This is a genomic window from Actinoallomurus purpureus, from assembly GCF_024055795.1.
Classification (GTDB): domain Bacteria; phylum Actinomycetota; class Actinomycetes; order Streptosporangiales; family Streptosporangiaceae; genus Actinoallomurus; species Actinoallomurus purpureus.
This window is the reverse complement of record NZ_JAMXMY010000020.1, coordinates 111,708-168,495: the sequence shown is the minus strand read 5'-3', so window position 1 is coordinate 168,495 and position 56,788 is coordinate 111,708. Positions and strand designations below refer to the sequence as shown.

The following is a 56,788-nucleotide window of genomic DNA, read 5'->3' as shown; positions in this document are numbered from 1 at the left end:
CTCTGGTACTGCTTCGCCTGGCTGAGCCCGCGGTCGGCCGTCGCCCGTGAGCGGCAGCCGCTGCGCCTCGCGATCGGCGCCTTCCTCATCGCCGTGCTGCTCAGCTACGTCATGGCCATGACCAGGCCGCTCCAGGTGCTGGAGGTCAACGGCGCCGACCGCGGTCTCATCATCGCCGCCGGCTGGGCCGGGATCGCGCTGCTGACCGCGGACTGCGTCGAGCGTGTGGACAATCTCGAGGTGCTGCACCGCCGCATGTCCACGATCGGCGGGCTGCTGGGTGTCGTCGGGGTCACGCAGTTCTTTACCGGCCTCGACCTGGCCCGCTATATCCACGTTCCGGGTCTGGTCCAGCAGGTGCACATCTTCTCCTCCGTGCCGCGCGACGAGTTCAACCGGCCCGCCGGAACGGCCATCCACCCCATCGAGTTCGGTGTGGTGCTCGGGCTGCTCCTGCCGTTGGCGATCCACGGCGCGCGGTTCGCGCCGGAGGGGCGCCGGGGAATCCGGTGGGCGCAGGTCATCGTCATCGCCGCGGCGATGATGATGACCGTCTCGCGGTCGGCCGTGCTGGCCGCGTTCATCACGCTGGTGGTGATCCTGCCCACCTGGGACGCCGGATCCCGACGCCGCGCGTACGTGGTCGTCGTGTGCTTCGGCGCGGCGCTGTACGTGCTCACGCCGGGCCTGCTCGGCACGGTGAAGTCGCTGATCACCCACATCGGCAACGACAGCAGCACGAACTACCGGACGCATGACTATGACGCGGCCGCGCACTACTTCGCGCGAAGCCCGTGGTTCGGCCGCGGATTCGGGACGTTCCTGCCGCAGTTCTACCGGATCTTCGACAACCAGTACCTCGTCACGCTCGTGGAGATGGGGGCGGCCGGCGTGATCGCCCTCCTCGGCCTCTTCGGCACGGGCTGGTGGCTGGCGCGGCAGGCCCGCAAGATGAGCGACGATCCGCGGGTCCGGCATCTGGCCCAGTGCCTGGCCGCGTGCGTCGCCGTCGCGGCCTTCAGTTTCGGCGTGTTCGACGCCGCCTCGTTCCCGATGACCTGTGGCCTCACCTTTCTCATCCTGGGCTGCTGCGGCGCCCTGTGGCGCTTGCTGCGGCCACGGGCCGCGGCGGAGCCGTCCGCCGCAGCGCGGTCCGAACCGATCCGGAGCACCCAATGATGATCACATGTGGCGATTTCCTCGCGGTGTCCGGCCGGACGGCGGAAGCCCCCTTCGGACCCGATTCGGCGAGGCTGTCCTTCCCCGGAGGCGTCGTCTGGGCCACCGGTGAGCCGCGCGCCGGCGCGGGAATCGCGCTGTCCTTGGGGCCGCGCGACCACGCGAAGGGGCCGCCGGCGTCGGGCGATCTCGCCGACCGGCTGCGGTCGGGGGACGGCCTCGGCGACATCGCGGCGCCGTACGCCGCCGTGCTCGTCGACGGGGACACCGTCACGGCCGCCACCGACCATCTCGGGCTTCGCCACATCTACGGGGTACGGGGCGACGGCTGGGCGGCGATCTCCACCTCGGCGCGGCTCCTCGCCCGGATCGCCGGGGCTCCGCTCGACCTGCGGGCACTGGGGGCGTACCGGCTCATCGGCCACCATCTGGGCGTCGCGACGCCGTACGAGGGGGTCACCAAGCTGCCGGCCGCCCATCGCTGGCGGCTCACCGGCGGGCGGCTGCACGAGGAGCCCTACCCGGTGCCCGTCTTCGAACCGGCGGCCGATCCGGTCCGGAACACGGCGCGCGTCCTTCGCGACGACGTGGAACGCGGGCTCGACGAGCATCCCGACGCCGTGCTGCAGCTCTCCGGCGGCCTGGACTCGCGCGTGCTCCTCGCCGCCGTCCCGCCGGGCCGCCGGCGCGGGCTGCGGGCGCTGACGCTCTCTTCGGCCGAGAGCCGGGACCACGCGATCGCCACCCGCCTGGCGGAGGCGTACGGCCTGCGGCGCGACGTCATCGACCTCGGCGGCCTGGCCGCGCTCGACCCCGCGGAGGCGTACAACCTCGTGCACCGCGCGGCGCTGCGCAGCGACGGGCTCGGCAGCCCCATCGCGTTCGCCGTGCTCGACTGGGCGGAGGCACGGGCCCCGGGCGAGCCACGGATCAACGGTTTCGGCGGGGAGATGGCCCGCGCCTTCTACTACCCGGCGCAGCGGCAGCACCATCGGCCCACCCCGGCACTGGTCGATCGCCTGGCGAAGTGGCGCGTCTTCACCCTGGAGCCGGCCGACCCGGCGATGTTCCACCCCGAGTACGCGGCCGAGACCGAAGCGGCCACGCTGGCCGCTCTCCAGGACGTGTTCGCCGCCTACGACACCGACTGGCTGACGGCGACCGACGAGTTCTACGTGCGGGAACGCGCCCATCGCTGGGTCGGCGCGACGCTCACGGGAGCGTGCCTGCGCTACGTGACGCTCAGCCCGCTGCTGCACCCCGCTTTCCTGGCCGCCGCCCGGTCGCTGGCCCCGGAGGACAAGCGCGGGTCGCGGTTCAACGCGCGGGTGCTGATGGAGCTCGACCCCGAACTCGCGAGGATCCCCCTCGACACGGGGATCCGGCCGGACACCCTGCCGTCGCGCGGCCCGCTGCGCTCGTCGTACGACTTCGCGCGCCGGGCGAGCCGCAAGGTCGGGCAGCGCGTCCGGAACAGCGGCAACCCCGGCGTCGGCGTGCCGACCGTCACCGAACTGCTCGTCCGCTACTGGAGGGCCTATCCGGACCTGCTCGAACCGGTCGCCGCCACCGGCCTCGTCCGCGAGCAGTGGCTGGAGGAGATGCTGAGCGGCGCCCGCCGCCCCGGCGAGGCCACTGCCGCGTTCCTCGCCATCCTCGAGATCGCGGCCCGCCCCTGACCGATCGGCTTGACCTGTTCTGGCGTCTGTAGGCTACGCGCATGATCGCTTCCCCTGCCAACCCGCGACTGGCCCTTGGGGCGACTTTGAGCCGCGCGGGGTGCTGACATGGCGCCCTTCGTGTACCGGATCACCCCGTACAGGAGCGCGTGAGCTTGTCCCTCAAGGCGCTTCAGCCTGATCCCTGGCGGCTGTACGCCGAGGTTCATCAGGTCGGCGAGACCGTCCAGGGCATCGTCACCAAGCTGGTGCCGTTCGGCGCGTTCGCCGCGTCGCGAAAGGCGTCGAAGGCCTGGTCCATCTCGTGAAGATCCAGCCGTCTGCTGGTGACGGAATCCGATCCTCCCGTTCTCGCCCTCGGTCAGAGGTCTAGGAGAGGCAGTTGTTCGGGCTCGCTCCTGTCGACGCCAGCGTGAGGGAGTCCAGCGAAGCGTTGAAGTTCGCGCAAGGTGAGTGTGTCACCATCGCGCAGATCGTCGATCAGCGCGGTTATCAGCAGGGCGGTCCCGATGGTGTCCCAGATGGCGCGGTGAGGCTGGCTGTTGGGAGCCGGATGGATGCGTCCGCCATGAGGGTCGCCCGCCTCTCCGAGGTTGATGGGTTGTTAGTCGTCATCAAACCGTGCGGCGGTGGTGAACCGGTGCCGTAGCAACCAACGTTGGTCGTGTATCGACCGTGTTGAATCCATCCTCGCTGTGGGGGCGAGCGAGCAACTCCCCGCGGGGTGGGGCGGGCTGCGACCGGACCAAAGCCCGGCATAACGCCTGAACGTCACAGAGGGGCGAGGCCCCTTGTTCTGCGGTGTGCCCTCAGGCGGGAAAATTGCCGTGTGGCGGGACGGCGCAGAACGAGGGCAATCGCCCCGGACGGAAAAAGGTCCTGTAATCCGCTCCGGTGAGGCCTTCGAGGCCCGGGCTCGCGGTCGGTCCGCGCGGTGACGTTGGCGCCCGGCACGCCGGAGGCCTCAGGAGCGACCCCCTCAAGCCGCCCCTGAGGCCCGCTGTCCGCACGACCGTCTTCGGGGAGGACGACCGTGCGGAGCTCTACTGATCGGGCAACGGCGGACGCGGCCAGGTCTCGGCCCCTCAGCCTTGCTCCGACGGTGACCTCGTCGTACACGGCCCTGTCCTCCTGGAACCTCGACAGCTCCCGGGTACGCAGACAGGGCCGCGCTCATTCCAGGAATTCCCGCAGCCCGGTGCAGCTGCCGTAGACGTCGTCCCCGCAGATGGAATCGAAGGTCGGCCCGTCGGCCCGGGCGTCTTCGCAGATGTCCATGGCCAGCTGCCCCTTGGTTCGGAACCGCAGGTCTAGCGGCAGACCGGTGACCAGCGACGTCACCGGGTCAGGTCTGTACCGAAGTCCTGCCTCCTCGGCCGACCCATTGCTTTACCTATCGAATATCGATAGATTTTCATCGAAAATCGATCGAAGGAGAAATGATGGGAGAGCTGACAGTGCGTGCGCTGCGCGCCGTGCTCGTAGGGGTGCTCGCCATCACCGTGTTCGTTCAGGCAGTGCTGGTGTGGGCGTTGTTCACCGACCCGGAGGACGGGTCGCTCCCGCTGACCCCGCTCCGCGTGATCGTGATCCTGGGCGTCGTGTCGGCCCAGGTCATCGTGGTCTGTGTATGGCGGCTGGTGACGATGGTGCGACGCGGAACCGTGTTCTCCCACGCCGCCTTCCGGTACGTGGACGTCGTGATCGGCGCGATCGTGGCGGCCGCTCTCTTGTGGTTCACGCTCACCGCCCTCTTGGCGCCACACCATCGGGACAACCCGGGCATAACCGTCATCATGGGCGGGATCGGCATGGCGGTCCTGGGGGGCGCGCTAATCGTGCTCGTGCTGCGGATGCTGCTCGCCCAGGCTGTCGCGCGCGACGCCGAAGCGGCGCAGATGCAGGCCGAGCTGGACGAGGTGATCTGATGCCGATCACCGTCGACATCGACGTGATGCTGGCCAAGCGGAAGCTGTCCGTGGGCGAACTCGCGGACCGCGTCGGGATCACCCCCGCCAACCTGGCGGTACTCAAGAACGGCCGAGCCAAGGCGGTGCGCTTCGCGACACTCGCCGCGCTCTGCGAGGCGCTCGACTGCCAGCCGGGAGACCTGCTGCGTTTTGAAGCCAAGGACACCGCGGACGGGAGGCGTCAGTCGTCGGCAACGGTGGCGAAGGCCGAAGCGGAAGACGGACCCTAGTATCCGGTTCCCGCGCCGTGAGACACGCCGGATGGGTTAAAGATCAAGCTAGAGGGCCTTGCGGAGGGCGGTGGCGACGTGGGCCTGCTGCTCCTCGGTGATGTGCGGGAACATCGGCAACGAGAGGATCTCCGTCGCCGCCGTCTCGGTGACGGGGAAGTCTCCGGGGGCGTGTCCCAGGTCGCGGAAGGCCGGCTGCAGGTGGATCGGCACGGGGTAGTGGATGCCGGTCCGGATCCCCATTCCGGCCAGGGCCTGCGCCACCTCGTCGCGGCGGGGCACTCGGATGACGTACAGGTGCCAGACGTGCATGTTGCCGGTGGCCTCGGCGGGCAGCGTGACGTCGGGAAGGCCGTCCAGCAGCGCGGCGTAGCGCGCTGCGGCGACGCGGCGGCGCCCGTTCCAGTCCGCGAGGCGGCGCAGTTTCGCGCGCAGCACGACCGCCTGCAGGGTGTCCAGGCGCGAGTTGAAGCCGAGCGTCTCGTGGCGGTACTTCACCTCGCTGCCGTGGTCGCCGAGGAGCCGCACCTTGCGGGCCAGTTCGGCGGAGTCGGTGAGCACGGCTCCCGCGTCGCCGTACGCGCCGAGGTTCTTGCCGGGGTAGAAGCTGGTCGCGGCGAGCCGGCCGAAGAGGCCGCGGCCGTCCTGCGACGCCCCCTGGGACTGGGCCGCGTCCTCCACGACGGGGATCCCGTGCGCCGCGATGGCGGCCATCGGCGGCAGCTGGCCGTACAGGTGCACCGGCACGATCGCGGCCGTCCGCGGCCCGATCGCCGAGCGCAGCAGGCGGGGTTCGAGCAGCAGATGATCGGGGTCGACGTCGACGAGGACAGGCCGCGCGCCGGTCCGGACGACCGCCTCGGCGGTCGCCACGAACGTGTTCGCCGGGAGGACGACCTCGCGGCCCGGCCCGCACCCCAGCGCGCGGAGCGCGAGCTCGAGCGCGTCGGTGCCGTTGGCGACGCCGATGCAGTGGCCCGCGCCGGAGAAGGCGGCGTACTCCCGCTCGAAGGCGCCGACGTCGGGGCCCTGGACGAATGCGGTGGTGTCGAGCACCCGGTCGAAGCCCGCCCGGATCTCGCGTGCGACTTCGGCGTGCGCGGCGGCGAGGTCGACGAAGGGAACGTCAGGCATGGCGGTGCTCCTCGGAGACGTGGCGCAGGTAGCGCGCCGGATTGCCGGCCCAGACCTCTCCGGCCGGTACGTCGCGCGTGACGACCGCGCCCATGCCGAGCAGGGCGCCCGGACCGATCGTGCGGCCCTCCCGTACGAGCGCGCCGGCGCCCAGGTAGGCGCCTCGCCCCACGTGCACGCCTCCGGCGAGCCGGACTCCCGAGGCGATGGTGACGAAGTCCGCCACGACGTCATCGTGCGTCAGGGTGACGTGCGGCATGATCGCGACATGCGCGCCGACCCGCACCGACGCGGTGAGCACGACCTGCGCGAGCAGCACCGAGCCCGGGCCGACCCGCGACGACGCCGACACCCAGGCGGTCGGGTGCACGAGGGTGGCGTAGCGCTCGGGCGGCAGGTCGAGCCGGTCGACGAGGCGCGCCCGGACACGGTTGTCGCGCGGGCTCCCGAGGCACACAACGACCTGGGCGCCGGGCGGGACCTCCTTGGTCCCGCCGAGCACCAGAGCGCCGTCGACGTCCGTACCCTGCTTGGCCGGATCGTCGTCCAGGAAGCCCAGCAGCCGTTCGCCGGCGAGCTGCGCGGTCTCGCGCCCGAAGCCGCCCGCACCGACGATCACCAGATCACGCATGTTCGGCTCCTCGCAGCTCCCTGAGCACGCCCCGCATCCGGTAGACCAGCAGACCGATCGCGGCGACCGCGATGATGCCGGCGACGGCGAGGGCGAGCAGGTCGAATGGGATCGCGCGGTGGACCAGGACGGCGGCCGGCCCGACCACCGAGGCGACCAGCACCGCCGGCGCGACGCGGGCACCGACGGCGCGGACGCCGATGCCCACCCGGCGCAGCTGCACCAGGTACAGCGGCAGCGGCACGAGCGCGGCGACGGCGGCGTGCGCGGCGGCGACCCCGGCGATGCCGTCCAGCCGCGCGCCGATGACCAGCGCCGGCACCAGGACGGACAGCCAGATGACCTGGATCGTGAATACCGCGCGGGTACGGGTGAGGACGACGAAATAGTCGTACATCAGTTCGAAGAGGATCCGGAGCCCGCCGAGCAGCGCCAGCCAGAACAGGGCCGCGGCAGCGGGTTCCCACCGGGTCCCGTACACGAAGCGGACCAGCGGCCCGGCCGCCCCACCGAGGAGCAGGCACACCGGTAGGGTCACCGCGGTGAGCAGCCCCGCGGTGGACAGGAACGTGCGCCGCATCGCCGGGACGTCGTGCTGGAGGCGGGCGAAGGCCGCCGGTGCGACGCTGCGGACCGGTTGGGAGAACATGCCCACCGGCCAGTTCGACAGGTTGAAGGCCAGCACGTAGAAGCCGAGCGCGGTGGCGCCGAGCACGTCGCCGACCACGAACTGGTCCACGCCGCCCACCGCGAAGACGACGACGCTCGACCCGGCGAGCGGCAGGCCGAACCGCAGCAGCCGCCGCGCCACCGCGCGGTCGAAGCCGAACCGCGGCGGCTCCGGGGAGAAGGCCACCAGCAGCACGCCCGAGCCGACGGCGCCCGCCAGCCGCCCGATCGCCAGGCTCATCGCCCCCCAGCCGGTGAGGGCGAGCGCGACGGACACGGCCGCCCCGCCCCAGCTGTTGACCTGGTCGGCGATCATCTTGCGGTCCTGGCGGAAGGCCCGCTGCAGCATGGCCGCCGGGGTGGCGACCAGGCCGTCGATCAGCACGCTGAGCGTGAGCAGCCGGATGACTCCGGTGGCCGCGGGCGCGCCCATCGCCGCCGCGAAGGCGGGCGCCCCGGCGAAGCAGCCCGCGTAGACCAGCCCGCTGGAGATCACAGAGATGGTCGCCACGGTCGGCGCGATCTCCCGTGGCTCGCCGGGCCAGCGTACGACCGCCAGGCTCACGCCGAGCTCGTTGAAGCTCAGCACCGCGAGAAGCGCCACCATCGCGACCGCGAAGACACCGAACTCCGCCGGGCCGAGGACCCGGGCCAGCAGGATGCCGATGGCGAGCGTGCCGAACCGCCCCAGCACGGTGTTGAGGAAGCTCCATCCGAGGGCGCGGGACGCCTGCCGGAACAGCGTCATCGCGAGCCCATGGGGCGGCTCACCGGTCGCGAACCCTGCCCGCTCCCCGCGACCGCGTTGAAGTCGTCGCGCGCGGCCGTGCCGCGCAGCCGCCGGTAGCGGCGGCGGAGCTTGTACGCCAGCACCCGCCCGGCGGTGCTCGCCGGCTCACCGGCGGGAGAGCGCCAGGCCAGCGCGTCGCGGTAGATCTCCTCCTGAACGCGCGCCGCCCGCCGGAGCCCGAACCGCTCGACGACCAGATCCCGGCCATACGCGCCCAGTTCGGCGCCCCTGTCCGGGCGGGCGACCAGCTCGCGCAGGATCGTCGCAAGCCGCACGGCCCCCTGCCCGTCGCCGAGGCCGTACCAGCCCTGCTTCAGGAACAGGCCGCACGACTCCGGCGTCAGCAGCTCGAAGAACCCCCGCTCGCCCTGGACGATCAGCGGGCGGCCGAACGCGAGCGCCCGCAGCGCCGAGCCGCCCATCGCCAGCGCGACCGAGGCCGCGGCGTACGCGGGACGGGGATCGTCGAGCCGCCCGGTGAGGACGACGGCGCGGCGGCCGAGAGCCGCGTTGATCTGCGCCGCGCGGGCCTCGACGGCCGGCCGGGCCGGGCCGTCGCCGACGATGACGAGCCGGATCGGCAGTTCCCGGCCGAGCTCGCCGACGACGTCGACGGCCGTGAGCACCCCTTCGAGCTTGAGCTCCTGGACGAGGCGACCGACGACCACCACGTCGAAGTGGTCCTCATCGAGCGCGAACCGTGCCCTGAACTCGTGGGATGGGTGCCCCGGCGCGTTGGCGTCCACGTCGATCGGCGGCTCGATGAGATGGACCGGGCCCGGCCGTCCCTCGGCCGTGCGTTCGCGGAGCTCGTGCGTGCCCACCACGAGCGGCAGCGACGCCGGAAGGAAGGGCGCGACGGACATCGACATCACCGTGCACACGGCCGCCGCCCGCCGGCCCGCCGCGTAGTACGCCTCGATCCCGGGTGGCCACTCGTACCCGTGGACGACGTCGTACCCGCGTTCGGCGATCAGCCGGCGCAGGAGCCGTACGGTCGCCGGGGAGGGCCGTCGCCGGCCGGCGTCCAGGGGCAGGTGTTCGAGGCCGAGCGAGGTCACCCGCTCGACCAGCGGGCCCGGTTCGGCGATCACGGCGACCTCGTGGCCGAGGTCCCGGACCGCGGCGGCCAGCTCGATCGCGTTCAGCTGGCTGCCGCCGATCTCCATCGCGTGCGGGTAGACCAGGATTCTCACCGCGCCTCCGCGATGACGGAGACGACCCGGTCCTGCTCGGCATCGGTCATCTCGTGGAACAGCGGAAGGATCAGGGAACGCCGCGTCAGCCGTTCGGTCACCGGGAGGTCGGCGGGCGTACCGGCGTAGGCGGGCTCGAGATGGGCGGCCATGATGCCGCGCCGGGCCGAGATCCCCTCTTCGGCGAGCCGCGCCAGGAGGGCGTCGCGGCCGATGGGGTGGTCGTCGGGCAGCACGATCCAGAACGACTGGTAGTTGGTCTCGCCGTACGCCGGGTCGCGTGCCGTCTCGAAGCCGGGCAGCAGCCTCTGGTACCGCGCGGCCAGGGCACGCCGGCGCGCGATGATCTCGTCGAGACGCTTCAGCTGGACGAGCCCGATCGCCGCCTGGATGTCGGTCATCCGGTAGTTGAAGCCCGTTTCGGAGTACTCCTCGACGACGGCCGTGCGGCTGGCGTGCCGCTCGGCGGCGCTCACGCTCATCCCGTGCTCGCGAAGCCGCCGCGCCCGCCGTGCCCAGTCGCCGGAGCGCGTGGTGAGCATGCCGCCCTCGCCGGTCGTGATCAGCTTGCGCGGGTGGAAGGACCATGCGGCGACCTCGGCCCCCGCGCCGACCGGCCTGCCGCGATAGGTCGAGCCCGCCGCGCAGGCCGCGTCCTCGATCACCGGGACGCCGAGCGCGGTGATCTCGTCGAGGTCGCACGGGATCCCGGCCTGGTCCACGGCGATCACCGCGCGGGTCCGTGCGTTGATCGCCGTCTCGACGGTCTTGGCGGTGACGTTGCCGGTGGTCGCGTCGACGTCGGCGAAGACCGGGGTGGCGCCGCAGTACCGCACGGCGTTCGCGGTCGCGATGAACGACAGCGACGGCACGACGACCTCGTCGCCGGCACCCACGCCCACGAGGAGGAGCGCCAGATGCAGTGCGGTCGTGCACGATGACGTGGCCACGCCGTGGCCGGCGCCGACGCGGCCGGCGAACGCGCGCTCGAACTCCGCGACCCGTGGCCCCTGCGCCACCCAGCCCGACCGTACGGCCTCGGCGGCGGCCGCAGCCTCCTCATCGCCCAGCACGGGCCTGATCACCGGGATCATGCGTCCTCCAATTCGAGCAGGGCGGCGAGGTCGCGAGCCCGCCGGGACCAGGTGTGCCGTTCCGCGAAGCCGCGTCGCCGCGCCTGGAGCTCCGGTGTCCGGGGTGTCGCGAGCTCCTCCTCGACGGCGGCCGCGAAGCCGTCACGGGCAGCCGTGCGCACGAGGTCCGTGCCGAGCCATGCCGTCGCCGGCAGGTCGGTCGAGACCACGCCACGGCCGGCGGCGAGGTAGTCGAGAGTCTTGATCGGGAAGCTGGCACGGTTGAAGTCGCTGGTCGCGTACGGCGTGAGGCCCACGTCGATGACCCTCAGGTACGACGCCAGCTCCTCGACGGGCTTGCGCCCCGTCCAGCACACGTTCGCCCGCGCGACCAAGGCCGCGAAGCGCGCCGGCTCGTACGACGGGTCGTGCGGGCCGACGAGCAGCAGCGGGCGGCCGGAGCCCGCGACGGCCTCCAGGAGCGTGAGGTCGATCCGCGCGTTGATGTGCCCGACGAACCCGGCGACAGGACCGGCGAAGGACCCGGGCACGTCGTCGGGCCACGGCGCCGCGTCGGCGTCGACGGGAGTGCAGCCGTTCGGGATCACCACTGCCCCTGCGAACCTCTCCCGCAGCACGGGCGAGACGACCGCGACCGCGTCGGCGCGGGCGAGCTGCCGGGCCTGCGCCGCCCGCAGGTGCCGCGCCGAATGGCCCAGCAGCGTCGCGCCCGCCACGAGGTCGTCGGTGGCGTAGTACACGGCGCGCGCACCCGGCACGGCGCCGAGCAGATCGCCGGGACCCGCGACGACCACGGCCGGCACGCGCATCCCGAGCCCGGCGGCGGCACGACGGGCCGCCCGGCGGATGAGCGCGTCGGTGACGGGGCGCATGCCGGGGCGCTGGGCGCCGGGCAGCACCCGTGGGGTGAGCCACCACAGGCCCGCGCGTACCTCGCGCAACGCCGGACCGCGCAGCGACGCCGCGAGGTGCGGGTGGACCAAGGGGGTCAGTACCGAGCGCGGCGGGTCGACGTAGAGGACGGGCGTCAGGGCTGCGAGGCCATCCGCCATGCGCCGGTCCGTGCCCGCCACCCCGTCATAGCCCGTGCCCCCGAAGTAGACGACCAGGTTCACGAGGCGCTCACGGTGCCGGATGCCCGCACACCCGCGTCCGACTCCTTCACCGCTGGGACCGCCACCAGCGAACGAGCCGGCGCAGGCCCTCGTCCAGGCCGATCTCGGCCTTCCAGCCGAGGCGTTCCTCGGCCTTCGACACGTCCGCGAGACGCCGGGTCACCGCGTTGACGGTCCGGGCCGGGCCGAACTCGAGCCCGAGGTCCGCGTCCATCGCCCGCAGCAGCGCCTCGGCCAGCTCGCGCAGGCTGGTCTCGGTGCGGCTGCCGATGTTGAACACGTCGTCGGTGACGTCGCTCTCGGCTGCCAGGAGGTTCGCCCGCGCGATGTCCTCGGTGAAGACGAAGTCCATGGTCTGGGCGCCGTCGCCGAGAATGAGCGGCGGCCGGCCGGACTCGATGCGCTCCATCCAGCGGATCAGCACCTCGGTGTAGAGGCCGTGGATGTCCATCCGCGGGCCGTACACGTTGAAGTAGCGCAGGGCCACGTAGTCGAGGCCGTGCGTCGCGTGGAAGCTGCGCAGCAGCCCCTCGTTGAACGTCTTCGCCGCGCCGTACAGCGTGTCGTTGGCGTACGGGTGGTGGCGCTCCGGCGTGGGGAACTCCTCCGCGAGGCCGTACACGGACGCCGAGGAGGCCGCGACGACCTTGCGCACCCCGCGCTCGGCCGCCGCCTCGACCACCTCGTAGGTGCCGTCGACGAGGACCTGCAGCGCGAGCCGTGGCTCCTCCGCGCACTGGGTGATGCGGATTGCGGCCTGGTGGAAGACCACGTCCACGCCGTCGAGCAGCGACCGTACGAGCGCGCCGTCACGGATGTCGCCGTCGACCACGCGTACCCGGCCGCTCTCCCGTGCGCAGGAAAGGTTCTCCGGTCGGCCGCGGACGAAGTTGTCCAGGACGATGACGTCCGCGCAGCCCGCGGCGACGAGCTGGTCGACGATGGTCGAGCCGATCGTGCCGGCCCCGCCGGTGACGAGACAGCGGCTACCTTCGATCACGCGTTCTCCTTCGTCGAGATGGTCGCGCCGCCGTTCGCGATGCTGCGCGACGCCGCCTCCAGCAGAGTGATCACGCGGAGGCCGGCGCGGCCGTCGGTGAGCGCCGGCCGGGACTCGGTGATGGCGGCGGCGAACTCGGCCATCACCCCGCGCAACGCCTCCTGTTCCGGCAGGGCGGGAACGTGGATGTCGCCCAGCCGGTAGGAGATCAGCGCCTCCCGGCGCTGGTCGGGCCCCTGGGGGACGCGGTCCACGCCCCGGTCGTGCACCGAGACCCGGCGCAGCGGGTCCAGGTCGTCCCAGACGACCGTGCGCCGGGACCCGCCGATCACGGTCGTGCGGATCTTGGTCGGGCTGAGCCAGTTGACGTGGACGTGGGCCATCGCCCCCGACGTCAGCCACAGCGTCAGGTGCGCCACGCAGGCGCGGCCGGCGTCGATGGGGTCGCTGCCGTGGGCGGCGACGGCGGTGACCCGCTCCGGGAGCACGAAGTCGAGGATCGACAGGTCGTGCGGCGCGAGGTCCCACAGCACGTCGATGTCGGACTGCACCAGCCCGAGGTTGATGCGGACGGAGTCGACGAACTGCACGTCGCCGAGCTCACCGCCATGGATCAGCTCGCGGATCCGGCGGACCGCCGGGGTGTAGCAGTAGGTGTGGTCGCACATGAGCACGCGGCCGGTCCGGTCGGCCAGGTCGACGAGCTTGCGGCCCTCGGCGGCCGACATCGTGAGGGGCTTCTCGACCAGCACGTGCTTGCCGGCTTCGAGCGCCGACCGTACGAGATCGAAGTGGGTGGCCGCCGGCGTCGCGATCGCGACCGCGTCGACCGCGGGATCGGCTAAGACCGCTTCGTAGGACGTCGTGGCCCGGACCGTCGTGTAGGCCCCGAGCACGGCGCGGGCCCGCTCCTCGTCCAGGTCGCACAGCCACTCCAGCCGCAGAGCCGGGGTCGCCTGAGCGGTCCGCACGAGATTCGGCCCCCAGTAGCCGGCCCCGATGACCGCCAGTCCCACTGCGTCCGTCAACGGTGTTCTCCTTCGCGGGGTGTGGTCGACGGTGGCGTCGATGGCGTCGGCGTGGGCGTCGGCGACGGGCTGTTCTTCGGCCCGCCGGCCAGCAGCGCCGTCGCCGGTGCAGTCGTGGTGAAGACGACGTCGACCCAGTAGTTCGCGGTGCTCGCGTTCGTCGGGAAGCCGCCGGCGCCGTACCCGTAGAGGCCGCCGGACCGCAGGGCGTGCAGCGGCGGGGCGTCGACGCCTGCCCCGGAGAACGCGCTGGAGTCGGCCGCGTAGTGGCCGTTCGGCGCGAGGTAGGACACCACGTAGGTCGTGTTCGCGGAGACGGAGATCGCGGTGGAGAAGCGCGCCTCCTGCCAGCCCGCCGCCGACTCGCCGGAGAACGTCACGGTGGCCAGCCGGGTGCCGTCGGCCGTCCACAGGGTGCCGGTGTGCGTGCCGGTGTTGGCGGGCCCCTTGTAGAACCGGACGCCGGTGACCCATCCGGCGGTGTCGGAGGTGAACCTGACGCCCAGCTCCACCGAGTTCGGGTCGTCCACGCCCGTGACCTGCGGGATCGCGCTGTCGGCCCAGATCGAGCACGGGCACACGCCCGGGGTGGCCGGCTGCCGCGCGGTGGTGAAGGACCAGGTGTACGCGGCCGCCATCGTGTTGCCGGCGACGTCCTTGGCGCCGGTGACCTTCACGGTGTACGCGGTGTTCCAGGCCAGGGCGGCGGACGGCTGGAAGGTGGCGGTCCTGGTCGCGGAGTCGTACGTCACGGAGCCGGTCACGGACGGGGTGACCGTGAACTGGACGGTGCCGCCCTGCACCGCCTCGTCGAACGCGGCGGAGATGCCGGTGCCGGGCGGCACGCTCGTCTGCCCGCCGACCGGGTTCGCCGTCTCGACGGTCGGCGGCGTGACATCGCCCGGCTGGGCGGTCGAGAAGATCGGATCGACCCAGTAGTTCGACGCGCCGTAGGACTCGTTCGGGAAGCGTGTGCCCGAGGCGTAGGCGTAGCGGCCGTTGCCACCCGACGCGGCGCTCGTGGGGGCGTGCAGCGGCGCGTTGTCCAGGGCGTTCCAGAAGTAGCCGCCGTCCGCCGCGTAGTGGCCGTTCGGCGCGTGGTACGAGGCGACGTACGTCGTGCCGGCCGTGACCTGCACCGGGCCGGAGAACGCCAGGGTCTGCCAGCCCGACGCCGTCTCGCCGCTGAAGGTGCCGGTGGCCAGCCGGGTGCCGCCCGTGGTCCAGAGGCTGCCGGTGTGCGTGCCGGTGTTGCCGGCCCCCTTGTAGAAGCGCACCCCGGAGATCCATCCGGCGGTGTCCGGGGTGAATTCGACGCCCAGCTCGACCGAGCCGGAGTCGCCGGCCGCGGCCGTGACGGGCGCGGCGTCGCTCGGGAAGAGCGTGCAGGGACACGATCCGCTCGTGGTGAACGACCACGTGGTCGTGCCCTGCATCGCGTTGCCGGCGGTGTCCTTCGCCCCGCTGACGCTCGCGGTGTACTTCGTGCCCACGGCGAGCGGGCTCGACGGCGTGAACGTGAGGACCCTGGACGCGCTGTCGAACGCGGTGCTGCCGGCGATCGCGGTGCCCCCGGGATTCTTCAGCGTGAACGCCGGTGACGAGGGCTGCACGGCCTCGTTGAAGGCGACCTTCACCGTGGCGCCCGCCGGGACGCTCGTCGCGTTGTTCGAGGGGTTCGTCGACGCGACCGCCGGGGGTGTGGTGTCGGGCGGCAGGGTGAAGACGACGTCCACCCAGTAGTTGGAAGTGTTGTAGCTCTGGCTGGGGAAGGCGTGGGCGCCGTAGGCGAACACGCCGTCGGCGCCGTCGGCGATGGTGTGCAGCGGCGGGTCGTCGACCGCGCGGCTCAGGCCGCCGCTGTCGGCGGAGAACCAGCCGGTCGCCGTGTGGTACGACGCGACGTACGTGGTACCCGCCGTCACCGCCACCGGCGAGGAGAAGCGGACCTCCTGCCAGCCGAGCGTCGACTCGCTCGAGAACGTCGCTGTGGCGAGCTGGGTGCCGCCCGCGGTCCAGAGCGTGCCGGTGTGGGTTCCCGTGTTGTTGCGCCCCTTGTAGAAACGGATCCCGCTGACGAAGCCGTTCGTGTCCGGGGTGAACTTGACCCCGAGCTCCAGCGCGTTCGGGTCGTTCATGCCCTCGACGGACGGCACGGTGTCATCGGCCCAGATGCTGCACGGGCACTGTCCCGCCGCCGGCCGCGGTTTGGCGGTCGTGAACGAGTACGAGAAGGACGTCATCGTGTTCCCGGCGGCGTCCTTGGCTCCGGTGACGGTCGCCGTGAAGGTCGTTCCGCCCGGCAGCGGGCCGGTCGGCAGGAAGGTGAGGCCGGTGCCCGCGGAGTCGAGGGACGCGCTGCCGGCCACGGCGGTGCCGCCGGAGTCCTTGAGGGTGAACGACGCCGACCCGGTCCGCACCGGCTCGCCGAACGTGACCGACGGCAGGACGGCCGTCGGCACGCTGGAGGAGCCCGCGTAGGGCGTCGAGTCGATCACTGCGGGGGCCGTCGTGTCCGGCGGCTCGACGGTGGCGAACGCGACGTCGACCCAGTAGTTGCCGCCGTTGTAGGTGTCCGTGGGGAAGCCGGCCCCGCCGGCGTGGTAGACGCCGTTGCCGCCGTCCGTGCCCGCCTGCAGGCCGGTGAGCGGCGGAGAGTTCGTGGGCCGGTAGGCGAAGTACGCGGCGTCCGCGGCGTAGTGCCCGGCCGGTGCGAAGTACGACGCGACATAGGTCGTGCCGGCGGTGACGTGGACCGGCACCGGGAAGGAGACGGACTGCCAGCCGGTCGACGTCTCGTTCGCGAACGTCGCCGTCGCGAGGTGGGTGCCGTCGGCCGTCCACAGGCTGCCGGTGTGCGTGCCGGTGTTGCCGGTGCCCTTGTAGAAGCGCACGCCCGTGACCCAGCCGTCGACGCTCGCGCGGAACTTGACGCCCGCCTCGAGCGGCGTCGCGTCGCTCTCCGCCGGGTTCGCCGGAACGGCCGACTGCCCGAAGAGCCCGCAGGGGCACGAGACGTTGACGGTGCGCCCGGAGCCCGGCGTCTCGATGTTGCCGCTGTCATCGGTCGCGCGCGTCCTGATCGTCACCGGGCCGGCGCCGGTCGCGTCCCACGAGTAGGTCCAGGTGGCGCGGCCGGTCGCGGGATGCCAGGTCGTCCCGCCGTCGGTGGACACCTCGACACCGCCCACCTGCCCGCCGACGTCGGAGGCGGTGCCGCTGATCGTGACGGTCTTGCCGTTGGTGATGCTCGCGTCCGCGGCCGGAGAGGTGACCGTCGAGGTCGGCGCCGTGTGGTCGGTGGAGGCCGTGGCCGCCTTCAGGTCGCTCTGCGGCGTCAGCGGCTGGACGTTCATGTCGGCCAGCAGGTTGATCGTGGCCTGCCGCATGCTCGGGTCCGGGGCCGTGGGCGCGCCGTCGGGGCCGTCGTGGACGGCGTCCAGCCCCCACGACCACTGCACGGTCCCGCCGCCGAAGACGAGCGCGCCGCTCGGCGCGCGATAGAGCGTCAGGTGATGGGTGGCGGTCCCCGGGGCGACGTTGGTGCCGAAGTCGACGAGCTTCTCGGGTATGTCGGCCGTCGTGGAGGACATGTCGATGAGCCCCGCCGGCCGGAACCCGTTGTCCAGGTCCTCGTCCCACTCGTAGCCGAGCGTCAGGTCGGGCATGGTCAGGGTCGCGCCCGAGGACTGGCTTCCGGCCGGGGTGTTCCGCCAGAACCGCATCTTCCCGTCGGCCGCCGGCACCTTCATGGCCACGCCGCAGCAGTTGACCGTCCAGATCGTGCCCATCAGGCCGTTCTCCGGGCGGCCGCCGTCGGCGGGCGGGCTGAACCGCGGATCCCGCCAGCTGCCCGTCCAGGTTCCGGTGGGATCGGTCTGCCGGTTGTCCCTCGTCGACTTGTACGTCACCAGCGTGCGGTACGGCGTCGAGGTGCCGTCGGCGCTCGGTTCCCAGCGGGTCTTCCAGAACACCGAGTTGCCGCTGAAGAACCCGAGGTTCACACCCGTGTCCCGGGCGGCCTCGACGTTGGCGCGCTCGGCGGCGGACCAGTACTCGTCGTGCCCGACGGACAGGAAGACCTTGTGGTTCTTGAGGAGCGAGCCGCGCTGGTCGGCGTCGACGCTGCTCAGATAGGTGACGTCGTACCCCTGGGCCTCGAGGAACCGCACCATCGGGTACTCATTGGCGAAGACGAAGTCACGGCCCCAGGGGGTCGACTCGCGCGTGTTGAAAGGCCGGTTGTAGCTGACCTTGACCGCCCGGCCCGGCGCGGCCGTGCTGTCGCCGGCGTAGAGGCTGTTGCCGCCCCAGCTGTTGTACGCCTGCCAAGTGGTGTCGGAGGTCTTGAAGACCACGTCCGAGTGGCTGGCGTCGTTGCGGACCACGAACACGATGTGGTTGTCGTCGTCGGTCCCGTCGGTGCGGGAGATGTGCGCGAAGTAGATCCCCGAGACGGCGGTGGCCGGTACCGGCCAGCTCGCCGAGACCTTCCAGTCGCCGCAGTCGATCAGCCCGGTGGCGTCGTCGCTGAGACACGATGGCTGCGACTGCGGGAGGGAGGCCGACGGGGTGATGCTGGCGATCTTCCGGGCGCCGTCGCCGCCGTAGTAGCCCATCCGATAGATGTCGATCGAATAGCTCCGGGCCGGGGTATTGACCTTGAAGTGCACGGTCTCCCCGGCGTTCACGCTGAATTCGGCGGCGTAGCCCTCGATCGTCTGGCCGCCGCCGGAGATCTTGTCCCACTCCGTGCTCGGCGACCCTTGTTTCGTATTCTCGCAGGCCACGAGATTTCCGGTGGAATCGCACGGGCCGGCGGCGTGCGCCCTCGAGCCGGCAATCGCCATGATGAGAAACACCGCGGCCGCGAGGAGCAGCCCTCTGACTAACAGCCTCAACCCTGCACTGGCCATGATTTCCCCCGGCTGAGCGGAAGCCAAAAAACGGATTCCTCAACCCCCGAAACCCGCGTCCGCTAGCGCCGCGCGGTCAGATCGACAAATGAAGCTCCTCGGCAATGCGACTCCGAATATACGGTGGAAAGCGAGGTCTGGGTTGTCCGCATTCGGCCTTGACGCAGCGAAGCGTCGGGTCATCCTCCCGCCGGGCTGAGGCGTCCGCCGCTCTCCGTGTAGCGATCGCCCGTACGCGGGCACCGCCAGCGCCCGCCGCCTTCGTCCTCCAAGGGCTCGCCGGCGTGCCCGACCCAGCCGATCCGGCGCGCGGGCACGCCCGCCACCAGCGCGAAGTCGGCGACGTCCCGTGTCACGACCGCGCCCGCCGCGACCAGCGCCCACCGGCCGATGGTCCGGCCCGCCACGACGACCGCCCGCGCGCCGACGGCGGCGCCCTCCTTGACGATCACTCCGCGTGCCTCCCAGTCGTCCGGGCGCTTGAGCCTGCCGTCCACGCCGGTCGAACGAGGGTAGGGATCATTGGTCAGGACGGCGGCGGGCCCGATGAAGACCCCGTCCTCCAGCTCCGCCGGTTCGTAAACGAGTGCGTAATTCTGCAGCTTGACGCGGTCGCCGATACGCACGCCCGGCCCGACATACGCGCCCCGGCCGACGATGCAGCCCTGGCCGAGGCGAGCGTCCTCGCGGATCTGGGCGAGGTGCCAGATCGTCGTGTCCGCACCGATGTGCGCCGTGCCGTCTACGTCGGCCCCTGGGTGAATGCGACTCATGCGCGCCATAATCGCTCGTGTGGTGAGCGTCGTCATCCCCGCGCACGACGAGGCGCGGGTCATCGGTCGGTTACTCGCGCGCCTCGCGGGCTCCGGGTTCGACATCGTCGTCGTGCCCAATGGCTGCACCGACGGCACCGCGGAGGTCGCCGCGTCCTTCGGCGTGCGGGTGGTCACGTCGCCGGAGGCGTCCAAGGCGGAGGCACTGCGTCTCGGCGACCGCGCGGCCCGCAGGTTCCCCAGGGTGTACGTCGACGCCGACGTCGAGCTGGGAGCCGATGACGTGCGGGCCCTGGCGGCCGCTCTCGACCGGCCGGGCGTGCTCGCGGCGGCACCCACGCGCGATCTGGACATGACACGACGGCCGTGGCCGGTCCGCTGGTACTACGACGTCTGGACCCGGCTCCCGGAGGTGCGGCGCGGGCTCTTCGGCCGCGGCGTCATCGCGGTCAGCGCCGACGGGCACGCGCGCCTGGCGCGGCTGCCGGGCGTCATCGCCGACGACCTCGCCGCCTCCCTCGCGTTCGCCGCGGACGAGCGCGCCGTCGTCGAAGCCGCCCGCGTGCTGATCCACCCGCCGCGCACGTGGGGGGACCTGCTGCGCCGCCGGACCCGCGCCGTCACCGGTGTCGCGCAGCTCGAGGAGGCGGCACTCGGCCAGGCAGGCGGCTCCGCGCGGACGAGCGTAGGCGACCTGGCGGCGATGGCGTCACGGGATCCGCGTCTCCTGCCGCGCCTCGCCCTCTTCCTCACCGTGACGCTGCTCGCCCGGTGGCAAGCCCGGCGGTCCGGCGCCGCCACCTGGCAGCGCGACGAGAGCAGCCGGGCATAGGGACGTCTCCCGGTGCCTGTCTCGAAGTCGCCGCGCAGTAGGACAGCGGGGCTTTGAGACAGGCCCCAGGTCCGCGATCCGGCTGCGCGTCGCTACGAGCGGGACCGTGAAACGGGCCATCCGGCGGTCCATTCGCGTCGCGCCGCCCACAGCCCCCGCCAGTCCGCGCCGGTGGCCGTCGGGCGGCCCTGCCGCTGCGGCCGCGCGGAGACCAGGCGACCCAGCAGCGCGCGCAGGAGGACGCCGAGCGTCAGGAGGCGTACGCCCGCGCCGCGCCGCCCGTACGGCAGGTGGCGCCGCAGCACGGTGACCTTCCCGGTGAACAGCAGGACGAGCTTGCGCACGCTCGACGACGAGGCGCCGACCTCGTGCCGGTACTCGGCGCGCGCGGTCACCATCGGCCGGAAACCGGCCTTCCGCGCCCGCAGGCACAGGTCGGCGTCCTCGCCGTACATGAAGATCGACTGATCGAAACCGCCGAGCTCATCCCAGAGAGCGCGGTCGACGAGCATGAATCCGCCGGTGACGATCGGCACCTGCCGCTCCTCGTCCGTCCAGGGGCCGGGCGCCTCGGGATCGAACACGCGACTGCCCGGGAAGGCCGAGCCGAGAAGGAGCGCGAAGCACAGCGTGGACCAGAACGTCGGGCGGCCCCACCAGGAACGCGGGTCCGGCGTGCCGTCCTCGAGCACGCTCCGGCCGCCGACGATCCCCGCTCGGGGATTACGGCGCGCGCACGCGAGGAGGGCCGCGACGCTTCCCGGGGCCGGTACGGCGTCGGGGTTGACGAACAGCAGCAGCCGGCCGCGCGCCCGGGCGACGCCGGCGTGGCAGCCGTGGGCGAACCCGCCGTTACGGTCGTTCTCGACGACCTGCGCGTCCGGCGCCGCGGCACGGGCCGCGTCCGCCGTGCCATCGCCCGAGGCGTTGTCCACAATGATGAACTCGGCGGAAACGCCGGCCGACGCCTTCCGTACGGCCTCCGCGCATTCGCCGATGTACGCGGTGCTGCGGTAGGTCACGACGATGATCGAGACGTCCGGGTCGGGGTGAGGAGCACCGGCCATGCCAACCCTCCCGGGATGACGCGGTCGCGCATCCCTGCCGACGGGAGCGTACCGCCGTGGTGTTCACCGCGACCGGACGTCGGCGGTGGGGACGCCGCGACGGTGGATCTCGGCGAAGATCGTCGCCAGATCGGTGTCCCAGCCCGGCGAGACCTCGATCGACCAGTGGAGGGTCGCCACTCCGGGCACGTCGTCCAGTCCCATGGCCAGCAGTTCCGCACTCGGCGGGGGTGGGGAGCCCTCGGCACGCTCGGCCGTGGGAAGGAAGGTCAGCTGCTCGACCGACCGCAGGCGGCGGCCCCGCAGCGCCGCCTGGCTCCAGAGCACCACCGAGGCCACCTCCGGCCACGCGAGCCGACGGTCATCGGCGCGGGACCGGGGCCACGCCGCCGGCAGCCGCACCTCGCGCTCGTCCAACTCCAGGACGGGCCGGCGGCCGGCGACCCGTCCGACCGACAGCACGAGCCGCCCCCCGAACAGCGCGATCCCCGACGCGCCGACGATCAGGAAGAGGACGCCGCCGAAGGCGGGCAGGCCCCGCGCGCCGCCGGCCACGAACGCCACCGATACCGCGAGCAGGACCGTGACCCGGGCTGCCGCGGCCACGTCCTGCGTCGCCGTACGCCGCCGCACCGCCGTCACGGCGTCACCTAGGGGGTGTCCGGTGGGTCTTTGTCCGGCTGCGCGGCGCCCAGAACGCGCCTCGCGGCGCCGTCGTCACCGGCTCTTCACGGCGGCGAGGAGGCCGTCGCCGACCGGCAGCAGCGCGGGAACGAGACGATCGTCCTCGCGGACCAGCCGGCCGAGATTGCGGATCGCCACGGTGTCCGGGTCGCGGTTGGCCCGGTCGGCGACGCGGTCGTGCCACAGGGCGTTGTCGAACGCGACGACGCCGCCGGGCCGCAGCAGCCGCAGCGCCTCGCCGAGATAGTCGGGGTACTCCTGCTTGACGGCGTCGCAGAACACCATGTCGTACGCGCCGTCGGTGAGACGTGGCAGCACGTCGAGGGCACGGCCGGCGATCAGCCGCGCCCGCGAGGTCGGGAAACCGGCGGCGGCGTACGCCTCGCGGGCCAGCCGCTGGTTCTCCGGCTCGACGTCGACGCTGGTGAGCACCCCGTCGGAGCGCATGCCGCGCAGCAGCCAGATGCCGGACACTCCGCACCCGGAGCCGATCTCCACGACCGTGCGCGCGCTGATCGCGGTCGCGAGGAACCGCAGGGCCGCACCGCCCGCCGGGCCGATCGGAGTGGCCCCGACGTCCATACCGCGCTGCCGGGCCTCGCGCAGCGGCTCGTCCTCCGGGAGGTATTGCTCCACGTAGGCCAGGGTGGCCTCGACCGCGTCGATGACTTCCTCCTTGGGGCGCATGAGCCTGCAGGGCAAACACTAGTACGGAGGGGGAACTCCGCCGCGTACCGTCACGTTCTTCAGAGAGCGTGGCTACGGCTAGGCGGGAAGGAAGAATCGGGGCAGTATGGCGGTGGCAGAACTCGTACGTGAAAGGGGAGTGTCGGTGCACGACCCCGGCATCGCCTGGACTCCTCCGACGTGGGACGAGGTCGTGCGGGAGCACTCCGCGCGCGTCTACCGCCTCGCCTTCCGGCTCACCGGCAACCCCCACGACGCCGAGGACCTCACCCAGGAGGTCTTCGTCCGGGTGTTCCGATCCCTGGCCAACTACCAGCCTGGCACGTTCGAGGGCTGGCTGCACCGGATCACCACGAACCTCTTCCTCGACCAGGCGCGGCGCCGCCAGCGCATCCGGTTCGAGGGGCTGGCGGAGGACGCCGCCGAGCGTCTGCACGGAGCGGAGCCCACACCGGCCCAGGCCTACGACGACAAGAACCTCGACGCCGACGTCCAGGCGGCGCTCGACGCCCTGGCGCCCGACTACCGCGCCGCCGTGGTCCTGTGCGACATCGAGGGCCTGTCGTACGAGGAGATCGCGGCGACGCTCGGCGTCAAGATCGGCACCGTCCGCAGCCGGATCCACCGCGGCCGTGCGAATCTGCGCGCCGCGCTGGAGCACCGCGGCCCTCGGCGCGCCGCCGCCTCGTCCGGAGGGCTCGGCCTGGAGCCGCCCGCCGAGGAGGCCTCATGAGCGGCGGCCACCTGGGAGAGCGGCTCACCGCGCTGATCGACGGGGAGCTCGGGCACCACGAACGCGAGAAGGCGCATCGCCACCTCGCCGCCTGCGGGGAGTGCCGTGCCGAGGCGGAGGCCCTGCGCGGCCTCAAGAAACGGCTCCGGTCGCTGAGCGACACGATGCCGTCCGAGGGCCTCCTGCGCCGCCTGGAGGCCATGGGCGAGCCGGGAGACCCCCTTCCGCCGCCCGTTCCCCGGCTTCCAGGTCAGGCCAGGCCACCGGTCGTCGCCCGGCCCGGCGACGTCCGCCCCTCCCACACCCGCCCGAGCCGGCCGTCCGACAACCGTCCCCGGCGCGCGGCGGCGACGGGGCGCCGACTCCCGCGCGGCAGATACCTCCTCGCGGGCGCGGCCACGCTGGCGGTGCTCGGCGTCGGCTCGGCGGCCTTCGCCGCGGGCGCCGACCCGGGCTCCCTGCCCCGCGTCACCCCGTCCGTCGAGCAGTTCGCCGTCGAGCACGCCCTGACCTCCGGGGACGTCCCGCTCACCGACCCCCGGCCCGAGGGCACGGCCGGCGATCACCCGTGAGCCACCGGACCTCGCACAACGCGTGGCTGGCGGGCGGCATCGCCACCGCGCTGCTGTTGATGTGGTTCGTGACCACCGGTGACACCGCGAGCGGCGCCCGGCTGCGCTCCGACCCCGAGGCCCTGAGGCTCCTTCGTGGTGCCGAGGGGGCCGCGCGCGACACCTCCTACGAGGGTGTGCAGTACATCACGTCGTGGAGTCGCAGCGGCATGTCGACGACGTCGCTGGTCAACGTCGCCCACCTGCCCGGGCAGGGCACCCGGATGCGGGTGCAGAGCACCACCGCGGAGCAGGGCGGCCAGATGTTCGAGGCCGACGACTCCCAGCAGTCCCGAGGCGGCCTCACCGGGTACACGCCGAGGATGCTCGACCTGCTCGCGCGCAACTACGCCGTCGTCCGCGCCGGCGACGGTCAGGTCTGCGGGCGGCCCACCACCGTCATCGAGGCGCGCCGCACCGACGGCACCGCCGCCGGCCGGTTCCACATCGACCGGGCCACCGGCCTCATGCTCCGCCGCGAGCTGCTCGACCAGCAGGGCCGTGAGGTCAATCTCACCTTCTTCACCGAGATCCGGCCGTCGGCGCCGAAGACGATGTTCCTGCAGGCGTCCACGCAGACGATCGAGGCCCCCTGGACGCACGAACTCGCCGGCGCCGACCTGGGCGCGCTGCGCTACCGCGGCTGGCCGGTGCAGTCGGCGCTCCCGGGCAACCTCAGCCTCTACGACGCGCGCCAGCTGGACAGCCGCGCCCCAGTCGTGCACCTCAGCTACTCCGACGGGCTCTCGGTCGTGTCGGTGTTCGTCCAGCGCGGCATGCTCGACCCCAGCAGCGTCGGACACTGGCACCGGACCACCCGGGGTGGCCGCACCGTCTACCTCCGCGACACCGTCCAGCAGCGCGCCGTGTGGGCCAGCCACGGCTACGTCTACACGATCGTGGCGGACGCGCCGCCTCCGGTCGTCGACCGCGCCGTCGCGGCCCTGCCGCACGGGGACACGGGTTTCTGGGGCCGCCTCGGCCGCGGGCTCGACCGGCTGACATCATGGGCGAACCCGTTTGACTGATCGGTGAAGATCGCGTTTTCTAGGGCGTTCAGGTGGATACAGCCGGGATCGGGTAACGCCGCGACACGAATGGTTTCGCCTGCGGGGTCGCTTATGCTCGCCACATGCCTCGCCCGCCACTGTGGAGCGCTGAAACAAAGTCCATGCGCGGTACGCAAGGAGCTTCGGTATGACGGATGACAGCCGCGCGCCCGGGGGGCCGACGCCAGAAGACGGGCGTGTGCGCGGACCGAACGCCGGGGATGAGGAGGCGACCCCGAGCCTGACGGACAAGCTGCTGGTCTCCGGCCCGCCACGGCACGAGGGCATGGCGCCACCGGACCCGGGACCGTACGGCGGGGCGTCTCCGGCCGCCGATCACCCCAATTCGATGGGTGGCCCCGGCCAAGGCGTCCCAGGCCAGGGTGTCCCAGGTCAGGGCGTCCCAGGTCAGGGCGGTCCGATGGGCCCGCCCGGCCAGATGGGGCAGTACGGCCAGGTCGGCCCGCAGGGACCGGGACAGCCCGGGCAGGGCCAGGGCGGCATGGGAGGTCAGCCGGGCGAGCCCGGTCCGCCCCGGCCTCTCTTCGCGCCGCACCACCAGCCGCACCCGTCCCCGACCCCGTACGCCTGGGGAGCGCAGCCGGGCGGTGGCCACCCCGGAGGTACGGGTCCCAACTGGGCGCCCGTGCCCTCCTCCCGGCCGAACGAACGGTCCGGCCCGGTCATGGGGGTGTTCCTGGCCGTCTCGGTGGTGATCGCGCTGATCGCCGGCGCGCTGGGCGCGGGGATCGGTGTACTCGCGAGCGGCGGCGACGGCCCCAAGTCGGTCGACCTGGGCGGCGGCGCGACCTCCACCGGCGCCAAGAACCGCGACCCGGGTTCGGTCGCGGGGATCGCCAAGCGCGTCGTGCCCAGCGTCGTCATGATCAAGGTGGCGAACGGCACGGAGGGCGGTGCGGGCACTGGCTTCATCGTCAACGGCGGCTACATCGTCACCAACAACCACGTGGTCGCCCCGGCCGCCCAGGGCGGCACCATGCAGGTGGTCTTCAACGACGGCAAGACCACGTCGGCGAGCATCGTCGGCCGCGACCCCAACTCCGACATCGCGGTGATCAAGCCGGCCTCGCTCGACGGCCGCCCGTCGCTCGTCCTCGGCGACTCCGACGCCCTGGCCGTCGGCGACCCGGTCATCGCGATCGGCTCACCGCTCGGCCTGGCGGGCACGGTCACGACCGGCATCGTCAGCGCGCTGAACCGGCCGGTCACGACGAGCGGCGAGGGCGGGGAGTCCGCCTACATCAGCGCTGTGCAGACCGACGCGGCGATCAACCCCGGGAACTCCGGCGGCCCGCTGGTCGACTCCCAGGGCCGGGTGATCGGGGTGAACTCCGCCATCGCCACGCTGGGCGCTCAGTCGCTCGGCGGCGACAAGCAGCAGAGCGGCAGCATCGGCCTGGGCTTCGCCATCCCGGCCAACCAGGTCAAGCGGGTCGCCGAGCAGCTGATCAAGGGCGGCAAGGTCACCCACCCGATCATCGGGGCCTGCATGGACATGTCCTATCAGGGCAGTGGCGCGCGGATCGCGACGAACGGCTCGGGCACGCAGTGCAAGACCGGCGTGATCACTCCGGGTGGCCCAGCGGAGAAGGCCGGGCTGAAGTCGGGCGACGTCATCACGTCGTTCGGCGGCAAGCCGATCGGCGGCGCCGACGAGCTGATCGTGGCCATCCGCAGCAAGTCGCCCGGCGACACGGTGCAGGTCGTCTACACCCGTGCCGGCCAGAGCAAGACCGTCCAGCTGACGCTCGCGGCCGGCAACTGACGCGGCACGTCCTCCGGCGGCCAGGGCGCCCTCGTGCGGGCGGCCCGGCCGCCGGGCACGGGATCCTCCGTCGCGGGCAGGGGTTCCTGCTCGCCGGGCAGGGATTCCCGGTCGTCCGGCAGGGGATTCCGGGTCGCCGGACAGGGGATTCCCGGCCGCCGGGCGAGGGTGCCGGGGCACCGGGCGGAGCGCCGGCCGCAGGACGGAGGGGAGACCGCTGATCCCGGCCCGGTTAAGCTGGGACCGGAGGCTCCACGGACGAGTCGTGGCCACCATGTGGAGGACGGGTGTTCGACGTAGGGTTCGGTGAGGCCGCGGTCCTAGTGGTGCTGGCCGTCATCATCTTCGGACCGGACCAGCTTCCCAAGGTCGCGGCCCAGGCGGGTCGTGCCCTTCGGCAGCTGCGCACGATGGCCAACAGCGCCAAGGAGGACCTCCGGGAGGGGCTGGGCCCGGAGTTCGCCGACTTCGACGTCGCGGATCTGAATCCCCGCCGCTTCGTCACCAAGCACCTGTTCGACGATCTCGACGACCTGGACGTGCAGGAGCCGGTCCGAGACGAGCCCTTCCTGCCGTACGGCGAGCGCCCGCCGTACGACCCCGAGGCCACCTGAGCGAGGCCTAGTGGAGGCGGCGCTCAGCGGGTGATCTCCGGCGCGCGGAACACCCGGACCCAGTCGACCTCCATGGTCACCCTTCGGGGCGTGCTCGCGAGGCGGCGGAAGCCGTCCGCCGTCTCGTTCCGCAGATTCAGGTGCATGTCCGCTTGTTTCGGCACGAACGGCCCCTGGTAGGTCCACACCGCCTTGCCGTCCACCCAGAACGTCAGCCGCGAGGGCAGCCAGTCCACGGCCACGGTGTGCCACCGGGTGAAGTCGACGTGGGCGATCCTCATCAGCTGCCGGTCGTCCGGGCCGTGGTGGATGAACAGCCCGCCCGTACGCCGGGTCCCGTCGATGATCTCGGCGAAGTCGATCTCCGCCCACTCCGGGGAGCCCAGCCGCGTCGGCCACAGGAACGCGGTCGCCGAGTATCCGTTACCGCGATCGGCCCGCAGGCGCGCCTCCCAGCGGCCGTACGTCTGGGCGAGGCGGGAGACGACGCCCGCGGACTGGTCCTTACCGCCGTAGAGCCCGCCGACGAGCCGCAGGCGTCCGTCCGCCACGTGGACCCCGGCGGGGGAGCCCGGATGGGAGAGGGCGCCCCGCGCGTCGTAGACCTGCCACGTGCGCGGGTTCAGCCGGTCGCCACCGAAGTCGTCGTAGAGGACGGGACGGCCCCACCGGCCGTACACGCGGGCCGAACGGCCGGCGCGCGGCCGCGTCGTCCGGACCGCGTCGGAGGGGAGGGGCGCCGGCGTGGCGGAGGCCGTACCGGCGGGGGCCGCCGGGCCCGGCGGCCCGGCCGCGCGCGGCGCGGCGGTGGTCACGGAGCCGCCGGAGGAGCATCCGGCGGCCGCGAAGGCTAACAGCAGGACGGTCGTACGGGCGCGGTGAAATGCCATGAGGACACGAAACCACGCCCGGACGGCCGGTCAAGCGATTACGCGTACGAAGAATCGGTCACGCGCGGTTCGGGCTCAGACCGAGCTGACGGCCGCGCAGGCTCTTCGAGCGGCCCGAGAGCTTGTCGGCGATGGCCCGCAGCTCCTTCGCCGCCGGGGCGTCGGGGTCGTCCAGCACGATCGGCGTGCCGGCGTCGCCGCCCTCCCGCAGACGGATGTCGATCGGGACCTGGCCGAGCAGCGGCACGGACGTGCCGAGGGTCCGGGTCAGCGCGTCGGCGACGGTCTGTCCGCCGCCGGAGCCGAACACGTCGACCGGCTCGCCGCAGTGCGGGCAGGGCAGGTAGGACATGTTCTCGATCACACCGGCGACCGTCTGGTGGGTCTGCGCGGAGATCGCGCCCGCCCGCTCGGCGACCTCGGCGGAGGCCTGCTGCGGCGTGGTGACGACGAGGATCTCGGCCGAGGGCAGCAGCTGGGCCACCGAGATGGCGATGTCGCCGGTGCCGGGCGGCAGGTCCATGAGGAGGACGTCGAGGTCGCCCCAGTAGACGTCGGCGAGGAACTGCTGCAGCGCGCGGTGCAGCATCGGGCCGCGCCAGACGACCGGCGCGTTGCCCTCGGTGAACATGCCGATCGAGATGACCTTCACGCCGTGGGAGTTCGGCGGCATGATCATTTGCTCGACCTGGGTCGGCCGGCCGGTGACGCCCAGCATGCGGGGCACGGAGTGACCGTAGATGTCGGCGTCGACGACGCCGACCTTGCGGCCCTGCGCGGCCATGGCGGCCGCGAGGTTCACCGTCACGGAGGACTTGCCGACGCCGCCCTTGCCACTGGCCACGGCGTAGACCTTGGTCAGGGAGTTGGGCTTGGCGAAGGGGATCTCCTTCGGAGCCTGCCCCCCGCGCAGTTTCGTCTGGAGGGCGGAGCGTTGCTCCTCGCTCATCACGTCGAGGTCGACCCGTACGCCGGTGACGCCGGGGACCTTGGAGACGGCGGCGGTGACGTCGCGGGTGATCGTGTCACGGAGCGGGCAGCCGGAGACCGTGAGGAACACGCCGACCGTCACGCCGCCGTCGGCGGCCACGTCGACGCCCTTGATCATGTCGAGCTCGGTGATGGGACGGCGGATCTCCGGGTCGTTCACCGTCGCGAGCGCCGCGGTCACCTGCTCGATCGTAGGGGAGGCCATGTCCCTATCGTATTGAGGGGTCAACCGCCGGGCGAACCGAGCTCGCCCCGACCCGGAGACTCGCGCCACTCCGGCTCGGCGCGGTGACCCCCGAGTTCCTTGAGCACGTGCTGGAGTTCGTCACGGATCCAGTCGCGGGTGGCGACCTCGCTCATCGCCATGCGCAGGCTCGCGATCTCACGGGTGAGGTACTCGGTGTCGGAGACGCTCCGCTCGTTGCGGCCGCGGTCCTGCTCGTACTGCACCCGGTCGCGGTCGGCCTGGCGGTTCTGGGCCAGCAGGATCAGGGGCGCGGCGTACGACGCCTGCAGCGACAGGATGAGGGTCAGGAAGATGAAGGGGTAGGGGTCCCAGCGCAGCGACGCCGGCGCCAAGGCGTTCCAGGCCAGCCAGATCGTGATGAACGCCGTCATGTAGACGAGGAACCGCGCCGTGCCGAGGAACCGCGCGATCCGCTCGGAGAACTGACCGAACGCCTCAGGGTCGTAGTACAGCCGCGGCGAGATGGTGCGGCGGTACTCGCGGGGCTGGTCCAGGCGTCCGAAGCGCTGCTCGTCACGGCTCCTGCCGAGGGCGGTGCTCATCGACCGTTCACCGCTCCTCCGCCGCCACCCGACGCCTCGGCGCCGCGCAGGGCCTCTTCCTCTTCGTCGGTCTCCTCCACCGGCGCGTCCATGACGCTCTCCCGCCAGTCATCCGGCAGCAGGTGGTCGAGGACGTCGTCGACCGTGACCGTGCCGAGCAAGTGCCCGCCCTCGTCCACGATCGGCACGGACACCAGGTTGTACGTCGCCAGGTAGCTGGCCACCGTCTCCAGCGAGCGCGACGGCCGGAGCGGGTCCAGTTCGGTGTCGCAGATGGCGCTGACGAGGGTCGGCGGTGGTTCGCGCAGCAACCGCTGGAAGTGGACCATGCCGAGGTAGCGGCCGGTCGGCGTCGCGGTCGGCGGGCGGCAGACGTACACCTGCGCGGCCATCGCCGGGTTCAGGTCGGCGTTGCGGATGAGCGCGAGCGCCTCGGCGACGGTCGCGTCGGGGGACACGATCACCGGCTCGGTGGTCATCATGCCGCCCGCGCTGTTGTCGGCGTAGGTGAGCAGCCGCCGTACGGGCGCGGCCTCCTCGGGCTGCATCAGGGCCAGCAGCTGCTCGCGCTGCTCGGCGGGCAGCTCGCCGAGCAGGTCGGCCGCGTCGTCCGGGCCCATCTCCTCGAGCACGTCGGCCGCCCGGTCCACGTCCAGCTCGCCGAGGATCTCCACCTGGTCGTCCTCGGGCAGCTCCTCCAGGACGTCGGCGAGCCGCCGGTCGTCCAGCGCGGCGGCGACCTCGGCGCGGCGCTTGGCCGACAGCTCGTGCACGACGTTCGCCAGGTCGGGGGCGCGCATCTGCCCGAACGCGGCGATGAGGCTGGCCGCGCCCTGCCGCTCCTCGACGAGCGTGAGGCCGCTGACCGCGTCCCAGTCGGCGACGAACGTCTCGCCGCGCCGCCGCCGCAGGCTGAGCCGCGTGGCGTGGCCGCGTCCGGCCGCCGGGCCGACACGGCGGACGGCCACCTTCGTGATCAGCCAGTCGCGGGTCCGGGTCTGTTCCATGCCGAGATCCAGGACGACGGCCTTCTCGCCGGTGCCCTTGAGCTCGACGGACCGGTCGAGCATCTCGCCGAGTGCGAGGGTCTCGGAGTCGCGTTTCTCGAACCGGCGCATGTTGATCCGGCCGTCGAAGATCACCGCACCGGCGTCGATGTTGGTCACCCGGGTGATCGGCAGGAACACGAGGCGATGCGGCGGGACCTCGACCACCATGCCGAGCACGCGCGGCGGCCGCGGCGGCGGGCGGAGCGCGACGACGACGTCGCGCGCGCGGCCGATCTGGTCTCCGGCGGGGTCGAAGACCGCGATCCCCGCCAGGCGCGCGATGAAGACCCGCGACGGCGTTCCGGTCATGCCTCGAAGGTTATCGATACGCGTCCTGTCTCCAGGTAAAGGGCGATCTATTCCGTGGGAGCCGCGAGATGACGCGGAGGCGTACGGATGTCATCGGCCGGAACGACGGCGTCAGCGGCGACCCGTGAGGAGGCGGTTCTGTGCTGTCATCGGTCGGGGCGGCGACGCCGGCCGCCGACCATGAAGGGCGGCTTGCCGACGGACGTGGCGGGGCTGGGCACCGGGCGGACGGCCGAGTAGTCGGCGGGCATCTCACCGGGTGTCTCGGTGACCTCTCCGGTCGGCGTGAGCCGCATGACGAACGCCTCTTTCGCCCAGCGCTCGGTCTGCTCCGCGCCGTCAGGGGCGTTCAGGCGTTCCTTGGCCAGCAGCGGGACCACCGTGGCCCACTCCTCCGAGTCCGGCTCGACCTCGCTCACGGCGGCGACCCAGGAGACGATCCTGCCCCCCTTGTCCTTGCTGCGGACGGTCACGGTGACGCGCTCGGCCTCCGGCAGGCCCGGCAGCGGCTGCTCGATGCCGCCCGTAACGACGTACGCCGCCCCCTCGTGCCACAGGTGCCAGGCGGCGCGCGGCTGGGCGAGGTCGGGCAGGGTCAGCCAGATCAGGCCCGACCTCTTGGTGGCCTCTTCGACGAGCGCGGTGGTGGGATCGCTCATACGCCGCAGCATCTCACGGGGACTACCATCCGCTGCATGCCGATGCGCGCCCGCCGCAGCACCCTGGCCGTGCCCGCCAGCAACCCGCGGTTCATCGAGAAGGCCCGAGGGCTGCCGGTCGACGAGTTCTTCCTCGACCTGGAGGACGCCGTCGCCCCGTCCGCCAAGGCGGACGCCCGGGCGAACGCCGTGGCCGCGCTGAACGACGGCGGCTGGGGCGACCGGGTCCGCGTCGTCCGGATCAACGACGCGACGACCGGGTTCGCCCATCGCGACGTGATCGAGGTCGTGGAGGGCGCGGGAGTCGACCTCGACTGCCTGATGCTGCCCAAGGTCACCTCCCCGGACCATGTCGTGTGGCTCGACGTCCTGCTCACCCAGATCGAACGGGCGACCGGCCTGCCCGTCGGCGGGATCGGCATCGAGGCACAGATCGAGGACGCCCGGGGCCTCACGCGCATCGACGAGATCGCCGCCGCGTCCCCCCGTCTTGAGGCGCTGGTGTTCGGGCCGGGCGACCTCATGGCGTCGATCAACATGAAGACACTGGTCGTGGGGGAGCAGCCGCCCGGCTACACCGAGGGCGACGCGTACCACCACATCCTGATGCGCATCCTCATCGCCGCCCGCGCCCGGGACCTGCAGGCCATCGACGGGCCGTACTTCAACGTCCGCGACGTCGAGGCGTTCACACGGGCGGCGCGGCGCAGCGCCGCGCTCGGCTTCGACGGCAAGTGGGTGCTGCATCCGGCGCAGGTCGAGGCCTGCAACGAGGTGTTCTCCCCCTCTCAGGACGACTACGACCACGCCGAACTGATCCTCGACGCGTACGACCACGCGACCCGGGTGCAGGGCCGGGGCGCGGCGATGCTCGGCGACGAGATGATCGACGAGGCGTCCCGGAAGATGGCCCTGGTCATCGCCGCGAAGGGCCGCGCGGCCGGACTTCGCCGCACGAAGGAGTTCACGCCACCCGAGTAGCCCCTCGCGAAGAGCCCAGATCACCATTTTTTGGGTGACCGGAAACCTTGACGTGGCCCCCGCGACAGCGGGACCGTGAAACACCATGAGGGCCGCGCCCATCTGCCCGCGGTGCCGCGGGCCCGTGACACCGCCGAACCTCTGGTCGAGCGCCTGGACCTGCGTCGCGCACGGCGAGGTGAGTCCCCTGCGCCCACCACGGAGGCCCTGCCGGGACGGACTCGGGGCCGTCCGGGCCGAAACACGGGTCCCCATCTGGGTGCCCTGGCCCCCGCCGAAGGGCTGGCTCGTCACGGGCTTCGCCGACGCGGGCGACGAGCGCACCGGGAGCCGGGCCGTCGCCGTCGCACTGTCCGGCCCGTCACCGGTCGGCGGCCCGGCCGACCTGATCCTTGTCGCGGAGGAGCCCGGCATCGGCCTCGGCGCGTCGTACGCGGGGCTGTCCGGCCCGGACCCCGGGCACGACTTCGGGACCTCGACGCCTGACGCGAAGGTCGACATCGACGGTCACCCGCTGCCGCTGTGGGCGGTGTCCACCGCCGAGACGGCGGCGTTCGCGGGGGAGGCGCTCGGTCACTGGCTCTGGGCGATCTTGTGGCCCCCCTCGGCGGGCCCGCTCATGCTCGAGGACCTGCGCCTGCGCGACCTGCGGGAGGCGGACCTCGACGTGCCGTTCGGAGCGGCGTGTCCCCGGCTCGGTGCATGATCGGATCGTGCGCATCGACCTGCACTCCCACAGCTCCGTCTCGGACGGCACCCAGCCGCCCGCCGACGTCGTCCGCCGCGCCCACGCCGCAGGCGTCGACGTCCTCGCCCTGACCGACCACGACACCGTCGCGGGTCACGCCGAGGCCGTCCGCGCGCTGCCGGCGGGCATGACCCTCGTCCGGGGCATGGAGCTCTCCTGCCGCCTCGGCGGCCGCAGCCTCCACCTGCTGGCCTACCTGTTCGACCCCGACGAGCCCGAACTGGCGGCCGAACGCCGCCGCATCCGCGAGGACCGCGCGCACCGGGCGCGCGGCATGGTCGAGCGCCTGCGCCGGCTCGGCGCGCCGGTCACCTGGGAGACGGTCCAGCGGATCACCGGCGACTCCGTGCCCGGCCGGCCCCACATCGCCCGTGCGATGGTCGATGCCGGTGTGATCTCCAGCGTGGACCAGGCGTTCACGCGCGAGTGGATCGGCGAGGGCGGTCGCGCGTACGTCGACCGGTACGCCCTGGACGCCGTCGGGGCCGTCGGGCTGGTCCGCGAGGCGGGCGGCGTACCGGTGCTCGCGCATCCCCGGGCGTCCCGGCGGGGGTATCTCGTCACCGACGAGGAGATCGCGCGCCTGGCCCGCGTCGGCCTGGCGGGCATCGAGGCCGACCACCCGGACCACGCGGCGGCGGACCGTGCCGACGTTCGGGGACTCGCGGCGGACCTGGGCCTGTTCGTGACCGGCGCGAGCGACGACCACGGCGAGCTCACCGGCCACCGGCTCGGCGCGGAGACGACGGCACCGGAGGCGTACGAGACCCTCATGTCCCAGGCCACCGGCGCAGCACCGGACCGAGCCCGGGCCCGCTGACCGCCGGCGGCCGGAGCCGGCGTCCCGAGCCATGATCATTGGCGGTCGCTGAGGCAGATCACCGTCACCCCACGCAGTCAGTCAACCAACACGGCAGGCTTTTGCAACAGGCCCCATATGGCGGCAGTGGATCCAGTGATCAGCCTGCGGATCGGCTGACCATCAGGCCGGCCAGGGCCACGAAGACCGCAGCCGACAGGCCGGTGAAGGCGCCCTGGCCGCGGTGGCCGATGCGACGGCCCGAGCGGGCCACCGCCAGGGCGATGACCGCCTCCAGGCCGGAGGCGACCACGAACCACGTCACGGTGAAGACCGCCAGGCCGGCCGAGCCGGCGAGGTGCTTCGCGCGGAGCATCGCGGGCGTGCCGGTGGCCAGCCAGAACGTCCACGTCAGCGGGTTGGCGAGGTTCCCGACGACGCCCTTCCAGAACGCCCATCCCTCGGCGGTCGGGGCCGTCTCCGCGCGCCACAGCCGTACGGCGTCCCGTAGGGCGCCGACGGCCAGCCAGAGGAAGAACGCCGCGCCGACCAGCCCGACCCAGAACGCGGCCTGGGCGATGGCCGCGATGACCCAGGCGAAGGCCAGCGCCGGCAGCAGAAGGATCACGTCGGCGGTGGCGGAGCCGAGGATGACGCGGAACGCGGCGCCGAAGCCGCGTGTGGCGGCCTCGTTCAGGATGGTGACGAAGATGGGCCCGACGGACAGGGCCGCGCCGACGCCGAGCAGCACACCGAGCCAGATCACCTCGCCCATCGGCGGTTCTCGGCTGATTCGTGCACTGATCGTCCCCTTCGCGACGGATGTCCGATATGGAGCGTAAAGCGGCGCTGTTTCATGCGTGTTTCGTCGGCCTTGATCGATCGACCGCTGGTCCAGCGGCGGCCTCGGCGACCGGATCGGCCCGCGTGCTGCGCGCCGGGCGTGGGAAGTCGGTAAGGTTCCAGTGTGGACGCGCGTATCGACAAAGTGGTGACGTCTGGCAAGGTCACCGTCGACGACACCGAGTACGACGTTGAGAGCAACACCTACATCGTCGGAGACGACGACGCGGTGATCGTGATCGACCCGGCCAACGACGCCGAGGAGATTCTCAAGAAGATCGGCGAGCGTGAGGTGATGGCCGTCATCTGTACCGACGGCCGCGATCACCATCTGAGCGCCGTCCTTGAGATCGCCGAGGCCGATGCGGAGGACCCGGCGCCGATCGGCCTGCACTCGCGGGACCGCCTCCTGTGGCGTCAGTACTTCCGTGCCCTCGCCAGGAAGGACGAGGACTCGGAGTTCATGAAGGACCTCACGCCCGACATCGACATCGAGGACGGCGGCGTCTTCGAGATCGCCGACGCGCAGCTCGAGGTCATGCACACGCCCGGGCACACGCCCGGCAGCATCTGCCTCTACAGCGAGCAGCTCGGCGTGCTGTTCTCCGGCGACACCCTGCACAAGGGGCGCCCGGGCCGGGTCGGTGACGAATACCACGACCTGCAGGACCAGCTGAACTCCATCGGGTCGCTGCTCGGGCCGCTGCCCAAGGAGATGCGGGTGCTGCCCGGCCAGGGCGAGGAGACCACCGTCGGCGACGAGGACTCCCAGTGGGAGAGCTGGTTCGCGCTCGCGCAGGAGCCGAGTTCAGAGGACTGACGCCATGGCGGCCGAGCAGCTCGGGTTCGAGGGGATGCCGAGGCGGCTCTATCCCTGTACGCCCTCCCGCCTGAACACCTGGCTCGACTGCCCGCGCCGCTACCGGATGACCTACCTCGACCGGCCGAAGCCGGAGAGGGGTCCGCCGTGGGCGCACAACAGCGTCGGGGCCAGCGTCCACAACGCCCTCGCCGGCTGGTGGCGGCTGCCGCTCGAGGAGCGGACGCCCGAGGCGGCCGGTCGGCTGCTCGACCGGGGCTGGCTGACCGACGGCTTCCGGGACGACGCCCAGTCCGCCGAGTGGCGGCACCGCGCCCGGGAGATGGTCCTGCGCTACACCGCCGGGCTCGATCCGGCGGACGAGCCGGTCGGCGTCGAGCGCACGGTCTCGATGAAGACGCATGTGATCACCGTCCAGGGACGGGTCGACCGGTTGGACCGGCGCGGCGGCGAGCTCGTGGTCGTCGACTACAAGACCGGCCGCCGGCCGCTCACCGCCGACGACGCCCGCGCGTCCCTGGCGCTCGCGCTGTACGCCGCGGCGGCCCGCCGGATGATGCGGGCTCCGTGCCGCCTCGTCGAACTCCATCACCTGCCGACCGGTGAGGTCGCGGTGTGGGAGCACACCGACGACTCCCTCGACCGTCACCTCCGCCGCGCCGAGCAGATCGCCGAGGAGTGCGGTGAGGCGGACGACTGGTACCGCGCCCACCCCTGGCAGGCCGAAGCCGGGCAGGCGACGCCGGAACGCCGTCACGCGGCGTTCGACGAGCGGTTCCCGCCCCGCCCCGGAGCGCTGTGCGCCTGGTGCGACTTCGCGCGCCACTGCCCGGAGGGCCGCGCCGCCGCCCCCGCCCGCGACCCCTGGTCCGCCCTCCCGGAGTGACCGGTCCGCCTCCCCCGTGGGCAGGCACCTGACGGTTCCCGAAAGGTTGGCCGGCTGCCCGCGGCCCGGCGGGCTACCGGAATGGTCCTTCGGTGGCCGGCCGGATCAGGCGGCGGTGCCGGTGGGCCAGCGGCGGGGGTCGCGTAGGCCCTGCAGGCCCTTGTCGAGGTCGTAGCCCTCGGCGGCGAGCCGCTGCCGGGCGCCTTCGAGCATGTCCTTGGTCGCCTGCTGGAACGACAGGTCGTGGACCTTCTCCGGGAGGGTGTTCATCGCCAGGCGGAAGGACTTCAGCGCCGCCGTCACGACCGGGCTCGGCAGCTCGGGCAGGGTTCCGTACATCCGCCGGGCCCAGCGGGGCAGCGAGTAGTAGCACAGCGCGCCGAACGGCACGTAGGCCGGCTTGCCGGCCGTCAGCCACCGCATCTCCTCGGGCAGCCTGGGCCACAGCAGGAAGCGTACGGTCGAGCGGGCCTCCGGGGTGGCCTTCAGCCGTGGGCGCATCGCCTCGAAGAAGGCCTCCATCTCCGCCAGGCTGCCCGGGACGTCCTCCTCGTGAAGGCCCACGTAGGTGGCGCTGCGTCGCTGCTCGGCGAGGTAGCGATCGGCCTGCCGGTCGGTGAGCCGCAGCCCGGAGCGGCGCGCGACCTCCAGGTAGGAGGAGACCTCCGCGCAGTGCACCCACAGGAGCAGCTCCGGGTCGTCGACGCGGTGAACGCGCCCGGTGTCCGGGTCCTTGATTCGCAGGGCGCGGTGGATGTCCCTGACCCGGCGGCCGAGGCGGTCGGCCTCTTCGGCCGTTCCCCAGGTGACGACGCCCACGAAGTCGGCCGTGCGCTGCAGCCGGCCGATCGGGTCCTCCTGGAAATTGGAGTTCTGCCATACGCCGCGCATCGCGATGGGATGCAGGGCCTGCAGCATGAGGCCGCGCACTCCGCCGATCCACATCGACCGGTCGATGTGGACCTGCCAGGTCACGCTCTGCGGGGGCTGAACGGTCGGTCCCATGAGGTCATCGTAAGTGATCAGTTACATGAGACGCTACTCGTTTCTTGTCTCAAACCCGCACCTGTTCTCGCGGAGGGCTCGGAGGATCAGGCGCGTTCGGCGTCGTTCCAGAACGCGGTCAGCGCGCTCGCCGTGGTCTCCGGTGCCTCGACCGCGGGGGAGTGGGCGGCGCCGGGAATGACGACCTTGCGGGCGCCCAGGCGCTCGGCCATGGCGGCCTGCTCGCGGGGCTCCCATCCGTCGTCGTTCTCGCCGTACAGGACGAGGATCGGCAGGTCGACGTCGTCGGCGACCTTGGTGAGGTCGTCGACCCGGTCGGGCGAGGACAGCACCTCCCGGGCCATGGTCATGAGGCCGGTGGGGGCGTTCATGAACATCCGCCGGCGCAGGAACGCCACGATCTCCCGAGGAACCCCCTTGGTGACCACCTCGGGCTCGATCCGGGTCGACCACAGGTGCTCCAGGCCGACCTTGGGCAGCGCCGCGAGCATCACCCGGCCTTCGACCTCGCGTGATCCGCCGATCGCGGCCGGTCCGGAGCTCATCAGCGTGTACGACGCGAGCATGGTGGGATCGCCGATCACCGCCTCACGGGTCACCAGCCCGCCGAAGGAGTGCCCGACGAGGTGCACGTGGTCGTCGAAGTGCTCGAGGACGGCGCCGATGTCGGCGCCGAGCGCGGCGCAGGTGTAGGCCGACGGATCGTCGGGGCCCGGGGTCTCGTGCTGGCCGCGCATGTCGAGCGCCACGACGCGGCGTCCCGCACCCGCGAGGGTCTGCAGCACCGCGATGAAGTCCTCTTTGCTGCCGGTGAAGCCGGGCACCAGCAGTGCCGGCCCCCGCTCACAGACGCCGGACCCCGGAAGCGCCTCGAGAACGGCGAACGTGCCGCGCGAGGTGTCGATTTCCGTGCGGCGGACGCCGGGAGGCAAAGTAAGGAACCGGGGCGTACTCACTGGCAGGAGCTTACTTCCCCATGCTGCAATCAACACCATCGTAACGGTTTGACTAGTAATTCACGGGGGATCGCGAAGGTACTCTCGTACCATGACGACTGCCGTCTCCGCCCACAAGGGCGGATCCGAGGTCGCCCGGGCCGCAACCTGGGAGGCGTACGAAAGCGCCCTCACCACCGGCGCGGAGTACGTCGAGTTCGACATCCGCCGCACGCGCGACGGGGAGTTCGTCGTCTTCCACGACCCGCGGGTGGCGAACCACCCCGTGGCGAGGCTGACCTACGAGGAGCTGTGCGCGGTGGCCGGCCACCGGGTGCCCCGCGTCCGCGACGTCATGGCACTGATCGCCGGCCGCGCTCAGGGACATCTCGACCTCAAGGAGGTCGGCGACGAGTCGGAGGTCGTCGCACTCGCGCTCGACATCCTCGGCCCGGACGGCTTCGTCGCCACGACGCTGGAGGACTCCTCGATCGCACGGATCAAGCGGGAGTTCCCGCAGGTCACTGCCGCGCTGTCGCTCGGTCGCAGTCTCCGCGAGGTCTCCTGGCTGATGAAGGCGCCGACGCGGATCCAGGAGCTGTACCCCCTACGCCGCATGCGCGAGTGCGGCGCCGACTGGCTCGCGGTGCACCGCAGGCTCGCCCACGCCACCGTGCTGCGCATGTGCGGTCGGCTGAGCATTCCCGCCATGGTGTGGACGGTCAACGACGAGCCGCGGATGCGGCGCTTCCTCAGTGACGAGCGGGTGACCGTGCTCATCACCGACCGGCCGCGTCACGCCCTGCGCCTGCGCCAGGCGGGCGTGCACCCCGCCGGATAGGCCGCGGGATCCGTTTTCACCTTGTCCTCCGGAGGATGCCCCGGCCTTCAGGCCGGGGAGGAATCCGGACTCCGTCAGGAACGGCCCGGCGTAGCCGGGACGGCCTGAGAACGGAGTCCGCCGACATACGGTCATTCGCCTTACATGGGAGCGCGACAGTTGTAAGGTGTCGGTCATGCGGACGGCGTGCAAGTGCCGGGCCTACCCGGACCCCGAACAAGCGGCGGTGTTCAGCCGCACGTTCGGCTGTGTGCGCCTCGTGTGGAACAAGACCCTCACCGAACGCCACACGGCGTACCACCAGCGGGGCCAGAAGACCTCCTACAAGCAGACCGACGCCGCTTTGACCGGATGGAAGAAGACCGAAGACCTGGCGTTCCTCTCGGAGGTGTCCTCGGTTCCGCTGCAGCAGACACTGCGCCACCAGCACGCGGCGTTCGCGAACTTCTTCGCCGGACGCGCCAAATACCCGCGGTTCAAGAACCGCAACTCCCGGCAGACCGCGCACTACACCCGCTCGGCGTTCCGCATGAAGAACGGCGAGCTGCACATGGCCAAGACCACCACGCCGCTGAGGTTCGTGTGGTCTTTCGAGGACGTGGACCCCGCCACGCTCGACCCCACCATGGTCGTCATCTCCCGGGATCCGGACGGCCGCTGGTACGTCACGTTCGCCGTCGACACCGACGCCCCCGACCCCATCGATGAGGCCGGGCACGCCATCGGCGTCGATCTGGGGATCAAGGACTTCGCGGTCACCTCCGACGGGGAACGCATCGCCAACCCCCGGCATCTGGAGCGCAAGGCCCGCAACCTGGCCCGGTATCAGCGGCGGATGGCCCGCTGCGAGCGCGGGAGCGCCAACCGGCGCAAGGCCAAGGCGAAGGTGGCCCGCGCCCACCGCAAGGTCCGCAACGCCCGCGCCGACTTCCTGCACCGCACCAGCACCAACCTGATCCGCAGAGCCGACACCATCGTCATCGAAGACCTCGCGGTCACCAACATGGTCAAGAACCGGAAGCTGGCGCGCGTCATCAGCGATGCGGGATGGGGGGAGTTCCGCAGGCAGCTGGAGTACAAGGCCGAACGCGCCGGGCGCACGCTCGTGGTGATCGATCGCTGGTATCCGTCTTCCAAGACCTGCTCGGCTTGCGGGCACCTGCTCGCGGAGCTGAGTCTTTCCACCCGGCACTGGACGTGTCCGGGCTGCCGCACCCGGCACGACCGGGACATCAACGCGGCCAAGAACATCCTTGCGGCTGGTCGAGCCGTAGCCAGGGAGAGATCCTCTGGTGATGCCTGTGGAGCTGGTGTCAGACGGCAAGGGTCCTCCCTTCCGCAGTCGGCGCTGAAACAGGAAACCCGCGCCGTGAGGCGCCCGGCCTAAAGGCCGGATCGGCCGCAAGGCCGATGGGAATCCCCCTTTCTTCAGAAGGGGGAGGAAGTCAAGGCCATGGTCCTTGATCTCCGTTAGTCTGCGTGACCGGTGGGTCATGGGGTGATACGGGGGGTCGGAAAACCATGTCGGTCGACGACCGGATCGGCCCTCTCCGCGCCGCCGATCCGACGGAGCTGGGTCCCTACCGCCTGCTCGGGGTGATCGGCCGAGGCGGAATGGGCACGGTGTACCTCGCCGAGTCGGCTTCCGGCGAGCGCATGGCCGTCAAGGTGATCAACCTCGACTTCGCGGACGACCCCGCCTTCCGCGTCCGGTTCCGCCGCGAGGTGGCGGCCGCCCGCCGCGTCCGCAGGTTCTGCACCGCCCCCGTACTCGACGCACGGGTCGACGGTGAGCCGCTCTACATCGTCACCGAGTACGTGGCCGGGCCGAACCTCGACGAGTTCGTCCGGGATTCCGGACCGATGAGCGGATCGAGCCTCGAGCATCTCGCGGTCGGGGTGGCGACGGCCCTCGGCGCGATCCACGGCGCGGGGATCGTGCACCGCGACCTGAAACCCGCGAACGTGCTGCTGTCCCCGATGGGACCCCGGGTGATCGACTTTGGCATCGCCCGGGCCCTCGACAGCGTGACCGAGGCGACCCGCCCCGGTCAGCTCATCGGCACTCCCGCGTACATGGCCCCCGAGGTCATCCAGGGCGAGCGGGCGACGACGGCGTCCGATGTCTTCGCCTGGGGCGCCGTCGTCGCCTTCGCCGGAACGGGCAGTGCGCCGTTCCCCGGAGCCACCGTGCCCGCCGTGCTCTACCGGATCACTCACGGGTCGCCCCTGCTCGACGGCCTGGACGACGCGGTACGGCCGCTGGTGGAACGGGCGCTCGACAAGGATCCGGCGAGGCGCCCGTCCGCGCAGGAACTGCTGGCCGGGCTCGTGGGCCATGCGCGGAGCGGCAGGGCTGAGCCGGAGACCGACGTGGGCACCCAGGAACGGTCCGTACCCGCCGGTCCCATGACGGAGAGCGGCCTCGCCGGCACACTCGTCGCGGACACGGCGAGCCCCGAGCCGGTCGATCAGCGGAAGGCGAAGCGGCGCCCGTCGAGGGTCCGGCGCCTCGTCTGGATCGGTGTGGTCGCCGCCACGGCCGCCGCCACTGTCGGGTCGATCGTCGCCCTGCGGTCCCCCTCCAGGGACGTGACCACCACCATCTATACCAGCGAGTTCAATGCGGAAGCGCGGACCTGGGACGTCGACAAGAACACTTCCTACGTCGGCGGGCGCTACCGCATGAGGGCCGAGGGCCGCGTCGGCAACGATTCGAAGCCGGCGCCGTTCCCGTCCGCGGATCTGCCCGCCCGGATGAAGGTGGACGCCGACGTGGCCGTGGTCTCCGGGCCCGGCGACGGCATGATGGGCCTGTGGTGCCGGGGACCGGACTACCGGATCCTCGACGGCTACGTGTTCCTCGTGAGGAACGACGGCCAGGGGGCGTTCATCCGCAAGGTGACCGCTGGAGGTTCCCGTACGCTCGCCCAGGTTCCCCGGGCCACGGGATACGACATCGACGCCGACGCCGACGCCGCAGCCGGTCCACCCCGCGCGAATCACTTCGCGATCCGGTGCGAGCCCGACGGGGCGAAGGTCCGTCTCCGGCTGTGGCTGAACGGCCGTCTCACCGTCGAGGCGGTGGACGCGCAGGACACGTTGCAGGGCGGGCAGACGGGCCTGGTCGTGGTAGTAGGGACGCAACCGCGCGCGGGCCGGATGGTCGTGGACTTCGACGACTACCGGATCTCGCGCGTCACGACCGTGGGCTGAGAACGCCGCGGCTCCGGTCGGCCCGTCCCAGGGCACGAATAAGGGGCGTGACCTCGACCACGCCCCTCCTCAGCCGCTCGTCAGGCGGATTCGCGTGCACCGCCGGCCCGCGCCCGGCGCTTCCTGTTGGCCGCCGGGCGTACCGGCTCGACGAACTCCTGGATCTCCTCCGTGCCGTCGAACGGCGGCGGCAGGAACTGCACCATCGGGATGCCGGCCGGGCTCACCACCACAGGGGCCTGCTCGGACTGCTCCGCGGGTGCCAGGTTCGGGCTGAACGGCATCGCCGGTGCGGCCGGAGCCTCATCGGCCTGCGCGGCCTCGACGACCTCGGAACTCTCACGTGCCGCGGGCGGCGCGACGGACGCCTCCCGAGTGCGCCGGGGAGCGCGGCGTGCGGGCGCGACGGTCTCCGTCACCTCCGCGGCGGTCTCGGCCGACGGCGTCGCTGCCTTGACCGGAGGTGCCGTCACCTCGACCGGTACCTCCACCGGAGGCGCCGCTGCCTTGACCGGAGGCGTCGCAGCCTCCACCGAAGGTGTCGCCACCTCGACCGGAGGCACCGCCGGTTCGGCCGGATGCGTCGCCGCCTCCGCCGGCCTGCTGGTGTGCCGCCGTGCGGCCTGACCGGCGGTGACGGCGTCGGCCTCATGCCCCACCGGACGGCCGTTGCGCGTGCGCTGGCGCGAGCGACTGGGCTGCCGGGCCGCGCGGCGCGGCTCCTCACGGTGCGGTTCCTCATGGCGCGGCTCTTCGCGCCGCTGGTGCGACCGGGAACGGCCGGTCTCGCCGATGTCCTCGACCTCCTCGGCCTCCAGCCCCGCACGGTCCCGCTGGGCCTTCGGCAGGATGCCGGTGATGTCGGACGGGATGTCGAGCGTCTCGTACAGGTGCTCGGAGGTGGAGTAGGTCTCCGCCGGCTCTGCGAAGTCCAGGCCGAGCGTGGTGTTGATCAGCTTCCAGCGCTGCAGGTTCGCCCAGTCGATGAGCGTCACCGCGATGCCCTCTTTGCCCGCACGGCCGGTACGGCCGATCCGGTGCACGTAGGTGTCGGCGGCGTCCGGGCACTCGTAGTTGACGACGTGGGTGACGTCGTCGACGTCGAGGCCGCGCGCAGCCACGTCGGTGGCCACGAGCACGTCGATCTTGCCGGCGCGGAAGGCGCGCAGGGCGCGCTCGCGCTGACCCTGGCCGAGGTCGCCGTGCACGGCGGCTGCCGCGAAGCCCCGCTTGGCGAGGTCCTCGGCGACCCGGTCACAGGCGCGCTTGGTCTGGCAGAACACCATCGTCAGGCCGCGGCCGCGCGCCTGCAGGACCCGGGCGAGCAGCTCGGGCTTGTCCATCTGGTGCGCCTGGAAGACGTGCTGCACCACCTGCGGGGTGGTCTCGGACTCCTCGTGCGACTCGGCCCGTACGTTGGTCGGCCGGGTGAGGTACTTGCGCGACAGCGCGACGATCTCGCCCGGCATGGTGGCCGAGAACAGCATCGTCTGGCGCCGCGCGGGCACCTTGGCGACGAGGCGCTCGATGTCGGGCAGGAAGCCGAGATCGAGCATGCGGTCGGCCTCGTCCAGGACGAGCACCGAGACCTGGGACAGGTCGAGGTACTTCTGCTTGACCAGGTCGAGCAGCCGCCCGGGCGTGCCGACGACCACCTCGACGCCGTTCTTCAGGGCGTCGATCTGTGGCTCGTACGCGCGGCCGCCGTAGACCGACAGCACTCGGCTGCCGAGCTTGCCGCCGGCGACGGTCAGGTCGTCGGTGACCTGGACGGCCAGCTCACGCGTCGGCACGATGACCAGGGCCTGCGGTTTCTTCCCGCCGTGCTCGATGCGCTGCAACAGCGGGATGCCGAAGGCCAGGGTCTTGCCGGTGCCCGTGCGGGCCTGGCCGATGATGTCGTGCCCGCCGAGGCCGATCGGAACGGCGAGCGATTGGATCGGGAACGGTTCGATGATGCCCTCGGTTTCGAGGGCATCTGCTATTTCGGGGACAACCCCGAGCTCACGAAAGGTCGTCAGGGCCTTCAGCCTCCAGTGTGCGGGGTCCGCTCAACGCCGCGTACGCACCGTGACGGTGGCGCGGCGAGCCGTCTCGCGGTTGCGACTCATGCGCCGTCTCCGGCAGGGCTCTGAGGCACCCGCCGGTCGTCGCGTTCAGTCGCGCCTTCGCGCGGGAGGGACCAGCCGTCAAATTCTTCCTAAGGGGTGACCGGGTATGGGGTCGCGCTCTGCAGCGACCGGTCACAGTTCGCCACGCAGTGTAGCTGGCGGGGACGGAATACAAAAGCCCCGCTGTCCTTGTCAACGCCTCCGCGTACGATTTCATTTCATGTCTCCGGCCGGATCTCCCTCTCAGGCACAGCCGCGTGCCCTTTACGGCCTGCTGGCGTGCGTGCGGTTGTCCGCGTTCGAGCAGCGGGCGGCGGACGCGGGCCGGGCGGCGTCGTACGAGGACAAGGTCGTCCTGGCCGGCCTGGCGACCGGAGCGTTCACACGGTTCGAACTGTTGCGCGACCGGCTGATCGGGGCGGGGGCGGATCCGTACGAGGCCATGCGCCCCTTCCAGGAGCCGATCACCGCCTTCCACGAGCGCGCGCGCCCCGCCGACGCGATGGAGGCGCTGACCAAGGTGTACGTCGCCGACCCCATCCTGGCAGACCTCTACCGCGAGGCCGTGGACAAGGCCGACCCGGGGACGCGGACGGTGGTCCGTGAGTCGCTGGCCGATTCCGGCCACGCGGAGATCCTCACCGAGCGGCTGCGCGCCGCGGCGGAGAACGATCCCCGGCTCGCGTCGCGGCTGGGGCTGTGGGCCCGGCGCCTCGTCGGGGAGGCGCTCAGTCAGGCCCATGCCCTCGCCGAGGGGCGCCCGGAGGCGGGAGCGCTGTTCGGCGATGCGGACGTCGCGACGATGTTCGGCCGGATCGTCGACCGGCACCAGACCCGGATGCGGGCGATCAACCTGCGCGACTGACCTCTGAGCTCTGAGTTCGGCACCGGAATATGCGTGGCGTTCCTTCCGGTGACGGTGTGTATCCAGTACCTTCCCCCTCTTGACGGAGGAGGACGAACTTGGGCGATTGGGCGCTTCCCGGCTATACGGAAGTGCGTGAGCTGGGTAAGGGCGGCTTCGGCCGCGTGGTGCTCGCGCGGCACGACGAGTCCGGGACGCATGTCGCGGTGAAGTACCTGACCACGGACATCCTCGCCGATCAGCGGTTCCGCACCGGCTTCCGGGCCGAGGCGCAGATACTGCGGCATCTGGACAGCCCGTACATCGCGCGCCTGTACGACTATGTCGAGTCCGCGCACGGTGCGGCGATCGTGATGGAGGCGGTCGACGGGATTTCGCTGCGGACGCTCCTGGAACGGCAGGCCCCGTTCGAGCCGCAGGCGGCGCTGGCGGTGCTGAAAGGGTCCCTGCTCGGCTTGGGCGCGGCCCATGAGCGAGGCGTCGTGCACCGCGACTACAAGCCCCCGAACGTCCTGGTGCGCGCCGACGGCCACAGCAAACTGATCGACTTCGGCATCGCCCTGCGCTCCGGGCAGACCGGCGAGATCCTCGGTACGCCGCCGTACATGGCGCCGGAGCAGTGGCAGGGCGCGCCCGTGGCCCCGGCCACCGACGTCTACGCCGCGACGTGCGTCTTCTTCGAGTGCGTCACCGGCCACACGCCGTTCCCCGGCGACAGCGCGCAGGCGTACCGCGCCCAGCACACGAACACCCAGGTGCCGCTGCACGAGGTCCCGGACGCGGTGCGCGGGCTCGTCGCCCGGGGGATGGCCAAGCATCCCGCGGAGCGGCCGACGGGCGCGGCCGTGTTCGTGACCGAACTGGAGCGCGCGGCCACGGCCGCGTACGGATCGGACTGGGAGTCCCACGGGTGGCGGCGCCTCGCCGAGGCGGCCGCCGGGCTGGCGGCCCTGTTCCCCTTCGCGGCGCTGCTCGCGGGCGGCTCGGGGGCGCCGGCGGGCGGTGGCGCGGTCGGTGGCGCGGCGGGCGGAGGCGGAGCGGGCGGCGCCGGCGGTGCGGGGCCCGCGGCCGGGGGAGGCGCCCCCGGGGCCGGGAGCAGCGCGGGCGCGGGTCACGCGGCGGGCGGCGCGGGTCACGCCGGAGGCATCGCCCAGGGAGCGGGCAAGTCCCTGCTGTCGGGCGTCGGGGCGAAGGCGACCGTGGCGATCGCCGGAGCCGTCGTCGTCGGATCGGCCGGGACCGCCATCGTCGTCACCTCCGGAGGAGGCCATCCGGCGGCCCGGCCGACGCGTCCGGCGGCCGTCGTCCAGCCCCTCCGCGTGAACGTGGCGGCCTCCACGGCGACGCTCCGCCGGGGCCGTACGATGATCACGCGATACGTCCAGGTGAGCGGCCTGAAGAACGCCGTGGTGCAGGCGAAGGTCAACAAGGCGCTGCGGGTGCCGGTCGACCGCACGCTGGCCCAGCTGAAGACCGCGTTCGTCATGTCGACGGGCCAGGCGGACAGCCAGCCGACCGGCACCCTCGAGTCGGCCGCCTCGGTGGGGCTGGGCGGGCCGAAGCTGCTGTCGGTCACCTACACGTTCGCCGACAGCAGCGACTCCAACCGGCAGATCCCCGCGAGTTCCCAGGAGAGTCTCGTGCTCGACCTGGCGACGGGCCGGGCGCTGGGAGCCACGGACCTGCTGCTCCCCGCCGCGCGGACCTCCGCCGGAGCGCGCGGACTGGCGCGGATCATCAAACCGGATGCGAACGGCGGCGTGTGCCTTCCCGGCCGCCCCCTCACCGGGCACGACCTGGGGCGCACGCTGGAGATCGCGCCGACGACGACCGGCTTCACGTTCACGATCCGCGACTGGATCGACCTGAACTGCCCGCACGCCGACGTCGGCCGGGGGTACGACGTGCCGTACGCGCGGCTGGGCGCGTACGTCCGCCCGGAGATCGTGGCGGCGGCCAAGGCGTCCAAAACCGGCACCGCGGCGAAGACGCCCACGCCGACGCGCTCCTGACACACGGCGAGGCCCCCGCGGAACGCGGGGGCCTCGCTGGAGGGGGTTCGGCCGGATCGGCCCGTGTGGACCGGTACGGGCCCGCTCGGTCAGAGCGCGCCGCGGCGCGAACCCCATCGACCGCGTCCGCTGACCAGTACGACGCCGGCAACGGCCACCAGGACCGCGATGATGAAGGCGATGATGCTTCCCGCACCGAGGACGTTGGCGATGACGCCGCCGATCACCGCTCCGACGATCCCGATCAGGATCGTGAGGGCGATGCCCATCGGATTCCGGCCAGGAACGACCAGGCGCGCGAGAGCCCCGATGATCGCGCCGATAATGACGAACCACAGTATTGTCATCAGCATTTCTCAGACCACCTCCTGCCGGATGGAGTCCGGCGTTTCGGATTCGCGCGGTCTGTATGCCCTCGTTCGAGGGACTCATTCCAATCTCTTTGAAAAGCCGGAACGAGTCTCCTCGAGCGATCAGTAGGAGCCGAAGCCGACGCTCCTCGTCTCTGACTCGTCGATCTCCACGTAGGCGAGCTTGGCCGCCGGCACGACGATCCTGGCGCCGTTCTTGCCGTGGAGCGTGAAGACACCGCCCTCTTCGGCCACCGCGTCGTTCACCGCGTGCTCCACCTCGTCGGCGGACAGCGAGGTCTCCGCGACGAGTTCCTTCGCCACCGACTGAACACCGATTCGTACCTGCACGTCGTTCCCTCCGTCGCGGGGCGATGCCACGACCGCCCGTGGTGTACCTCCGGGCCGGTCTCATCCGGCTCACCGGCACTATCGCACGGTCCGGGGCGAAACGACCCGGCGCCTGGGACTCCAGGAGCCCACGCCCCGCGACAAGGCGACGTCACGCCGCGGAACCGGCAGGACGAGGCATCGCGGCCCCGCGGTGACTCAGAGCCCGCGCGGAATGGACTGCCGGGCTCGCGCCGCTCCCTGATCCGACGCCTGTTCCGCGCTCAGGTGGTGCGCGGGAAACCGCCGATGCCGCGCCACTGGAGCCGCGCGATGAGGTGCTCGGCCTGCTCCTTGGGGATCGTGCCGCGCTGCGACAGCCAGTAGCGCGCACTGACCTCCGCCATGCCGACCAGCCCCATCCCGAGAAGATGAGCCTCGTCGCTGGAGACGCCGGTGTCCTCCTGGATGACCTGAGCGATCAGCTCGGCGCACAGCTGGTTGGTGCGGTCCACCCGGGCGCGCACGGCCGCGACGTTGCGCAGGTCGGACTCGAAGACCAGGCGGTAGGCCTCGCCCTCCCCGGCCACGAAGTCGTAGAAGGCCTCGGTGGTCCGCTGGACCCGCAGCTTGTTGTCCGGCGTGGAGGCCAGCGCGTCGCGCAGGCGCTGGACGAGCCCTTCGGCGTGCTCGTCCAGCAGTGCGAGGTACAGCTCGAGCTTGCCCGGGAAGTGCTGGTACAGCACCGGCTTGCTGACGCCTGCCCGTTCGGCGATCTCGTCCATCGCGGCGGCGTGATAGCCCTGCGCCACGAAGACCGCCTGGGCGGCACCCAGCAACTGCCGGCGGCGAGCCAGCCGGGGGAGCCTCGTGCCCCGGGGGCGGGCGTCCGGGGTTGCGGTCACCTGAGTTCTCCGATCACCTGTCCGGGCGACGCCGTGGCGCCGCGCGCTGAGGGTTCCTATCCTACGACCGGGTAACGTCGGACCGGCGGAAGTCGCCGCCGTCGCCTCCACCGTTCCGCCGTACGGCCGTCGGCGCCGTCACCGGTAGTCGTCCTCGTCGAGGGCGACCTCGAACCTCTGCTCCGCGGCGTCGGCCTCGTTGACCTCGACCGGAAGCCCTGTCGGCCAGTGGCGTTCGCTCTCCCGGACCGCCACGTGCTGCTCGGCGGCGTCGGCCTCCGGAGCCTCGAAGCTCCGTTCGATCTCGTCATCGGACATGGCGTTTCCCCCAGGGAGTCTTCAGAGCTGCTCGGCCAGTTCGCGCAGGACCGGTTCGATGGCCTCGCCGTACGTCGGGAAGGCGTGGACCACATCGGTCAGAATGCTCAGCGGTGTCTCGGCCCGGATGGCCAATGTGATCTCGCTCATCCACTCCTCGGCGTAGAGCCCCACCGCGGCGGCGCCCACGAGAACGCCCCGCGCCCGGTCGGCGTACAGCTCCACCCGGCCGCGGTCGTCGTCCTCCACGGCGGCGCGGGCGGTCCCGGACAGGTCGTACCCGGCCGCGACCAGTTCCAGCCCGCTCGCGGCCAGCGGGGAGACGCCCACCGCGTACACCGAGGGCGTCGTGTAGACGGCGCGGGGGATCGCCCGGTAGTCGGCCTCGCGGCGCTTGCCGAGGACGTTCGAGACGACGACTCCGGACTGGTAGTTGGCGGCATGGGTGTAGGGCGCGATCCCGGTCACGTCGCCGGCCGCCCATACGGTCGTGCCGTCGGTGCCCGTCTCCTCGGTGAGGACGGCCCGGCAGGTGGTGTCGACGGCGATCCCCTTCTCCGGGTCGAACCGTACGCCGGTCGTCTCCAGGCCGAGGTCCGCGACGCGCGGGCGCCGGCCCGCCGCGATGAGGATGCGGTCGGCGTCGATGTGGTTGCCGTCGGACAGGCGCAGCCGCAGCCCGGTCTCGGTGCGCTCCGCGCTCGTCGCCGCGACGCCGAGACGCAGGTCGGTGCCCATCCGGCGGAGCGCGTCGGCGAGCACGTCGCCGACGAACGGCGCCTCGGCCGCCAGCAGCCGCTCGGCCGGCTCGACCAGTGTGACCTGGGAGCCGAACGCCGCGTAGATCTGGCTGAGCTCGCAGCCGACCGCGCCGCCCCCGAGCACCACCAGCCGGCGTGGCAGGTCCGGTCGCGTGAGGGCCTCGTCACTGGTCCAGGTGGGCACGTCGTCGATGCCCTCGACCGGGGGTCGTACCGGCTCGCTGCCGGTCGCCACCACGAGGTCCGTGTAGCCGTATTCGGTGCCGTCCACCTCGACCGCGCCGGGACGCACGACCCTGCCGTGGCCGCGCACGATGGTCACCCCGGCCTCGGCCATCTGGGCGGCGGTGGCCGCGTCGTCGAGATGACGGGTCACCTCGTCGCGCCGCGCGACGGCGTGCTCCCATGTCTCGTTGCGCCGGGCCGAGTGCAGCAGCGTCTTCGAGGGCATGCACGCGAAGTAGGGGCATTCCCCGCCGACCAGGCGGCTCTCCACCAACGCGACCGACCGGCCCGCCCGCGCCAGTTCGGCGGCGATGTTCTTGCCGGAGCCTCCGCCCAGCACAACGACGTCGTAGCGCCTGTCCTGCGCGTCGTCCGTCACCTGATCATCCTTCCCATTCCACGCGGCATGCGCGTGTCACCTCCACCGGCGACCACGGCTTTCCGGTGCCGTGACCACCGCCCCACGATTGTGGACCCTCCGACCAATGGTGACGCACCGGGCACCTTCGTGTACGCACCCTGACGGTTCACGGCAGCTTTTGACGGATAGTCGACAGCGGTTCAAGCAGGTCGCCGTGCCGGTCGACGCGCTTGCGCACCTCGTCGGGCCCGAACCGCAGCTCCGCGTCGGAGTCGACCTCGTCCCACGTCACCGGCGTGGAGACGGAGGGCTCCTCGGCGGCTCGCAAAGAGTACGGCGCGACCGTGGTCTTGTGCCGGTTGTTCTGGCTCCAGTCGACGAAGACCTTGCCGGATCGCAGTTTCTTGTCCATCCGGCTGACGACGAGGCGCGGGTGCTCCTCCTCGAGCCTGCGGGCCGCCTCCTTGGCGTACGCCGAGGTGCGCTCGTCGGAGGTCTCCTTGATCGGGACGTACAGGTGCAGTCCCTTCTTGCCGCTCGTCTTCGGGAACGATCGCAGCCCGTCCGCCTCGAGCAGGTCGCGCAGCAGGCAGGCGACCTCGCGAGCCTCCTCGACCGTGGCGGGCGGGCCGGGGTCGAGGTCGAAGACCAGCAGGTCCGGGTCGTGCGCACCGCCCCGTGGGCCGACCCGCCACTGCGGCACGTGCAGCTCGAGCGCGGCCAGGTTCGCGCACCAGACCAGGGCGGGAAGATCGTCGATGACCACGAAGTTCACCGCGTCGCGGCTCCCGCCGGGCGTCGGCAGGCGGACCGTGCGCACCCAGTCCGGGGTGTGCGCGGGCGCGTTCTTCTCGAAGAACGTCTGACCTTCGACGCCGTCGGGGTAGCGCAGGCGCGTCGCCGGACGGTCCTTCAGATGCGGCAGCATGGCCGGTGCGATCCGCGCGTAGTAGTCGATGACCGCGCCCTTCGTGAATCCGTTCCGGGGATAGAGAACCTTGTCGAGGTTGGACAGCGTCACCCGCACGCCGTCGACCTGGACGCTCGTCTTGGTGCCGCTCACCAGCTCTCCTCGGGGGACTCACCGGCCTGCTCGCCGAGCCGCCGCGTGCCGAACCGTTCAGGGGCGATCTCCCCGGCATCACGGCTTTCAACCCATGCCCGCGCGTGCGGTCAGGGCGCTCGGCCTTCGCCCGGGCGTGCGGTCAGGGCTCCGCGTGCACCTCTCCGGGGTCCCGGTCGGGACGCAGCCCGCGCCAGGACGCGTGGAGCAGAATCCCGTCCAGGGTCCAACGGGCGAACTCCACCTCGCCGACGAGCCAGGGCTCCACCCAGCGCGCCGTGCGGGCGTACTCGCGGGGCACCTCCGCGGCGAACGGGCTGGTGGGCCGCTCCAACGGAGTAATGATCTTGTGCAGGTCGTCGAGCGCCGCGTCCGTGAACCCGGTGCCGACGTGCCCGACGAAGCGAAGACCGCCGTGCTCGTAGACGCCGAGCAGCAGGGATCCGACGCCGCCCTCCCGGCGGCCCTGGCCCTCCTTCCAGCCGCCGATGACGACGTCCTGGGTGCGGAAGTTCTTGATCTTCCGCCAGTAGTCCCCCCGCCGGCCCGGGCGGTACGGGGAGTCGAGCCGTTTGGCGATCAGGCCTTCCAGACCCTGTTCCTTCGTGTAGTCGAGGAGCTCCTCGACCTGGTCGGCGTCCGAGCCGGGCAGGTACGGCGGGGCCTCGATGGGACCGGCCGCGAGCTCGAGTCCGTCCAGCAGGGCCCGCCGGTCGCGGTAGGCCACGTCGTACAGCAGATGCCCGTCCAGGTAGGGCAGATCGAAGGCGATGAAGTGCACCGGGACACGGCGGATCAGCCGGGCGTCCGGATGGTCCACGTGCATGCGATGTTGCAGGCGCTGGAAGCTGGGCAGGCCCCGCTCGTCGAAGGCCACGACCTCACCGTCGACGACGGCCCTCTGGCCGGGCAGGAGATCGGCGAGGGCCTGCAGCTCGGGGTAGCGGTGGGTCGCGTCCAGGCCGCGGCGGCCGACCGCCCGCACCTGTCCGCCGGAGACGTGGACCATCGCGCGGACGCCGTCCCACTTGAGCTCCAGGCCCCAGCGGTCGGCGTCGTCCGGTAGCTCGCCCGGGGTCGCGAGCATCGGCTGGACATTGGAGGGCATGGGGTCACCCATACGATCTTTCTGCCCATCCGGCCCAGCCCTGACGCCACGCCGCGCGGGGGTTTCACCCATCGGACACCGTCTCGCGCCCGTCCGCGGGCCGGGCGTTAACGGCCCGCTCACCTCCGGGACGGTTCGATGCGGCGCCGACCTGCACATACATTCGGTTTAGTCGCATTTCGCGCGAGCCGTGGCAGGTAGGTCGGCAGGCCGGAGGGTAGGGACACCTCATGCGCAGCATCTGGAAGGGCGCGATCTCGTTCGGGCTGGTCACGATCCCGGTGAAGCTCTATTCCGCGACCGAGCAGCGTGACGTGGCGTTCCACCAGGTCCACCGTACGGACGGGGGCCGGATCCGGTTCAAGCGCGTCTGCACGAAGGACGGCGAGGAGGTGCCGTACTCCGACATCGCCAAGGGGTACGAACTGCCGAGCGGGGAGACCGTCGTCCTCACCGACGAGGATTTCGCCGAGCTGCCGTTGTCGACCAGTCGCCGGATCGACGTCCTGCAGTTCACGCCGCTGGAGCAGGTCGACCCGATCTTCTTCAACAAGACCTACTACCTGGAGCCGGACGCGCAGGGGGTCAAGCCGTACGTCCTGCTGCGCGACGCCCTCGAGGACTCCGGGAAGGTGGCGGTGGTCAAGGTCGCCCTCCGGCAGCGCGAGTCGCTCGCGACGCTGCGGGTGCGGGACGGCGTGTTCGTCCTCGAGACGATGCTGTGGCCGGACGAGGTGCGCGAGACCGACTTCCCGTTCCTCGAGGAGGACGTCGACGTCCGCTCGCAGGAGCTGCAGATGGCCTCTTCGCTGATCGACACGATGACGAGCGACTTCGACCCGGCCGAGTACAAGGACGCCTACCGCGAGGCCCTGCAGGCGGTCATCGAGGCGAAGATCGAGGGCCGGGAGGTCGTCGTGCCCGAGACCGAGGAGGCGGCTCCTGCGGCGGCCGACCTGCTCAGCGCGCTGCGGGCCAGTGTGGAGGCGGCGAAGAAGGGCCGGGAGGGCAAGGGCGACGGCGAGCCGCGCAAGGCCGCCGGGGCCGCGAAGGCCGGCTCCCGGGCCGGCAAGGACGGCGCGGGCACGGCCGAGAGCGGGCGCGGGGCGGCCAAGGGCGGAACGGCCAAGAAGGCCGCCGGCACCAAGGCCAAGCCCAAGGCGAAGAGCGGGACCCGGAAGACGGCCTGACCGGCGCGGTAGAAGTGATCGGTCCTGGTGGGAATGAACGCTCCGCCGGGGGTGTTGGTAGCCCATGTAAGCTCTGAGATTCCTGTTCAGGCGCGTTCTCGCGCCGACGGCCGGCTAGGAGTCCGCAATCCCCCATTTTGCGGAACCTCTCGATGCGGGCCATTTCCGAGAGGTTCTTTCTTGACTGAAGTTTCTTCGACCCTGCCCACGTTCGCCGAGCTCGGCCTGCCGTCGCCCCTGGTGTCGGCGCTCGAACGCCGCGGCATCTCCGCGCCGTTCCCCATCCAGGCCGCCTGTCTGCCCGACGCGATCGCCGGGCGTGACGTGCTCGGACGTGGCCAGACCGGATCGGGTAAGACGCTCGCGTTCGGCCTGCCGCTGCTGACCGCGATCGCCGGGGTGCAGGCAGCCCCGACGCGACCGCGCGCGCTGATCCTCGTTCCCACCCGCGAACTGGCCGTTCAGGTCCAGGACGCCCTGGCCCCGCTGGGCCGCAGCCTCGGGCTGCACACCAAGACCGTCGTCGGCGGCATGTCGATGAGCAAGCAGATCCAGGGGCTCCGCCGCGGCGTCGACCTGCTGGTCGCGACGCCGGGCCGGCTCACCGACCTCATCGAGCGTCGTGAGTGCTCGCTCGCGGACGTGCGGATCACCGTCCTCGACGAGGCCGACCACATGTGCGACCTCGGCTTCATGCCGGCGGTCTCCAAGCTGCTCGACCAGATCCCCTCCGACGGCCAGCGGCTGCTGTTCTCCGCCACCCTCGACGGCGACGTCGACAAGCTCGTCCGCCGTTACCTGCACGACCCGGTGACCCACTCGATCGCCCCGGCCGCCGCGCCGGTGGAGACGATGGACCACCACCTGTTCATCGTGGACCGCGCCGACAAGCAGGACGTCCTCGCCGAGGTCGCCGGCCGCCCCGGCCGTACGATCATGTTCGTCCGCACCAAGCACGGCGTGGACGCGCTGGCCAAGAAGCTGGCCCGCGTCGGCGTCCGCGCCGGCGCCCTGCACGGCGGCAAGACCCAGTCGGCCCGCACCCGCACCCTGGCGGAGTTCCGCGAGGGCAAGGTCGGGGTGCTGATCGCCACCGACGTCGCCGCCCGCGGCATCCACGTCGACGACGTCAGTCTGGTCGTGCACGTCGACCCGGCCGCGGACCACAAGGACTACCTGCACCGCGCGGGCCGCACCGCCCGGGCGGGCGAGCGCGGCACGGTCGCGACGCTGGTCGCCCACAACGAGGTGCGCAACACCGAGCGCATGATGCGCCGCGCCGGCGTGCGCGCACTCCGGTCGAAGGTCACCACCGGTGACGACACGCTGATCCGCGTCACCGGGGCGCAGCGGCCGAGTGGCGTCCCGGTCGAGCCCGAGCCCGAGCCGCGTCCCCAGCGTCGCGGCCCGCGTACGGGCGGCGGCCGCGACCGGCGTCCCCGCGGACGGTTCGAGGGGCGCGGAGAGGCACGCCAGAGCGGCCGCTTCGACGGCGATCGCGACGGGCGCCCGGGCGAGCACCGTGACGGGGAGTCCCGCGACGGCCTCCGGCATACCGGTGGCGGCCGTGGCGGGGCCGTACGACACGAGGGAGGCCGCGCCGGCACCGGTCGGCACGACAACCGTCGCCCCCGTCCGGAGGCGGCGCGCTGACCCAGGCACCGGCCGGGCAGAATCGGCCGTGAGACGACACGTCGACCCGGGTCGGTCCCGGTGAGACGTCACTCACAGAGGGCCCCGCACCGACGGTGCGGGGCCCTGTTTCACTCAACATCCGATCAAACCGGGCGAGGCCATGGATCGGCCGTGGGTATCGTGCGAAGGAATTTGGCGTTCTCCCGCCGGAAGACGGGGGATTCCCACTCCTTGTGTAGGAATAGCCGGTGATCAGGGGTTCACGGCGCGCTCCCGCCTCCACGGCGGGCCCCCCGCGTCGTGCCCGCCCGCTCGGCCGCGGGGCCA

General features: G+C 71.9%; 54 protein-coding genes and 1 pseudogene (1 of these 55 running past the window's edge). 25 read left to right on the top strand and 30 right to left on the bottom strand.

Annotation, left to right across the window (positions count from 1 at the left end):
- From NE236_RS31700 to NE236_RS31685, 4 genes and pseudogenes are all read left to right on the top strand, one after another.
- Positions 1-1,179, top strand: the 3' portion of a protein-coding gene (locus NE236_RS31700) for an O-antigen ligase family protein (protein WP_252845880.1). 153 nt of this gene lie to the left of the window's left edge; the window shows 1,179 of its 1,332 coding nt (coding positions 154-1,332); its start codon lies off the left edge, out of view; its stop codon occupies positions 1,177-1,179.
- Complete coding sequence (locus NE236_RS31695; protein WP_252845879.1) at positions 1,176-2,858, top strand: hypothetical protein; 1,683 nt, start codon at positions 1,176-1,178, stop codon at positions 2,856-2,858. The genes NE236_RS31700 and NE236_RS31695 overlap by 4 nt, the downstream gene beginning before the upstream one ends.
- 140 nt (positions 2,859-2,998) lie before the next feature.
- Positions 2,999-3,171, top strand: a pseudogene (locus tag NE236_RS31690) (S1 RNA-binding domain-containing protein); the annotation flags it as partial.
- Positions 3,172-3,240: 69 nt separating this feature from the next.
- The gene (locus NE236_RS31685) at positions 3,241-3,507 is read left to right on the top strand and encodes a hypothetical protein (RefSeq protein WP_252845878.1); all 267 of its coding nucleotides are present in this window, start codon (positions 3,241-3,243) and stop codon (positions 3,505-3,507) included.
- A gap of 524 nt (positions 3,508-4,031) precedes the next feature.
- Here the strand turns inward: NE236_RS31685 and NE236_RS31680 are convergent.
- Positions 4,032-4,199, bottom strand: coding sequence for a hypothetical protein (locus NE236_RS31680; protein WP_252845877.1), 168 nt, complete (start codon positions 4,197-4,199; stop codon positions 4,032-4,034).
- 101 nt (positions 4,200-4,300) lie between these two features.
- Between NE236_RS31680 and NE236_RS31675 the strand changes: the two genes are divergently transcribed.
- Entirely contained in the window at positions 4,301-4,786 is a 486-nt protein-coding gene (locus tag NE236_RS31675; protein ID WP_252845876.1) for a DUF2975 domain-containing protein, read from the top strand.
- Positions 4,786-5,058, top strand: coding sequence for a helix-turn-helix domain-containing protein (locus tag NE236_RS31670; protein ID WP_252845874.1), 273 nt, complete (start codon positions 4,786-4,788; stop codon positions 5,056-5,058). Before NE236_RS31675 ends, NE236_RS31670 begins: the two co-directional genes overlap by 1 nt.
- Before the next feature lie 48 nt (positions 5,059-5,106).
- Here NE236_RS31670 and NE236_RS31665 read toward each other — a convergent pair whose 3' ends face one another.
- From NE236_RS31665 to NE236_RS31620, 10 genes are all read right to left on the bottom strand, one after another.
- The gene (locus NE236_RS31665; protein ID WP_252845873.1) at positions 5,107-6,192 is read right to left on the bottom strand and encodes a DegT/DnrJ/EryC1/StrS family aminotransferase; all 1,086 of its coding nucleotides are present in this window, start codon (positions 6,190-6,192) and stop codon (positions 5,107-5,109) included.
- A complete protein-coding gene (locus NE236_RS31660; RefSeq protein ID WP_252845872.1) occupies positions 6,185-6,823 on the bottom strand; it encodes an acetyltransferase in 639 nt (212 codons plus the stop codon). The genes NE236_RS31665 and NE236_RS31660 overlap by 8 nt, the downstream gene beginning before the upstream one ends.
- Positions 6,816-8,240 (bottom strand): oligosaccharide flippase family protein, encoded by a 1,425-nt coding sequence (locus NE236_RS31655; RefSeq protein WP_252845871.1) that lies wholly within the window; start codon positions 8,238-8,240, stop codon positions 6,816-6,818. Before NE236_RS31655 ends, NE236_RS31660 begins: the two co-directional genes overlap by 8 nt.
- Positions 8,237-9,478, bottom strand: coding sequence for a glycosyltransferase (locus tag NE236_RS31650; RefSeq protein ID WP_252845870.1), 1,242 nt, complete (start codon positions 9,476-9,478; stop codon positions 8,237-8,239). Before NE236_RS31650 ends, NE236_RS31655 begins: the two co-directional genes overlap by 4 nt.
- On the bottom strand, positions 9,475-10,572 hold the full coding sequence (locus NE236_RS31645; RefSeq protein ID WP_252845869.1) for a DegT/DnrJ/EryC1/StrS family aminotransferase: 1,098 nt from the start codon (positions 10,570-10,572) through the stop codon (positions 9,475-9,477). The genes NE236_RS31650 and NE236_RS31645 overlap by 4 nt, the downstream gene beginning before the upstream one ends.
- Complete coding sequence (locus NE236_RS31640; RefSeq protein WP_252845868.1) at positions 10,569-11,687, bottom strand: glycosyltransferase; 1,119 nt, start codon at positions 11,685-11,687, stop codon at positions 10,569-10,571. The genes NE236_RS31645 and NE236_RS31640 overlap by 4 nt, the downstream gene beginning before the upstream one ends.
- 46 nt (positions 11,688-11,733) lie before the next feature.
- Positions 11,734-12,687 (bottom strand): NAD-dependent epimerase/dehydratase family protein, encoded by a 954-nt coding sequence (locus NE236_RS31635; RefSeq protein ID WP_252845867.1) that lies wholly within the window; start codon positions 12,685-12,687, stop codon positions 11,734-11,736.
- Positions 12,684-13,715 (bottom strand): Gfo/Idh/MocA family protein, encoded by a 1,032-nt coding sequence (locus NE236_RS31630; protein ID WP_252845866.1) that lies wholly within the window; start codon positions 13,713-13,715, stop codon positions 12,684-12,686. Before NE236_RS31630 ends, NE236_RS31635 begins: the two co-directional genes overlap by 4 nt.
- Positions 13,712-18,505 (bottom strand): DUF4082 domain-containing protein, encoded by a 4,794-nt coding sequence (locus NE236_RS31625; RefSeq protein ID WP_252845865.1) that lies wholly within the window; start codon positions 18,503-18,505, stop codon positions 13,712-13,714. The genes NE236_RS31630 and NE236_RS31625 overlap by 4 nt, the downstream gene beginning before the upstream one ends.
- A 305-nt stretch (positions 18,506-18,810) precedes the next feature.
- On the bottom strand, positions 18,811-19,404 hold the full coding sequence (locus NE236_RS31620) for an acyltransferase (protein WP_252845864.1): 594 nt from the start codon (positions 19,402-19,404) through the stop codon (positions 18,811-18,813).
- A gap of 19 nt (positions 19,405-19,423) precedes the next feature.
- Between NE236_RS31620 and NE236_RS31615 the strand changes: the two genes are divergently transcribed.
- A complete protein-coding gene (locus tag NE236_RS31615) occupies positions 19,424-20,236 on the top strand; it encodes a glycosyltransferase family 2 protein (RefSeq protein WP_252845863.1) in 813 nt (270 codons plus the stop codon).
- Between the two features lie 92 nt (positions 20,237-20,328).
- Here the strand turns inward: NE236_RS31615 and NE236_RS31610 are convergent, their stop codons facing one another.
- The 3 genes from NE236_RS31610 to NE236_RS31600 form a co-directional block, all read right to left on the bottom strand.
- Positions 20,329-21,303 (bottom strand): glycosyltransferase family 2 protein, encoded by a 975-nt coding sequence (locus NE236_RS31610; RefSeq protein ID WP_252845862.1) that lies wholly within the window; start codon positions 21,301-21,303, stop codon positions 20,329-20,331.
- A gap of 63 nt (positions 21,304-21,366) precedes the next feature.
- On the bottom strand, positions 21,367-21,945 hold the full coding sequence (locus NE236_RS31605; protein WP_252845861.1) for a hypothetical protein: 579 nt from the start codon (positions 21,943-21,945) through the stop codon (positions 21,367-21,369).
- 75 nt (positions 21,946-22,020) lie between these two features.
- Positions 22,021-22,674: an O-methyltransferase gene (locus NE236_RS31600; protein ID WP_252845860.1), complete on the bottom strand. Its 654-nt coding sequence runs from the start codon at positions 22,672-22,674 to the stop codon at positions 22,021-22,023.
- Positions 22,675-22,780: 106 nt separating this feature from the next.
- Between NE236_RS31600 and sigE the strand changes: the two genes are divergently transcribed.
- The 5 genes from sigE to NE236_RS31575 all read left to right on the top strand — a co-directional run bounded on the left by sigE (position 22,781) and on the right by NE236_RS31575 (position 27,467).
- A complete protein-coding gene (gene sigE / locus NE236_RS31595; RefSeq protein WP_252845859.1) occupies positions 22,781-23,407 on the top strand; it encodes an RNA polymerase sigma factor SigE in 627 nt (208 codons plus the stop codon).
- Positions 23,404-23,979, top strand: coding sequence for an anti-sigma factor family protein (locus tag NE236_RS31590; RefSeq protein ID WP_252845858.1), 576 nt, complete (start codon positions 23,404-23,406; stop codon positions 23,977-23,979). The genes sigE and NE236_RS31590 overlap by 4 nt, the downstream gene beginning before the upstream one ends.
- Positions 23,976-25,046, top strand: a complete 1,071-nt coding sequence (locus NE236_RS31585; protein WP_252845857.1) for a sigma-E factor regulatory protein RseB domain-containing protein — start codon at positions 23,976-23,978, stop codon at positions 25,044-25,046. Before NE236_RS31590 ends, NE236_RS31585 begins: the two co-directional genes overlap by 4 nt.
- A 169-nt stretch (positions 25,047-25,215) precedes the next feature.
- A complete protein-coding gene (locus tag NE236_RS31580) occupies positions 25,216-26,853 on the top strand; it encodes a S1C family serine protease (protein ID WP_252845856.1) in 1,638 nt (545 codons plus the stop codon).
- 287 nt (positions 26,854-27,140) lie between these two features.
- Complete coding sequence (locus tag NE236_RS31575; protein ID WP_252845855.1) at positions 27,141-27,467, top strand: sec-independent translocase; 327 nt, start codon at positions 27,141-27,143, stop codon at positions 27,465-27,467.
- A 23-nt stretch (positions 27,468-27,490) separates the two neighbouring features.
- Here the strand turns inward: NE236_RS31575 and NE236_RS31570 are convergent, their stop codons facing one another.
- The 5 genes from NE236_RS31570 to NE236_RS31550 form a co-directional block, all read right to left on the bottom strand.
- Complete coding sequence (locus NE236_RS31570) at positions 27,491-28,357, bottom strand: glycoside hydrolase family 16 protein (RefSeq protein WP_252845854.1); 867 nt, start codon at positions 28,355-28,357, stop codon at positions 27,491-27,493.
- Positions 28,358-28,415: 58 nt separating this feature from the next.
- Positions 28,416-29,552: an Mrp/NBP35 family ATP-binding protein gene (locus tag NE236_RS31565; protein ID WP_252845853.1), complete on the bottom strand. Its 1,137-nt coding sequence runs from the start codon at positions 29,550-29,552 to the stop codon at positions 28,416-28,418.
- Between the two features lie 20 nt (positions 29,553-29,572).
- Positions 29,573-30,136: a DUF1003 domain-containing protein gene (locus NE236_RS31560; RefSeq protein WP_252845852.1), complete on the bottom strand. Its 564-nt coding sequence runs from the start codon at positions 30,134-30,136 to the stop codon at positions 29,573-29,575.
- Positions 30,133-31,494 carry a magnesium transporter MgtE N-terminal domain-containing protein gene (locus tag NE236_RS31555; RefSeq protein ID WP_252845851.1) on the bottom strand — a complete coding sequence of 454 codons (1,362 nt, stop codon included), beginning with the start codon at positions 31,492-31,494 and terminating at the stop codon, positions 30,133-30,135. Before NE236_RS31555 ends, NE236_RS31560 begins: the two co-directional genes overlap by 4 nt.
- Positions 31,495-31,640: 146 nt before the next feature.
- A complete protein-coding gene (locus NE236_RS31550) occupies positions 31,641-32,153 on the bottom strand; it encodes a hypothetical protein (protein WP_252845850.1) in 513 nt (170 codons plus the stop codon).
- A gap of 42 nt (positions 32,154-32,195) precedes the next feature.
- On the opposite strand from NE236_RS31550, the gene NE236_RS31545 reads away from it, so the two are divergent.
- The 3 genes from NE236_RS31545 (at position 32,196) to NE236_RS31535 (ending at position 34,702) form a co-directional block, all read left to right on the top strand.
- Positions 32,196-33,134, top strand: coding sequence for an HpcH/HpaI aldolase/citrate lyase family protein (locus NE236_RS31545; RefSeq protein WP_252845921.1), 939 nt, complete (start codon positions 32,196-32,198; stop codon positions 33,132-33,134).
- 85 nt (positions 33,135-33,219) lie between these two features.
- A complete protein-coding gene (locus NE236_RS31540; RefSeq protein ID WP_252845849.1) occupies positions 33,220-33,840 on the top strand; it encodes a DUF6758 family protein in 621 nt (206 codons plus the stop codon).
- A gap of 4 nt (positions 33,841-33,844) precedes the next feature.
- A complete protein-coding gene (locus tag NE236_RS31535) occupies positions 33,845-34,702 on the top strand; it encodes a PHP domain-containing protein (RefSeq protein ID WP_252845920.1) in 858 nt (285 codons plus the stop codon).
- A 139-nt stretch (positions 34,703-34,841) separates the two neighbouring features.
- On the opposite strand, the gene NE236_RS31530 is transcribed toward NE236_RS31535, so the two are convergent.
- The gene (locus NE236_RS31530; protein WP_252845848.1) at positions 34,842-35,456 is read right to left on the bottom strand and encodes a LysE family translocator; all 615 of its coding nucleotides are present in this window, start codon (positions 35,454-35,456) and stop codon (positions 34,842-34,844) included.
- Positions 35,457-35,672: 216 nt separating this feature from the next.
- Here NE236_RS31530 and NE236_RS31525 point away from each other — a divergent pair, with 216 nt between their 5' ends.
- Both NE236_RS31525 and NE236_RS31520 read left to right on the top strand, forming a co-directional pair.
- The gene (locus tag NE236_RS31525; RefSeq protein ID WP_252845847.1) at positions 35,673-36,344 is read left to right on the top strand and encodes an MBL fold metallo-hydrolase; all 672 of its coding nucleotides are present in this window, start codon (positions 35,673-35,675) and stop codon (positions 36,342-36,344) included.
- A gap of 4 nt (positions 36,345-36,348) precedes the next feature.
- Positions 36,349-37,230 (top strand): RecB family exonuclease, encoded by an 882-nt coding sequence (locus tag NE236_RS31520; RefSeq protein ID WP_252845846.1) that lies wholly within the window; start codon positions 36,349-36,351, stop codon positions 37,228-37,230.
- 105 nt (positions 37,231-37,335) lie between these two features.
- Here the strand turns inward: NE236_RS31520 and NE236_RS31515 are convergent, their stop codons facing one another.
- Positions 37,336-38,235 (bottom strand): oxygenase MpaB family protein, encoded by a 900-nt coding sequence (locus tag NE236_RS31515; protein ID WP_252845845.1) that lies wholly within the window; start codon positions 38,233-38,235, stop codon positions 37,336-37,338.
- A gap of 86 nt (positions 38,236-38,321) precedes the next feature.
- On the bottom strand, positions 38,322-39,191 hold the full coding sequence (locus tag NE236_RS31510; protein WP_252845844.1) for an alpha/beta fold hydrolase: 870 nt from the start codon (positions 39,189-39,191) through the stop codon (positions 38,322-38,324).
- A 91-nt stretch (positions 39,192-39,282) separates the two neighbouring features.
- On the opposite strand from NE236_RS31510, the gene NE236_RS31505 reads away from it, so the two are divergent.
- The 3 genes from NE236_RS31505 to NE236_RS31495 all read left to right on the top strand — a co-directional run bounded on the left by NE236_RS31505 (position 39,283) and on the right by NE236_RS31495 (position 43,227).
- Entirely contained in the window at positions 39,283-40,011 is a 729-nt protein-coding gene (locus NE236_RS31505) for a glycerophosphodiester phosphodiesterase (RefSeq protein ID WP_252845843.1), read from the top strand.
- 175 nt (positions 40,012-40,186) lie between these two features.
- Positions 40,187-41,398: an RNA-guided endonuclease InsQ/TnpB family protein gene (locus NE236_RS31500; protein ID WP_252845842.1), complete on the top strand. Its 1,212-nt coding sequence runs from the start codon at positions 40,187-40,189 to the stop codon at positions 41,396-41,398.
- A 134-nt stretch (positions 41,399-41,532) separates the two neighbouring features.
- Positions 41,533-43,227 carry a serine/threonine-protein kinase gene (locus NE236_RS31495; RefSeq protein WP_252845841.1) on the top strand — a complete coding sequence of 565 codons (1,695 nt, stop codon included), beginning with the start codon at positions 41,533-41,535 and terminating at the stop codon, positions 43,225-43,227.
- Between the two features lie 80 nt (positions 43,228-43,307).
- Here the strand turns inward: NE236_RS31495 and NE236_RS31490 are convergent, their stop codons facing one another.
- Positions 43,308-45,122 carry a DEAD/DEAH box helicase gene (locus NE236_RS31490; protein WP_372494463.1) on the bottom strand — a complete coding sequence of 605 codons (1,815 nt, stop codon included), beginning with the start codon at positions 45,120-45,122 and terminating at the stop codon, positions 43,308-43,310.
- Here NE236_RS31490 and NE236_RS44760 point away from each other — a divergent pair.
- The 3 genes from NE236_RS44760 (at position 45,051) to NE236_RS31475 (ending at position 48,215) form a co-directional block, all read left to right on the top strand.
- On the top strand, positions 45,051-45,362 hold the full coding sequence (locus NE236_RS44760) for a hypothetical protein (RefSeq protein WP_252845840.1): 312 nt from the start codon (positions 45,051-45,053) through the stop codon (positions 45,360-45,362). The genes NE236_RS31490 and NE236_RS44760 overlap by 72 nt on opposite strands.
- A gap of 196 nt (positions 45,363-45,558) precedes the next feature.
- Entirely contained in the window at positions 45,559-46,203 is a 645-nt protein-coding gene (locus NE236_RS31480) for a ferritin-like fold-containing protein (RefSeq protein WP_252845839.1), read from the top strand.
- Between the two features lie 98 nt (positions 46,204-46,301).
- Positions 46,302-48,215 (top strand): serine/threonine-protein kinase, encoded by a 1,914-nt coding sequence (locus NE236_RS31475; protein WP_252845838.1) that lies wholly within the window; start codon positions 46,302-46,304, stop codon positions 48,213-48,215.
- Between the two features lie 89 nt (positions 48,216-48,304).
- On the opposite strand, the gene NE236_RS31470 is transcribed toward NE236_RS31475, so the two are convergent.
- The 7 genes from NE236_RS31470 to ligD (NE236_RS31440) all read right to left on the bottom strand — a co-directional run bounded on the left by NE236_RS31470 (position 48,305) and on the right by ligD (NE236_RS31440) (position 53,636).
- Positions 48,305-48,568, bottom strand: coding sequence for a GlsB/YeaQ/YmgE family stress response membrane protein (locus NE236_RS31470; RefSeq protein WP_252845837.1), 264 nt, complete (start codon positions 48,566-48,568; stop codon positions 48,305-48,307).
- Positions 48,569-48,688: 120 nt separating this feature from the next.
- Complete coding sequence (locus tag NE236_RS31465) at positions 48,689-48,916, bottom strand: DUF3107 domain-containing protein (RefSeq protein ID WP_252845836.1); 228 nt, start codon at positions 48,914-48,916, stop codon at positions 48,689-48,691.
- A 263-nt stretch (positions 48,917-49,179) separates the two neighbouring features.
- Positions 49,180-49,800, bottom strand: a complete 621-nt coding sequence (locus NE236_RS31460) for a TetR/AcrR family transcriptional regulator (protein ID WP_252845835.1) — start codon at positions 49,798-49,800, stop codon at positions 49,180-49,182.
- Positions 49,801-49,938: 138 nt separating this feature from the next.
- The gene (locus tag NE236_RS31455; protein ID WP_252845834.1) at positions 49,939-50,118 is read right to left on the bottom strand and encodes an Rv3202a family protein; all 180 of its coding nucleotides are present in this window, start codon (positions 50,116-50,118) and stop codon (positions 49,939-49,941) included.
- A gap of 21 nt (positions 50,119-50,139) precedes the next feature.
- Complete coding sequence (locus NE236_RS31450; protein ID WP_252845833.1) at positions 50,140-51,483, bottom strand: dihydrolipoyl dehydrogenase family protein; 1,344 nt, start codon at positions 51,481-51,483, stop codon at positions 50,140-50,142.
- 148 nt (positions 51,484-51,631) lie between these two features.
- The gene (ligD, locus tag NE236_RS31445) at positions 51,632-52,528 is read right to left on the bottom strand and encodes a non-homologous end-joining DNA ligase (protein ID WP_252845832.1); all 897 of its coding nucleotides are present in this window, start codon (positions 52,526-52,528) and stop codon (positions 51,632-51,634) included.
- 142 nt (positions 52,529-52,670) lie between these two features.
- On the bottom strand, positions 52,671-53,636 hold the full coding sequence (ligD, locus tag NE236_RS31440) for a non-homologous end-joining DNA ligase (protein WP_252845831.1): 966 nt from the start codon (positions 53,634-53,636) through the stop codon (positions 52,671-52,673).
- A gap of 230 nt (positions 53,637-53,866) precedes the next feature.
- Between ligD (NE236_RS31440) and ku the strand changes: the two genes are divergently transcribed.
- Complete coding sequence (ku, locus tag NE236_RS31435; protein ID WP_252845830.1) at positions 53,867-54,826, top strand: non-homologous end joining protein Ku; 960 nt, start codon at positions 53,867-53,869, stop codon at positions 54,824-54,826.
- A 180-nt stretch (positions 54,827-55,006) separates the two neighbouring features.
- On the top strand, positions 55,007-56,479 hold the full coding sequence (locus NE236_RS31430; protein ID WP_252845829.1) for a DEAD/DEAH box helicase: 1,473 nt from the start codon (positions 55,007-55,009) through the stop codon (positions 56,477-56,479).
- Positions 56,480-56,788: the final 309 nt, after the last annotated feature.

Coding starts and splice junctions, on each gene's coding strand:
- NE236_RS31695 (WP_252845879.1), top strand. CDS start 1,176: ATGATGATCACATGTGGCGATTTCCTCGCGGTGTCCGGCCGGACGGCG.
- NE236_RS31675 (WP_252845876.1), top strand. CDS start 4,301: ATGGGAGAGCTGACAGTGCGTGCGCTGCGCGCCGTGCTCGTAGGGGTG.
- NE236_RS31670 (WP_252845874.1), top strand. CDS start 4,786: ATGCCGATCACCGTCGACATCGACGTGATGCTGGCCAAGCGGAAGCTG.
- NE236_RS31665 (WP_252845873.1), bottom strand. CDS start 6,192: ATGCCTGACGTTCCCTTCGTCGACCTCGCCGCCGCGCACGCCGAAGTC.
- NE236_RS31660 (WP_252845872.1), bottom strand. CDS start 6,823: ATGCGTGATCTGGTGATCGTCGGTGCGGGCGGCTTCGGGCGCGAGACC.
- NE236_RS31655 (WP_252845871.1), bottom strand. CDS start 8,240: ATGACGCTGTTCCGGCAGGCGTCCCGCGCCCTCGGATGGAGCTTCCTC.
- NE236_RS31645 (WP_252845869.1), bottom strand. CDS start 10,572: ATGATCCCGGTGATCAGGCCCGTGCTGGGCGATGAGGAGGCTGCGGCC.
- NE236_RS31620 (WP_252845864.1), bottom strand. CDS start 19,404: ATGAGTCGCATTCACCCAGGGGCCGACGTAGACGGCACGGCGCACATC.
- NE236_RS31610 (WP_252845862.1), bottom strand. CDS start 21,303: ATGGCCGGTGCTCCTCACCCCGACCCGGACGTCTCGATCATCGTCGTG.
- NE236_RS31600 (WP_252845860.1), bottom strand. CDS start 22,674: ATGCGCCCCAAGGAGGAAGTCATCGACGCGGTCGAGGCCACCCTGGCC.
- sigE (WP_252845859.1), top strand. CDS start 22,781: ATGGCGGTGGCAGAACTCGTACGTGAAAGGGGAGTGTCGGTGCACGAC.
- NE236_RS31590 (WP_252845858.1), top strand. CDS start 23,404: ATGAGCGGCGGCCACCTGGGAGAGCGGCTCACCGCGCTGATCGACGGG.
- NE236_RS31580 (WP_252845856.1), top strand. CDS start 25,216: ATGACGGATGACAGCCGCGCGCCCGGGGGGCCGACGCCAGAAGACGGG.
- NE236_RS31570 (WP_252845854.1), bottom strand. CDS start 28,357: ATGGCATTTCACCGCGCCCGTACGACCGTCCTGCTGTTAGCCTTCGCG.
- NE236_RS31565 (WP_252845853.1), bottom strand. CDS start 29,552: ATGGCCTCCCCTACGATCGAGCAGGTGACCGCGGCGCTCGCGACGGTG.
- NE236_RS31560 (WP_252845852.1), bottom strand. CDS start 30,136: ATGAGCACCGCCCTCGGCAGGAGCCGTGACGAGCAGCGCTTCGGACGC.
- NE236_RS31555 (WP_252845851.1), bottom strand. CDS start 31,494: ATGACCGGAACGCCGTCGCGGGTCTTCATCGCGCGCCTGGCGGGGATC.
- NE236_RS31550 (WP_252845850.1), bottom strand. CDS start 32,153: ATGAGCGATCCCACCACCGCGCTCGTCGAAGAGGCCACCAAGAGGTCG.
- NE236_RS31545 (WP_252845921.1), top strand. CDS start 32,196: ATGCGCGCCCGCCGCAGCACCCTGGCCGTGCCCGCCAGCAACCCGCGG.
- NE236_RS31540 (WP_252845849.1), top strand. CDS start 33,220: ATGAGGGCCGCGCCCATCTGCCCGCGGTGCCGCGGGCCCGTGACACCG.
- NE236_RS31530 (WP_252845848.1), bottom strand. CDS start 35,456: ATGGGCGAGGTGATCTGGCTCGGTGTGCTGCTCGGCGTCGGCGCGGCC.
- NE236_RS31520 (WP_252845846.1), top strand. CDS start 36,349: ATGGCGGCCGAGCAGCTCGGGTTCGAGGGGATGCCGAGGCGGCTCTAT.
- NE236_RS31515 (WP_252845845.1), bottom strand. CDS start 38,235: ATGGGACCGACCGTTCAGCCCCCGCAGAGCGTGACCTGGCAGGTCCAC.
- NE236_RS31505 (WP_252845843.1), top strand. CDS start 39,283: ATGACGACTGCCGTCTCCGCCCACAAGGGCGGATCCGAGGTCGCCCGG.
- NE236_RS31500 (WP_252845842.1), top strand. CDS start 40,187: ATGCGGACGGCGTGCAAGTGCCGGGCCTACCCGGACCCCGAACAAGCG.
- NE236_RS31495 (WP_252845841.1), top strand. CDS start 41,533: ATGTCGGTCGACGACCGGATCGGCCCTCTCCGCGCCGCCGATCCGACG.
- NE236_RS31480 (WP_252845839.1), top strand. CDS start 45,559: ATGTCTCCGGCCGGATCTCCCTCTCAGGCACAGCCGCGTGCCCTTTAC.
- NE236_RS31470 (WP_252845837.1), bottom strand. CDS start 48,568: ATGCTGATGACAATACTGTGGTTCGTCATTATCGGCGCGATCATCGGG.
- NE236_RS31455 (WP_252845834.1), bottom strand. CDS start 50,118: ATGTCCGATGACGAGATCGAACGGAGCTTCGAGGCTCCGGAGGCCGAC.
- ligD (WP_252845831.1), bottom strand. CDS start 53,636: ATGCCCTCCAATGTCCAGCCGATGCTCGCGACCCCGGGCGAGCTACCG.
- ku (WP_252845830.1), top strand. CDS start 53,867: ATGCGCAGCATCTGGAAGGGCGCGATCTCGTTCGGGCTGGTCACGATC.